Origin of the sequence: Pelotomaculum sp. FP, assembly GCF_004369245.1 — a bacterium.
In the GTDB taxonomy this organism is placed as follows: Bacteria; Bacillota; Desulfotomaculia; order Desulfotomaculales; family Pelotomaculaceae; genus Pelotomaculum_C; species Pelotomaculum_C schinkii.
On sequence record NZ_QFGB01000020.1, the window covers coordinates 1 to 57,671 of the forward strand.

Genomic DNA, 57,671 nt, shown 5'->3' on the forward strand with positions numbered 1-57,671 from the left:
GGTTGAAGACGCCCGCCACAATGCAGTCCTGAACAAGATCAGCAACATCGAGTTTTTAGCCGGCAAGGTGGAGAGACTTCTCCCGGCTTTGGCCCGTCAAGGCCTGCGCCCGGATGTGGTGGTGCTGGACCCGCCCCGTCGGGGTTGCGCCCGGGAAGCTTTGGATGCGGTTATAGCGATGAAGGCGCCGCGTCTGGTCTATGTGTCCTGTGAGCCAGGCACCCTGGCACGTGATTTGAGGTACCTGGCGATAAGGGGATACCAGGTTAGAGAAGTCCAGCCGGTGGATATGTTCCCCTGGACGCACCACGTTGAGAGTATAGTTCTGATGACGAATAGTGGTTTAAAGGGCAAATAAGGCAGGTTGACCATTATATGTAGTGGTTTTGGAGTAAAAAATGAGCAAAAAACGCGCTGAAAAAGTGCATTTTTCGGCCTGTTTTTTTAGGGGTTTTGATTTTTGATGTTAACAGGGGCAAAGAACAAAAATCAGACATTCGCATTAGTAGGATAATTGTAAGTTTAATTGATTTAAATTGCTGCTAGAAATGGGGCTGGCGCTATTGGATGTCGCAGATGTGATTCGTCCTTATCCAGAAGTAATTGATTATTTACAACATGTAAAAGATGATAACTTTTTGGATGAACTGGTTAAGTTTGATGGTGGACAGGAAACCCAAGATGTTATCTATGCTTATCTTAACAAATACGGAATGCGATGTGTCGGAGAAATCGATATTACTAAAACCCGTTGGAGCGAAAAACTAACTACACTTGTCCCCATGATTCTCAGTAACATCAAAAACTTTGAGCCTAATGCCGGCAATCGGAAATTTGAGCAAGGGCGACAGGAAGCTTTGAAAAAAGAACAAGAGTTATTAGATCGATTGAAGCAATTACCGGATGGTGAACAAAAAACCAAAGAAACAAAACGAATGATCGACCTAATCCGGAATTTCATCGGTTATCGTGAATATCCCAAATACGGCATCGTTAATCGCTACTTCGTTTATAAGCAGGCTTTACTGAAAGAAGCCGAACAACTCGTACAAGCCAACGTTATTCATGAAAAAGAAGATATTTACTACCTCCCTTTTGAAGAACTTCGCGAAGTCGTACGCACAAATAAACTGGATTACCAGGTCATCAGCAAACGAAAAGACGAGTACAAATTATATGAAAAACTAACTCCCCCACGTGTTATCACGTCTGATGGTGAAATCATCGCAGGTGAGTACAAACGAGAAAATCTCCCAGCCGAAGCTATTGTGGGTCTACCTGTTTCTTCCGGAGTTATAGAGGGACGAGCACGTGTCATCTTAAACATGGAAGATGCTGCTCTAGAAGATGGAGATATATTAGTCACCTCCTTTACTGACCCTAGCTGGACACCATTGTTTGTATCCATAAAAGGCCTAGTCACCGAAGTTGGTGGACTGATGACCCACGGAGCAGTTATCGCACGTGAATATGGCTTACCGGCAGTTGTCGGAGTAGAAAATGCTACCAAACTGATAAAAGATGGGCAACGAATTCGCGTGCATGGAACAGAAGGGTATGTGAAATCCTATAATGGGGAAGATGTTGTCTTCCTCCTGGGGAGCTAAATAAAAGATGAAAGCTAGAAGGCGGCCCAATCAGGGTCGCTTTCTCAGAAGGAAAAAAGTAATTACATGAGACAATTTCATAATGTTGTCAATAGCTAAAGATTAGTCCTCCAGAATTTCACATAACACTTTTTAGAAAATTCAGCAGCAATACGTTTAGAATTGTTCAATCGGTCTACGGCCAATTTACAAAGAGTATATGATAAGATGGAAAACTCAAAGTCGACTTTGGCTAGACTTCCTCGATGACGGATATTGTTTAGCTAAAAGTACTCCTTGCGATAAGCATTTGTCAAATATACTTTGCCGGAAGATAATAACCAAATTTTCGCTTCTAAGCGCCGGAGTAAGTCCACGGTATCCAGATGGCGGGATAATAAGCCCCGTTTAACTTTTTACACTAAAACGTTTGAAATTAAAAAAACATTCCGCCAAGGCTCCACCGGGTTCAAACGGCATCTTTTTTGTATCCTCAAGGCATTGCGAGGCGGTTGTGAAGCTTGAAAAAGTAAAAGACTGATGGATTGAGGGTTTGCTGTTAAATATGATGTTGAATTTTACGAAACATTAGCATATAATGATTACAACGCAATAAACTGTGGAGGCGCAAAGGATGCCCAATATAAAACCGGTTTCAGATTTGAGAAATTATAACGAGGTTCTTCGTTCTTGCCAGGTTGGGGAGCCTGTGTTTTTGACCAAAAACGGCAGAGGTCGTTACGTGCTTCTGGATATACAGGAATATGAAAAGCAACAGGCTGTAGTTAAGCTTTTATCAAAGCTTGCTGAAGCGGAGGATACCATTAAAACAGGAAAGGAATGGAAGACCCTTGATGACCTCAAGAAAGCATTGGAGGTCTGAAGGTGAAATACAAAATTAGAATCAACCCTATGGCCATTGCTGATGTGCAGGAAATAAAAGCCTACATCGCTGAGGATAATCCGGAAGCAGCTATACAGATGGGAGCCGTCATTTATTCTAAAATAGAAAATTTGGCTGATTTTCCTGAAATGGGAGTCTCGCTTGGTGCAAAGATTAATCTAAAAACGGATTATCGCTTCCTTGTTTGTGGCGTTTATCTGGTATTTTACAAGATCGAGGGAGAATTCGTTTCAGTTTATCGTATATTGAATGGGGTAAGGGATTACCTGTCAGTTCTTTTTTCAGATGAGCTGACCGAGGACTAAAATCAGGTATTGTTTAGCCGTCACAGGTGTGGCGGCTTATTCAATTGATAGGGAGTGCTAATCTTGTTTATATCCTTATTTTTACATTGGTGTGTTATAATCATAGTCGAAGAAAGTCGGATGATAAAGTACTTCAGGAACCCATTAGGGCAATAAGTGTGGGATAAGTGATTTATGTCAATAGGCATGGAAGTTTATGATTGTATGAGAAGTCTCCAGTCGAAGGGGGGTCTTCAAAGAGTAATGCATGACAGCTATTTAAATACATTTTTGAACAATGGTGAAATCGTCATTTCCGATATTGCAGACGATAGAGGAATTCATGAGAGAGTTATTCACCAACAGCAAAAAATTGTTCAGTACAAAACAAAAACACTGATTTACTCTCTTGAAGAAAACGATATACCCCCAGAAATACAAAATAAAACGCCATGGAGTAAGAAGAAGACTGCTTCGCAACTTAAAAACTGGTCAGGTTCCGGGTTAAGTGGCTTGGCATTTTCTCATCAAACTAATAAGTGGGTAGCCCTGGGTATTCTTATTCAGGTTAATGAATTTGCCGACCGAGGAATTAATCTTAAAAATACATATTATGTTCCGGGTTTCAATTTGCTAAATTATTGGAAAACTCAAGCGCGAGAAAATGAAGAACAGAATAAAAAACTTATCAGAGCGTTTACCGAAATCCTGAACAACCTAACCAATCCATATGAGCATGTGGGTTTTGAAACATTAAAGCAATGGCTTTTAAATCGAATTAACGAAAAGAAAATTTCGATAAAACATTTGGACTTTTTCCTTTCTGTTCTTATAACCGCTTCCAAAGCACCTTTTTTTGATTGGAAAGAGATAGGGACAAACTCCTATTTTAAAGAGAAAGTCCATGCTGCGTCAAAAATGTTTGATGGAAACATGGTTGCACTGCTGGAAGAGCTGGAAGAAATCATAGGTGACCCCGTTAGCAGTATCCACCTGACAACACGGCCGGGAAACAGGGATATCATACTGGCTGCTCAGTGCCGGTTGGTCTTTACATTTGGTATGTATAACTATGAAAAAGCTCCGGTTTTAGCTAAAGTAACTGACGAAGAAGTGCATTATTTACAGTCGATAGACGCAAAAAATATTAGAACTATTTTTGCTGCTGAAAACAGAGCGGTCGTTCGAAAGCTGATTAAACATATACCCTATGGACATAGGGCCCATATTGGCATCGTTGGGTTTGACGGTCAAGTACGCTCTGCTGTCTATGATTTACTGCGTCATTTCAAGAATGCGGGTGTCGGTCAAATTATTATTTGGAGCGACTATGACAGGGCCGCAATCGCTATGGTTGAAAAACTTTATGCTTTGGAATTTGAACAGTTTAAGTTTGTTGCCAAAAAACAGGGAACGCTCCTCCTGGTTTCCTATGCAGAAGGCTTAAAGCAATTAAAAGAATTGGCCGGCACAAACCACTTAACGGAGCAAGAAAATTTTTTATGGGATTTTGATTTGTTAGAGACAATCGTTTTGGAGGGAAATGTCAATGATTGAGCGTATTCCTTTCTTGCCTGACTCAGAAGGTGATACCGATATTCTGGGGCGCAGTCTTAATGAGCTGTCACACTTGAGCCGGGTTTTGTCGTTTCTTGTGCGTGAAACCAACCAGTATAAGCTTCAACTGGACTTTTTACTTTTGGTTCATTTAGTTCTTCAAACCGCTTTTGATCCGGATGAGCGGCTGGATACAGAAGAGCAATTGGCCAATCGATTAAGAAATCGCTTTAAGCGTCCCATCACTGACGAATTTGTCCAACAGGTCCTTTACCAAATGCGCTCCGCAGGATGGGTTGATAAAACAAAGCAGGACGGAATTAGGATCACCAATGCAGGCATTCGCATGGGCACATTGCTTTTAGATATGGTGCAAAGAAACTATGTATATCACGAAAAGGATGACTTGCAGAAAGAGATTTTTATCGCAGAGTTATCTTCGTTAAACCTTGAAACGAGTCGGAAGTTAAGATTGGACAGTATGCCCAACTTCTTGCAATTATTAAACTCGGTTTACCGCATGACTGAACTCGTCCAGCGCAATATACCCTATTATATCCAAAAGGAAAATGCCCTTGAAGAAATTAGTAAGCTCAAAGACTTGATCCTTGAATCTGTCCATAAAATTGAAGATTACACCAAAGAAGAGACAATAACGGAAAAGCTCGATGATTTTCGCCTGAGAAATCATTATATTGAAGGAATTATCCAAAAAGCTATTCTGGTTGGACAAGAAGGGTTAGGAGAAGTCGCCAAAGCGATAAGTATCGCTGCCTTGCAAGTCTGGACTGCAAGTATATCCAGAGAAAAGTTCAGCACTGCCTTGCGGGAAAAGATCAAGTCAGCCGTTCAACATGAATATTACGAAGAAAGCGAAATCCAATCGGCTTATGAAATCATGATCCAAATGGAAACAGAGGATAAACCTGTAGCCTATTTGCCGGCGAAGATATTTGGCGGGATATCACCAAATGATGTATGGCAGGCGATCGAAGATGGTGAACGAGGTGATTTTGGATTTGATTTTATACCCAATAAAAGATTGGATATTCTGCATACGGAAATTGAAAACACTGCTCCTGAATATGCCAATATGAAAGAAATTGCTCAAATAGAAGGACAATACAATCAAAATACAGCGGGAGACAGCAGTTACCTTCAAGAGTTTGAAGAAGTGCTTGAGATGGGAGTTCAGAATGCCGGACGAGAGGAAACGATTAAAGACTGGATTTATCTTTTTGAGAACCCGGATCGTCTGAAAGCGGTAACCTTTATGGACCTTATCTCTTATTTATCAACACTAATGCCTAGCTATTTCAACCTTTTAAAAACGGGGACCTCAAAAACCAAACAAATCGGCAACTGGGAGTTTCTAACCGTAAAAGGTGCCAGTAATTTATTGAGCGGAAATGAACTTGTTCGCTTTCCCCAAATAGATGAACTGGAAGCAGGCAACACGTTAGGAGAATTAAGAGGATTAGTCAGGAGTGAAGAAAATGGAACAAACAACAAGTAATAGCATTTCGTTACTTCCCAAATATAAAAATGCTATTCAACTGCTTGCTGCCAGTTCGAGCATTATTTTAAGGCGTGATTGGATTGGACTGACAAAGGACGGATTGAAGAAAGCCCTTAACGCCAAAAGTGATCAGGAAATTAAAGATTTTATAGCGATCAGTAACATGCGTCTGGAACAAGAAACAATACCGGCTAAAATTATTTATGATGACATTATTAACCGTTACGTTTATGTTCAGACGGTTCATCCCATAATTTTGACAGATCGCTTAAAAACTGCACCTATCCTGCTCTTTTTGCTTATGTATTACAACCAGATCACGCTTGGCCACCCTTCCACCAGTGTCCGTGAGTTGCTTGAAATTATCGACTCTTCCGTAACAGATAGACCAGACCAAAAGATTGCCAGCATAATGCAGCCTTTAATAGAATACTGCCTGATAAAAGAAGACAAGGAAGCTCAAAGCTATACGATAACCCGTATTGGCGAAGCGTTTATGACACCGATTTTACTTAAACGGCTTACTGACGTGACCATGTCGCAAAACTATTCGCTAGATGTTGTTTTGGAGTTTTTCAGAAAAGAAGTTCCCAATCCTAAACCACAATCACTGTTTTAGTGAGGGGGATGAATAGATGCTCTATCCCATTGAATTGACGTTTGAAAACGCCCGGGAATTCAAGAAGCAATCGGTCTATTTTGCCGATCCTCAAGGTTTTGAAAACATTTCTGAAATCGCCAACCATTATAAGGATAACGTCCTGATTGGCGGTTTGAATGGTACGGGAAAATCTACCATTGCTGCTGTTTTTGTTTGCATTCTCAACGCTGATGTTAATGAAGCGGATCCAGTTGATCTAATCTCTTCAAGTCAAGCGTACTCAGACGAGAACCCTTGGCTCTTCAAAGGACGCTTGATATTTTATAATGACGGGTCACTTGAAGATAATAAGATGTTTATCGAGATTAACGCTCGCTTCGAGGGAATCACAGAACATGAAAAGCCCAGAATACGCTCTAAATATTTTACGATCAAAGAATCAGATTCGATTGAAGAATTAAAAACTGCCCGCGAGTATGTGTATAGTAATAAAAATGATAAGTACGGTAAATTGGACGATTATAGGAAACAAATCGAGGCTTTGGGCATATCTCCGGACAAATATCTTTTGTATTGGAAACAAGGAGAGACCAGTAAATTTACCCAGATTAAAGATGTTGAGCGCTTCAACCAATTCGCACGTATGATGGGTATTGAAGAAAGCATTATGAACCTTGATCGAATGATTCAGCAACAAGCCGAGAAAGAGAAGGATGTTGAAATCGTTTCTAATAACTGTTTACAATTGGAACTCGATCTCAGGAATAAAGAAATTGACAAGAAGGAGAAGGAACGGCGTGATGAGGAACTCATGGCTGGCTCCGCTGATTTTGTCGATAAATTAAATGCGCTCATTGACTACAATACGAAAACTACCGAAGTGCTCAAAGGTAAGGTTTCGGTAAATGAGCACGCCTTAAATGAACAGAATGTCCGGGAAGCTCAAGTCGAAGAAGAATTGAATGCTATTCTGAAGCAAAAGGCAACAATTCAGACAGATTCTGACCAATGTATGTCTCAAATACAGAAAGTCAATGAACAAATGGTGAGCGTAAGCCAATCAGTATCGAATCTTGAACATGAAATTGACGAAGGCAAGAGTAAGTACCATCAAATTAAAGAATTTCTCGATATCCTTAAGCAAAAGGAACTTGGCGTTGAAGAATTGCAAAGATTGATCGAAAAACTGCAATCGGACTTAATAACGACTAAACTAGTGATTGAACAAAATGAATTAGAGTTAACCAATAAGGAAAAGGCCAAGAGAGAATTTGAAGAAAAAATCGCAGCTTTAGAGTCGGAGAAAGAGGAACTCGAAGGAAAAATCGCTCGCGCTCAATCCATCCTTGAAGAAAACCCGGACGTAGCTACTCTTCAGGAATGGATTGAAGGTATTGTGCTGGACATTGAAGATAAAAGAGAAGCACTTTCAAATAAGGAGAACGATAGATTAAGAATTGAAAAGGAACTAACCTTAATTGCTATGGCACTTGGTTTTCATAAAAAGACATTGGCAAAGGATACTGAAAATTTACAAAAGGAAATCACTCAGGAAGAAACCCAGATTAAGCAATGCCACGACGATCTCCAGAAGTTAGACCGGGACAAGATTATCTTGGAAAATGAATTATCTAAGGAATCTGCTGAACAATTGAGTGCTACTATCTCATCCCTTACCAATGAAAATGAGAATCTTAATGTTAAGGAAAAGGGTTATAAAGAAATTATTGAGCAGAATGGTCCAGCGGTGGTCGGTCTATATCACAGTATTAAGAAAACGGGCGAAGAATTAGCAAAGCAAATACGAGAAATCGAAGACGGGCTTCAACAAGCAAAAACTCAGATAGATATGACCAAGCAGTCGATGGACGATCTTTATACCGAGCAAAAAAACACTCAAGCAAAGTTAGAAAAATACCCTCTAAGTTCAGAGGAATATGCGCAAAAGATCAAAGAATCTCGGAAAATAGAAAATGATTTAAATTTGGAAACGGAACGGGTAACTCAACAAATAGTTGAGTTAAAAGATCAACTTGTGAAAATTGACCAAGGAATATTTGACTCTTCTCAACGGGAGTCGATGGCTAAGCAGGGTTTTAAAACATATGCTTTTCAAGATGTTTTCGAATTTAAGGATAGTGAACTTAATCAAGAGAAAGAGAAGAATTTATCCCTCTTAAAATATACTATCCTGGTTGATGCAGACGAAAAAGATTTGTTCCCTTTTTCCGGGCACTATCATGTTCCATTGAATGAGTATGCACCGGACAATTCTATAGAGCCTTTACCGTTTGGCCTTTCGTTCAAAAACAATATTAATCCCACCAATGCCAAGAAAGCAGTTTCATGGCTGCGACAAATCAGCGGTTACCTCAGAGAAAACGGACTTATTAAAGATAACATTGGAATAAGAGGGTATGATCCTGATAATGTAAGCTATTTTCTCAGTGCTGCTGCCAGAGAATATACCAAGGCTATTTTGCGGGCAAAAATCACTACGAAAGAAGCAAGAATCATTGAATTAAGTACTCATTCTTCTGAACAACAAGAAATTACATCAACGTTTGAAGCCAAAAAGAACGATCTCGATAATTTACTTTCCAAACTAAGCGAGTTAACAGAAAAAGCCGCTCAATTAGGAAAAAATCTTGAAGAGTATCGTAAGAACGAAGAGAGTCTTCAAGCGGAGGAAGCGAAATGCCGCGGGTTTCAGGAAACAATCAATTCAGTTAAAGATGTATTTAAAGAAGCGTATGATCAACAAACTTCAACCTTGTCATTTGAATTAAATGAGATCCTTACAAGAATGACAGAGTTAAAAGAGCAGATTGAGTTGTTTGAAAGTAGCAAAAAACTGCAGATAGAGACAAAGAGTAAGCTTGAAGCTAACACTGCTCAGATAGCAAAACTAGAATCAAAATTAGCTGAGTACAAGGTAAATCAAGAAAAGCTGGAGAAAGTCAATTCAGATATTCAAGTTTGGCTTGCATTGTTGGCGCAGGAAAAAGACAAGCTCGAATCTCTCAAGCAGAGCTATGTGCAAAAGGATAAGCTTTTAAGAACCATTGAACAATGGATTAATGAATTTGACAGATACTTTTCCCGGCAAACTTTTTATCTCAATATCGAGAATTCTTTAGTGGAAAATGATGGTGTTTTATCTCTGGAGGAAATTCAGGCGAAGTCTGAAAATCTATATCTTTATGAGCAGCAGCTTAACACAATTTTGACTGATAGTGGTAACCTAACTAAGGAAATTGAAAACCTCAGACTTGAAAAATCGCGGCGTGAAGAGCAACGCGTTAAAGTTGTAGACGCCCAAAAAGTAGTTGATCGTATGCCTGAAAAGAAGCAGCTAGTAGAGTCCATTACAGAGCTGCGCAATCAGGCCAATAACTGTTCAATAGATATTAGAGTCTTGGAAAAGAAGATAAATGAGTTAAAGGAAAATCAGGAGAAATCTCAAAAGAGTTTGGAACAATACCAGGAGTATTTTAACAAGCACCAGGAAATCGATTTTGAATTTTTAAATCAATACGAGCTTGCACTTGAAAAATTAAAGGTGGAACGGGAGAAACATCGTAAGCTACTGCAAGAATTCCATAATCTGGCCACTAAGCAAGAAGAGTATCGTCAACAGCTTGAACAAATCCAACTCAAAATTGCCCCGGTTGAAAAGGAATTAAAAGATATCGACGGTGTTATTCAAAAACTAAATGAGGATAATAATCTTTTAACGAAGCAATTAGAGGAGCTTAAAAAAGACGTTACCCCGACACTAGATGAAGAATACGATTACCGGCGCCTTAGTGAAGATAACTTTTCGCAGATTACGTTGGGAGATTGTTTGCCGATTTTTCGTCTTCTATATAATGGCAAGTTTTCCGAAGCTGTCCAACAAGAGTATATGCCAGGCTTCGATGAGCTTATGGAATTACTCAACCTTGAAAGTCAGGAAATTATTGAAGAACAAAAATATACTCAGGGTCGTCTGGTTATTAATCACTCATTAAAGCAATTACGCACCCTGACGATGAGGCCAATTAAAGAGTCCGCAGTGAAAGACTATGAAATTCTAAAACTAGAGTTTGAGAAGAATATGCGTGACAAACGACGACTTGAGGAGGAACTTGCCTCTTTCAGAGGCATCGTTGAGTCCGATTATAGAACGGTTGAAGGTATCATTACCAGTTCTATCCGGGCAATTTCTGAAAGACTGAATGAAGTTTTCGTTCCTATGAACTACACGGTTCAACTCGAATATCGCAATAAAGAAGAGGGCGGTGGCCATCGCCGGCTAGTTATGTGGTTTAAAAAGACCCATGAACAACAGATGAGGGTGGTGACCGAGCGTGGTGGTTTATCTGGCGGTGAACATGCAATTGTATCGCTTATGATGATGTATTCTATTCTTAGCATTAAAGAAGAAAAGAAAATGGAAGGTAAGAGCGGTGGATATTTACTGCTTGATGAATGGGATGCCAATCTGGACCCCTTAAAAGCTCAAACTGTATTTCAGGTCTTGAAAAAACTCGGGAAGAAAATTATTAGTATTACGCCAAGGAGTAGTTCGCGTAATTATCTCAGTGAGTTTGGCCTGCTCTTACGGGTAATCAATACACCTAGTCGACATGGCATCGTAGTACTTAAAGAACGTAACGAAGAAGCACTTAATGAATTCTTTGCTGAACTTGAAGCACAAGAGAAAAAACGGATAAAGTTTTAGCTTAGATATTGGACCAGCTGTAGCTTCCATTACATTTTCGGCAATGATATATCATTTGCCGAAAATGTAATTAACAACTGTAGTTAAAATAGAGCTGTCCGCCAAGGTCCCACCAGCTTCACACGGCATCTTTTTTGTATCCTCAAGGCATGTGGAAATTTGTGTTATGCTGTCAAAAATATGATTGGGAATCTGTATAACAGCTATATCTAAATCCTGACCGATTTTAAAAACAAAGTTTCTATGTATGGCGAAAAAATACTATATATCCTAAAATAATAGTACATCCGAATTACATCAACAACGTATTACAAGGTAGCTGTACGGTTAATTTGGATGTAATTTTAATAGGGTAACAGAATTTTGCTGAATCTATTCAGATCTTTAAGCTAAAGATGAAAATAAAGTGTATGAGGAAAATAAGATGATAACCAAAGAACGATACCGGATATATGTTGTTGAAGATGACGGGATGTTGGCCGATGAGATCTGCCGGCTGCTGATGAAATGGGGGTACGAAGTCCAGATAGCGGAAATGTTTGATAACATCCTGGATGAGTTTCTGACCGTACAGCCGCATGTTGTATTAATGGATGTCAATATCCCAAGCTTTGACGGCTTTTATTGGTGTAAGAAAATCAGGGACATTTCCGCTGTTCCGATCATTTATATTTCCTCCAGGGACAGCAGTATGGACGTTATAATGGGAATGAATAACGGCGGTGACGACTACCTGGCCAAGCCGTTTGACAATGCCGTCTTAGTGGCGAAACTCCAGGCAGTCATCCGCAGAACCTATGAGTATAGTTTCCAGGAATCCCATGTTCTTTGCTGCCGCAGACTGACTGTTCATCTGGAGGAAGCGACGGCGGTCTATGATAATAAAAAATGTGAGTTGACTAGAAATGAACTGAAGATTCTAAGACTCCTTATGGAAAACCAAGGGAAAATAGTCACCCGGAAAGCCTTGATGAGGAGTTTATGGGATGATGAAATCTATGTTAATGAAAATACCCTGACCGTTAATGTCAATCGTGTCAGGCTTAAGCTGGAGGAACTGGGACTTCAGTCATTTATCACGACCAAAAAAGGAATGGGGTATGTGATTCTATGAAGACGATAGCTTATATCAAGGGACAGTGGGAATGGATAGCCAGTCAGGCGGGTATTATTATCCTGGTCAATTTGATTTTATTGACAAGCACTCCCCTGGCGAAAACTCTGGGGGAGATTTTTTATCTGGATTTACTTATGATTTTCGTAGCCGCTGCGGGATATATCTTTCATTATCGGCGGCTGAATAAAGCCTATACGAAAATCAGGCAAACAATGGCCGGGGGCCTGGACATCGACTGGCTTTTCCGTGGCCCTTCAGCCTCAGCAGGAAAAAGTGTCACGGGAATCAGTCTGATGAAAGAACTGCTGGAATATAAAAACGACGGCTTCAGCAGAAAAGAAAACGATTACCGGCAAAGGATGAACGATTTAAAAGATTATCTGACCCAGACCGTCCATGACTTGAAAGTGAACCTTTCCGTCAGTGAAATGGTTGTAAACCGGTTGGAAAATGAAACGGATATTGCCAACAAATTGTTATTTCAGATCGAACAGATGAAATTCCGGATTAATCAAGCCTTATCGATCACCCGAGCCAATCATTACAGCGAGGATATCATATCGGAAAATGTTGACCTGGAACAGGTCGTTAAAGAAGCTATCGGCGATAACGCCGAATTTTTTATCGCGAAGAGTATCAATATTCAGAGCAATATCAGGCCGTATCATTTTATCAGCGATAAAAAGTGGATCCATTATATCGTTTCGCAAATCCTCAATAACAGCACCAAGTATACGGAGAAAAACGGTGAAATGACAATCAGCGGTCAGGAAGATGAATGGGGTTACCATCTGCTTCTGAAAGATAACGGCATCGGTATTCCGAAAGAGGAACTCGACCGTGTCTTTGACAAAGGATTTACCGGCAGCAACGGCCGAAACAGTACCAAGTCCACCGGAATGGGCATGTACTATGCAAAAAAAATGGCCGACACTCTGGGAATCAGTCTGAAAGTACAGAGTGAGCAAGGGATTTATACCGAATTTGTTTTATCTTTTTATAAGCTGTCTGATTACATGCAGCGCCAGCGACTCTAAAATGACAAAAAAGTCACATTTGACTTCCGAAATGTCATCAAAACCGATGGAACTGGAGCAGAAGGAATACTAGAATAAAAGCATCGATTACGTCCATTAATGTATCGGTTCTGTTCATAACAGGATGGGTAGATGACAAGGGGGAAGGTTCATGGTTTCGATGATTAAAGTAAATAATCTGACCAAACTTTACGGTCAGCGCGGCGTTGTCTGCCGGGCGTTGCATGAGGTCAGTTTGGAGATAGGCGCCGGGGAGTTTGTCGCCGTCATGGGACCGTCCGGTTCCGGGAAAACGACCTTACTGAATATAATTTCCACCATCGACAAGTCGACTGAAGGAACGGTCATAATCGACGGCAGGGAAACTGGGGCTTTCAAGGAAAGGGAACTGGCCCTGTTCCGCAGGGATGTCATCGGTTTTGTCTTTCAGGAATTCAATTTGTTGGATAATATGACAATCCGGGATAATATTGCTTTGCCCCTCACGCTGAATAATATTAAAGCAGAAGAAATCTTACGTAAAGTCCAGGAGTTGACGGTGTTATTCGGCATCGATAACCAGTTGGACAAATATCCCTACCAGCTTTCGGGCGGGCAAAAACAAAGAGCGGCAGTCTGCCGAGCTCTGGTCAATGAACCCAAAATACTGTTTGCCGACGAGCCTACCGGCGCGCTGGATTCTAAATCAGCTTCCGAACTTTTAGCTTGTTTCCAAAACGTCAAAAACCAATACGGGACAACGGTGGTAATGGTCACGCATGATGCGTCCGCCGCCAGTTACTGTGACCGGGTAATGTTTTTAAAAGACGGGATGATCAGCGGTAAGTTGGAAACAAACGGCAACGCCGAAGAGTTCTTCAAAAAGATTCTAAATATGGTGGCCTTGTTAGGGGGTGAAAGGAATGAACGCCTTTAAAATCTCCTGGCTGCTCTTTAAGAATAACCTGAAACTCTACCAGTTTTATCTTATGGTCCTTATCCTGACGACGGCCATTTATTATAATTTTCTGGCGGTCAACTTTAACCCTTACTTAGAGGTTCTCAATGAGCAGTACGTCTTTGCGAAAGTGGCCAGTTCCTTGTGCAGTATCATCCTATTTCTGACTGTATTTTCTTTTATGTTCCATGCCAATAATTTCTTTTACAAGCTGCGTTACAAAGAAATCGGAACATATATGTTGATGGGCATTCCCGGCAGTAAAATCGGAACGGTCTTTGCCCTGGAAAGTATCCTGCTCGGGGGAACAGCCGTTATCATTGGCCTGCCTCTCGGCCTGTTGTTTTCCAAGCTTTTTTTTATGCTACTGAGCAAAGCGATGATTCTGGACACTCAGATTCCATTTTATATCCCGCTCAAGGCGATCGGCACGCTGCTCTTAATCCTGGCCTTTATTATTCTTTTGATGGGCATAAAGAATTACCGGATGGTTCGAAGAAGCAAGCTGATCGAAATCCTGAACGCGGTCAAGAAAGAACAAAGACTGCCTAAGATAAGATGGATTGGCGGCATCGCAGGTGTGGTCTGCATTGCCGTGGCCTATTATCTGGCTTTGAATATTCTTGATTTACCGTTTAATTTACCAATTGATTTTTTCCAGACTAGTATTTTAATCCTGATCCTGATCTGCTGCGGCACCTATTTTTTCTTCGGCAGCTTTTTGGCGATTGTCCTTAACGCGCTGATTCAAAAGAAAAAAGTTATTTATAAAAAATCAAGACTTATAAGCTTCGGCAATACGTTATTCCGGCTGGGCACGCATTACCGTAGCCTGTCCATGACAGCGATTTTATGTGCCGCAACTTTGGCTGCCTTCAGCGGAAGCCTGGCCCTAAAGTATTTTGCCGACACCAATACGGCTGTCGAAGCGCCTTACAGCATTACTTATTACGATCAGGACGAGGTTACGAACCAAAAGATCAGAGCGCTGATTCAAACATCGCCGCATCAGATTCTGGCCGAGCATGAGTCCCATTTTCTGACTGGTAATGTTTCCTATAATAATGGCAAAGGCGAGCATACTGAAACATGTTTAATTACCAGTTTTTCCGAAGTAAAAAAATCTTTGATGATCATCTGGCCTGAGAATTATCAGCAAATCTTAAAAGAAATTGAACTTGATGATAATGAAACTGTAAGTATCTTGCATTCCAATCTGGTTTTTTCGGGTGTCAGTTATATCGGACAGGACTTTGTTATTCAGGGTAGGGACTATAACTTGAAAAAAGTGATGAAAGTTCCGTTTATCGGTGAACTGGAGGGTATAGGCCATAATGATACCTATATCGTCACGGATAACCAATACAATGAATTAAAAGAAGACGGTAAAGAGATGACGTTGTACGGGATCAATATTACCGATCCGGAGGACAGCATGTCCTTGGTAAAAAAAATCGCCGGGGTGATGAAAAACCCCAGTGATAATCTCAACAGCTATGCCGGTCAATATCAATATAAGTACTATCTGATCGGGGCCTTTTATTTTATGGGCTTGGTGATGGCCGTTGTTTTTATGATTTCTACTTTCAGTACCATGTATTTCAAGATTTTGAGCGACGCCATCCTGGACCGGGAACAATATAAGATCCTGATGAAGATCGGAGTGACGGAACAGGAAATAGCCAAAAGTATTTATACCCAAGTAGGTATTGCCTTTATTCTGCCGGTTTTATTGGGAATCCTGCATGGAACTATGGCCATTAAAGCCTTGGAATCGTGTATCCATTATCAATTTACCGGCAGTATCTTGACAGGAGTTGGTGTTTTGCTCCTGGCCATGACAGGTTTCTATCTTTTTATATGCAAGAAATATCGTGATATGGTGGTAAAGAGGTGGGAGAATCATGAATCATTCTAATTGTGGAAAGAACTGCCGGTTGGCAAGCGTCCCTTTTGTTCTTGTCTTTCTACTGATATTTACGCTTATGATTTCGCTGACGGGCTGCGGCAGTGTCCCTTCAACCAAGCCTTACCTGGCCAAAGACAGGGAAACCCGTTGGGTGAACGATATCACCTATCTGGAAAAAACGCTGCCGAAAGTCCATAAGAATTTGTATTTTCATCTTTCCGAGCAAGAGTTCCACCAGCAGCTGGAAGAGCTGAAGAAAAAGGTTCCCGCTTATTCGGACGAACAGATCGAGATCGCCTTAAGCGTTATTCTGGCCGGTATCGGCGATACCCATACCGGATCAAGTATCGGTTCGGAATACCGGTACCCGCTGGAGCTTCATTGGTTTGCCGAAGGTATCTATATTACGGGTTCAAGCAAAGAATATCAGGAATTGCTAAATGCCAGAATCATCACCCTGAACGGCCAAAAAATCGAAAAAGCGGCCAATACGCTCAGGCCCTTACTAGCGGGGGCCAATGAAAGCTGGTTTAAAACTCAAATCGTCTATTATCTGCCAATGCCGGGTGTTCTCACATATTATGGCTTAAGCAAGGCAGATGAGATCGAACTGGGTGTGGAACTGAAAAACGGCCAAAGGCAAACGGTCAAACTGAAACCGGTTAGTTATAAAGACTATATGGCCGCCGAACAGCCGGAAGTATCTGTTCCGCTATACCGGAGCCATCCAGACGAAAATTATTGGTATGAATATTTAAAGGACGAGAAAGTCATTTATTTGAATTATAGCAGGTGCGGCCAAATGAGAGAAAAGCCGTTTGAAATCTTTGACAAGGAATTCTGGAATTTTGTTCAAAGCCATGAAGTGAACAAGCTTGTTATTGATATCAGGGAAAACCGCGGCGGTATCTCGACTATTCTGGACCCTTTGATCAGAGAAGTGAAAAACAGCAGCTTTAACAAGCATGGCAAGCTTTATGTGATCATCGGTAAAGACACTTTCTCTTCTGCTATTCTGAATGCGATCAGTTTAAAGAAAGATACGAAGGCCTATCTTGTAGGAGAAGCGACCGGCGGTGAGCCGAACCACTACGGAGAGGTAAAAGAATTCAAACTGCCGAACAGTGAAAAACCGGTTCGTTATTCGACGAAGTATTTCCATTGGTTGGATCAGGATGTCCACACGCTGGAGCCGGATAAGGTGATAGAAGAGACTTTTGCCGCTTACCTGGAAGGGACTGATCCGGTGCTGGAGTGGATAGTGAAGCAGAATTGAGTGCTTCAAGTGCGCGCACGCTATCATTGGAATAATTTTCTATAGTTGAGAACTAATATTATCAGGCATTGGCATTGCTACGATAATTATAGGAATAAGGCAAAATAAATATTATCCTATGGGGCGCATGTGCTGGTATTATTTGGAATGAATAAACATTAATGACTATCCGCCAAGGCCCCGCCAGCTTCAAGCGGCATCTTTTTTGTCTCCTCAAGGCATACAGAGTGCGTGGTATTGTTGCAGAAGATTTTTAATTTTATGGAGAAACCAGATTGGAGGTAAAGTAATGGGAAATACTGATATTTTTGAAGCAATCGCAAATGAATATGATACTTCTGAAAGAATTAAAATAGCAAAGATCATCAAACGCCATTCGTGAATATGATAAACAAAGGCTTCTATGGACTTGAGAAAATAAAAGCTGTTCGTAACCCATGAGTGTACAAAAAAGATGTACTTAATGAGGAGGGTTATTGCAGTATGGATAATAACCTACTATATGTATGTGGACAATAATCTTGTCTTGATGAGGTGAAAGGAAAATAGTCTGGCTGTCTATAAAATTATTTGGTAAAATTGGACTGAAAAGCTAGCCTAGTTTGATAGGAGTGACTATGCAAACTTCTACCATACTATTAATTGCCTCGCTCGGGGCTATTTCTGTCTTAATGATGTTGTATGTCTATATCTTTATGTTTGAAGGCAGGCTTTTTCTTGGCCTGTGGTTTATTGGCTGGGCCATCATTGCGTTAAATTATAGTCTGGATGCTTTTTCCCCTAACTTGCTGAGACAAAACCACCTGATTTTACTTCTTAGTCTAAGTTCATATTTCTATGCAAACCTTTTAATATCTTGGGGTACTTTAATATTCCTGAAAATCAAAGCCGGAATATCCCTATCTTTAAGCGTAGGAATAATTTGGTTATTATTTTTTATCTTTTTCTCAAACCAGAATTGGTCGGATCTGCAGATGATTAAATACACCTATTTAGGGGTATTTGTACTATCCTCCTGGATAGGCGCAGCTATGATCAGGTCAGCCAAAAAGTACGGAAATCTCGCTCTTTTTTTAGGTTTATTAAATATAGCTTGGGTTGGCAATACTGTTATTTTTTCTTATATTCTAAAAATGCCCCAGATAGCTCCCTATATTGTTTCTCAAATAATTTTACTCTTCAACGCAATTGGACTTATTCAGCTTTTTTTAAAAGAGCAAAAGGATGAGATTAAGCGAGGACTGGCTCACATAACTTACCTCACTTTCCACGACGAATTAACCGGATTGTATAATAAAACTTATTTTGATAAGAAAATACAAGAGCTGGCAAAAAACAATGACTGCCTGCCCATCTCCTTGCTCGTTGGCGATATGAACGGGCTAAAATTCGTTAATGATGTTTTTGGTCATCAGGAGGGAGATAATTGGCTTAAAAGGATGGCCCTCATTATTCAACAATCTTGTCGTCAAAATGATATTATAGCAAGATGGGGCGGTGATGAGTTCGCTATTATTCTTCCAAACACGGATAAAGAAACAGCTCTCGATATTGGACATAAGATTAACGCAGCCTGTAAAAGCAATCAGGAGACAGATATTCTTTTAAGTATATCCTTGGGTGTTGCAACTAAAACCGATAGTGAAGCAGATTTGTCTAAGGTCCTAAAAGAAGCTGAACAATTAATGTATGAAATTAAGCTTATCGAAGGCAAGAAAGCCAGGTGGGCCATCGCTGAAATCTTAGGTAAACTGTTGCAGAAAAAAGATTATGAAACCAAAGAACATATTGAAAGATTGGAATCTCTAGCTAAAGAGTTCGCACGAATTCTTAATCTTTCCAAGGAAAACCTTAATAACCTTGTGCATGCTACAAATTTACATGACATCGGTAAAATCGGTATACCTGAAGATATTGTTCTGAAAAAGTCCCATCTTAATGAATCAGAATGGTTTATTATGAAAAAACATGTCGAAATTGGCTATCGAATTGCTTACGCGTCCGGAGAATTTGCCTATCTGGCCGATATCATTTTATATCACCATGAATGGTGGAACGGCCAAGGCTATCCCCAGGGACTTAAAGAAGATGAGATTCCTCTTTTGTCGCGTATCATATCCATTTTAGACGCCTTTGATGTCATGACCCACCAGCAGCCTTATAAACCCGCCAAGACTATAAACGAAGCTCTACATGAACTTTGTCTCAAAGCAGGAACCCAGTTTGATCCTACTTTAGTTCCGATCTTTATTAAGATGATGAGCAATAAAAGCCTCAGCTTTGGTAATCTGTGGTGCAAGAGGGATTGAGGCTTTCTCAAAATTATGATATTATAAATACATAAATATTGAGAAGGGTGAGGGATATGCCAAATATACGTCCCATTTCTGATTTGCGCAATAATGCAAACGAGATTTCCGAATTCTGCCATAAAGAACGCGAGCCTGTTTTCATAACTAAGAACGGTGTAGGCGACATGGTAGTGATGAGCATAGAAACCTACGAGCGACAACAGGCTTTAATTGAACTCTATAGCAAGTTGGCTGAAGCTGAGGCTGAGATTGCAAACGGTGCAGAGGGAAAGGATTTTTTTGAAGTGGCAAAAAAGTTCAGGGCTTATGTTCATGGAAAAGTATGAACTGAAGATATTTCCCTTGGCTGAGCAAGATCTAAAGGATATTACTGATTATCTAAATGAGCTTTTACCACAGGCTGCTCTTAAAATCTATGATGAAATTGTCGATAGCATCGCTTCTCTTGAGCAAATGCCAATGCGTTGTCCCCTTGCTAAAAATACTGTGCTTCGAGCAAAACAATACCGTATGCTGGTGGTGCATAATTATGTAGTGTTCTACGTTGTAAGTGGTAAAACAGTGCAAATACGGCGAATACTATATAGGCGAAGGCAATACGAATTTTTGCTATGAAAATTACAAAACCAAACCCGACGAGACAGTCACCCTGCCAGGCAGGCGCCGGACAGACCATTCAGCGGACCTGTATGACAAATACGGTTTTCTCCGTGCCGGGTATTTGCTCCCAGCTTGAAGCAGAGCAATCTGCCGTACAGCATGAAGAAGGAGATTATGGACCAATTAGCCGAGTCAGCTCGCCGGTATATGTCAAAGACAGCCGGTGCATTGCTCGAGTGCAGGCAATGTAAAGCAGGCTGCGGTCGTATACGCTGGAGTAGGTTTCGTTATTGGCTGCAGGTATGATGACCTCGTCAAATTCCAGCCCTTTTGACATTTGAATCGAAGTGATTGATATGCCATTCACAAAAGTTGCACTTTCCGGGGAAATCAAATGCACCTCGTAGTTTCGAGATAGTACATCATAAAGAACTTTAGCCGCGCTGTTCGTCTTCAGGATAATTCCGAGGGTCACATTCTCACTACTTTGAAATGTGTCGATTTTTTCCTTTATCTGCGTGAGTTCTTCCTGCTCGTCGCGGCAGTATATGAGGTTGGGAGCATCCTCATGGCGCTCAACCGCCTCGAGCGAAGCAACATTTTGGATGCGTTTGGCGAATGTGATAATCTCATAGGTTGAGCGGTAGCTCTTATTCAGCTCTACCAATTCCGCGCCTTTATATAGCTGACGCAGATCTCCGAGCGTATGTAAATGGTTTGGATTGATAAACTGCCCGAAGTCTCCAAGGAGCGTTTTCTGGCACTTAAATAGGATATTCATCACCGCGTATTGAACCGGTGTGTAATCTTGCATTTCGTCGATAACCAGATGGCGTATGACTTCGCTCTCCTGCAAACCCTCAAAAGCGGCGTGGAAGTACATAAAGGGGTATACATCGGCCCATTCGAGGGTTTTCTTTGCAGGCATCACAAATTTGTCCGCGATATTCATCTGCTTATAAAAATCCTTATAGAGCGACAGGGTATTCTTCACCTTTAGTATCGCGGTTAGACTTTTTAAGATGGTCCAAGTATTTGGCAAAGTCTCCTGCATGAAGTTGTCGGTTTCAAAGCGGTCATGAATATCGTCCGCAATCATCTGAAGCCGCCGCTTGACCGGGTGCGTATGATAAGCGGCAAAGCGGCTTTGTATCCATTCACTTTTGGCAGAGAATCTTCCAAAAGTGTAGTCAGATGGTTCAAAGATGGTCTCAGGCATCCGGGTCAGATACTCGTCCATCAGATTTATAAAATCCAGTGTGGATTTGAAGCGCACCCGCTCTGCCCATTTGGGGTCGTCTGTTTCAAGAGGGTCCTTGTCGGGCTCGAAATGGATGATGCCCCCAAGCTGAACCTCGGCAATATCTGCAAAGCTCATCCCATAAATCGGCTCCTCGCCTAATTCGGGCAGGACATTGGAAATATAATCCCCAAATACCTTGTTGGGCGATAGAATGGTCACGTTCTTTGCCGATAACCTGTCTTTGAAGCGGTAGAGTAAGTAGGCGATCCGATGCAGCGCAATGGATGTCTTGCCAGAACCTGCGACCCCTTGAATAAGAAGGGTTCCAGCCTTTTCGTTCCGAATAATCAGGTTTTGTTCCTTTTGAATGGTTGCGATGATGGATTTCATCTTCTCGTCCGAAGTATGGCTCAATTCACGCTGCAGAATATCATCTTGAATATTAACCGAGCTCTCCAACGCATATTCCATCTCGCCATTCTTGATTTTAAATTGCCGCTTTCGCGTCAGCTCGCCGTCGATTCGTCCAGCCGGGGCAACGTATCCCGCAGGCCCAACCTCGCAATCATAAAACATGCTTGCGACCGGGGAGCGCCAATCAGAAATCAGCAGCTCATTATCGTGGCTGAAAGCAAATCTGCCAATGTAAAAGGTGGCAGGTGTTCCTTTGGATGCTTCTCGAAAGTCAATCCGGGCAAAGTAAGGCGAGTCCAGCAGCTTGGCGAGTTTATCCCGAATCTCAACAGCAAAGGCCCCACGGTTGTCAATTTGCTTTAAAGCGAGTTCATCTTGGAACATCTCGTGTGGGTCAATTTCACCGCGATGCTGTACCATGTACCGCTTGGCATCCATATATTCTTTGTCAATTTGCTCGACTGAATCATTCGCTTGCTTTATGGCCTCATCCAGCTTGCTCTTGATATCGTCAAGATGCGCGATTTCATCGGGAAAAGCCGGCGTTTCATCTGGTTCTTTCTTTTTCCTTTCGTTGATATGGGCAGGCGCATGCAGGGCGCGCCTGCCCACTTGCTGTGCATTAGTCGTTTGAATCCTCTTGGGTAAAACCATCCTTTGTGTCGGATATCCAAATTCCGTCAGAAGTTCCGCTTCGGCAAAGCCCAGCTCCTTGAGGGCTTTGCGATATCCTGTATCTGCTTTGTCGCCCTCTCGGAATGTAGTAATGCTGATTTCCTTATTCTTCAGCAGCTCAGTGAGCGCCACATTCAAGAAGTCTCGAGAAATACCCTGTTTCCGATAAAGCGGATGTACCGCAAGGAAATCTATGCTGCCGGTTTCGTAGTTCATCATCATGGCGCCAATAGAAATGCCGCCTTCGGTCATAAGCAGCGCGCCTTTGTTGGCAATATAGCGTTTCAGAACCGTTAAGTGCTCATCTTCTTCCAGATGGGGGAACCCGTCAATGGCAAGGTGAACCAATTCCATCCATATCGGAATATCCGCTTCTTTGGCAAAGCGGATTTCTCTCTTGGTATTTTTCTGCGCATTCTCAAGCGATTTGCGCTGGCCTTTGAAGTTGTATTCGAGTTGCAATGGATAAAACACCTCTTTTTTTCTGAATTGGTGAGGAGACTGTTTATACATAGCCTTGAACACATTGCTGAAAGCCTGTTGGCTGTCGTAACCGGCCAGAATCGCAATGTCTATAATTGGATTATCTGAAAAAACCAGCAGTTTAGCAGCTTCCGTTAGTTGCCTGCGTTGCGTATAATCATGAATAGAAAGCCCCACCGCATCGGTGAAGATGCGGTGCAGGTGGTACTTCGAATAATGTACTGCAGCGGCAACAATATCCAGGTCGATCTTTTCACTTGTCAAATGTGTTTCAATATAGTGGATTGCGGCTATAACTGTCTCAAGGTTTTTCATAGCGCCTCCTGCCCGTTATAATGCGAATCCATTATAGCAATATCAAAATTCTACCCTTATTAATAAATCTGGCGCTTATCATGCTATTTCTTTTTTTTCAAGCATGTCCTGCACCACGATGGGATCGAGTTTGCCTTCATCATGTATATTAATCACTCTAAACCACAGGAATAGCATGCATACAAAAATGAGACAATGATTGTGTATAACATCCAGCCAACAAGCCAAACACAGGGCCTTTCATAGGCCCTGTTAACTACATCGTTCACTCATTCGGCTCGAGCCACCGGATTACTTTTTTGTAACAGCACATATACGGGAAAATGACCGAGCCAATTATATCAGATTTGAAGATATCATTTTTAATCATTATTGCGATTTGTGCTGAAGTTTTGCAGCGTTCCCTTAATCTATCTACTTCACTTTTTCTTGTGAGTTTTTTAAAAATCCATTGTTCGTATCCGTTAAAAGCCTGGTGACTGAAGTAGGCGAACTGATGACTGATGGCGCCGTCATTACGCGGGAATACGGTCTTCCGGGAGTGGTAGGCGTGGAAAACGCCACGAAACTAATCAAAGACGGGCAGAGGAGCCGGGTGAACGGAACGGAAGGGTATGTAGTTGTAGACAGCACTTTATCCGGAAAACGGGGGTGCTGTCTATTCATATCTTTCTGAGTACAAAACCTAATCTTGACGATCATGGGGTTTTTCTATCCGTCTTCCAGCCAAACGTTAAAAAATTAATGTTGTTAATTCTCCGGCCAAGACTTCCGAACGCTTCATTGTTTCAAATGCTTTCAGATAAATCATGATAGCCTCTGTAGAGATATTTTTATTGACATAACCTTCGTTTTTACCTATTTCAATAAAACGCAGCATTAAAGGATAAAATTTGATATGAACAAAATTCTCAAGGATCTCCTTAATGGCAGGGTCATCAGCACTGATGGATTGGAGAAAATCCGGATTAATTGTACTTAGCCCTTTTGTACTGCCGAAAATAGTTTTTTCAACTTTTTTAGGAAAGGCTGATGAAATATGAATGCATATGTGAGGCGCTTCAATGATATTGACAAGACCAATCTGCTTGAAGTTGGCGGAAAGGGGCCAATTTGGGTGAAATGAGTAAGGCCGGTTTTCCCGTTCCCCCGGGATTTTGTATTACGACTTCAGCCTATCGGAAAATTGTTTCATCTGACCCTGCAATGGATGAACTTCTGGATGGTCTTAACCGGCTGCAGATGGACCAAGCCGATGACTTCGGCGCAAAGATCCGCACACGTTTGGAATCCATCACGATGCCTGACGAGATACAAGCCATGCCGCTGGCTTGAGGGAGTATCCTAAGTATATTATTGTCAGGTCCTTCGGCATTTACCGCCAAGCTCTGCTGGAAGAGGCTCGGCTGCTAAGGGAGAAAGGTTTGCTGCAGCAAGAAGAAGATATTTTCTATCTGTGCCTGGAGGAATTGGCTGCGCTGCTGGAAAATCGTTTAATGGAAGATGTAAGAGGCGTGATTGACAGCCGTAAAAAAGCCTTTGAACATCACAGAAGGATGACACCTCCCCGTGTTATGACCAGTGAGGGAGAAGTGGTAACGGGTGTAAGGAGCGGGGTTGAAGCTCCGGAAGGCGCTTTAGTGGGAACTCCGGCATCTTCCGGCGCTGTTGAGGGATATGTTAAGGTCGTTTTGAAACCGGAGGAAGCGAAATTGAAGAAGGGAGACATATTAGTCGCCCCCTACACGGATCCCGGTTGGACCCCCTTGTTTCATTCGGCTAAAGCATTGGTAGTGGAGATCGGGGGTATGATGACCCACGGATCAGTCATAGCCCGGGAGTATGGAATTCCGGCCGTAGTCGGTGTTGAGAATGCCACGAAAATATTAAAAGATGGTCAATACGTGCGGGTTAACGGTACAAAGGGTTTTGTGGAAGTATTAGAGGATGAACTCCATGAAAAATAGGGATCCTGTCAACGCTATTCCCACCATTGCCGGGGAACTGCATGGGTTTTCCCGCCATGCCTGGGTATTCAGCGCTTATATGCTGGCCTCTGCGGTGACTGTTCCTATTTACGGTAAGCTATCCGGTATATGGACGAAGACCTTACTTTCACTATTCATGAGGAAGCCATGATGGAACAGCTCAGTAAGATAGGCATCAGCAGGCAACTTGACCCAAGTGGTCATTTGTTGTATGATAAAAATGACCCAAGTGGTCATTTGTTTTTTCCTCCAATACAGAAATGAGGTGGCTATCATTTATCCGAAATTTTATAGTTTAGAACCGGAGAAACGGGAACGTATTATTAATGCGGCTCTTAAAGAATTTGCCCGCAATGGTTATGAAAAGGCTTCTACAAATGAGATTATTAAGGAAGCAGAAATATCTAAAGGATCATTATTCAACTATTTTAACAGTAAAAAGGGATTGTATTTATTCTTGCTTGATTATGTGGTTGAGGTTATTGATAAAATCTACGATGAAGTGGATTGGAATGAAACCGAACTTTTTGAAAGAATGAGACAAATCGGATTGATTAAATTTAAAATCATGAAGCAATACCCGCAAGCATTTGATTTTCTTAAGAACGTTCCCAATGAAAACGCACCTGAAGTAAAATCTGAAATCGATACAATAGGCAAAAATCTTATTGATAGCGGTTTACAAGCAGGCTATAAAAACATCGATTTGACAAAATTCCGTGATGGTATGGATATGGAAAAAATGATGAACATTATTACCTGGACAATAATGGGTTTTGCGGAGCAGCAAAGAAGCAAAGTCGGTTCCTTTGAAGATCTAAGCATTGATGTGCTTAGTGAATGGGAGGAATATTTTGATATATTGAAACGGTGTTTCTACAAAAAGGAGGAGCAATAATATGTTTATTGATGTTTCAAGCTTGAAGAAGAGCTATACATCTGGCGTGGTTAGAACTGAAGTTTTAAAGGGAATCGGGATGAATCTGGAAAAGGGGGAAATCGGTGTCATCCTCGGACCATCAGGTTCAGGAAAATCCACGCTGATGAATATCATCGGCGGTGTTGACCGTGGCGACAGCGGAAGGGTCATCGTTGACGGGGTCGAGATCAACAATTTGAACGACGACAAGCTGACCGATTATAGACGGGGGGACATCGGTTTCGTATTCCAGTTCTATAACCTCGTCCCCAACCTTACTGTCGGGGAAAACATAGAAGTCGTTTCCAACATCAGCAAATCGCCTCTGAATACCGACGAAGTTTTAGCAGCGGTGGAAATGCTGGATAAAAAACACCGTTTCCCCAGGGAGCTCTCCGGTGGTGAGCAGCAACGGGTTTCCATTGCCAGGGCGATTGTCAAGAATCCGAAGCTCTTGCTTTGCGACGAGCCAACGGGCGCCCTCGATTATCAGACATCCCGCAGTATCTTGCAGCTTTTGCAGCAGGTGAACAAAAAATACGGGACAACTATTCTGATGATAACCCACAATGCTGCCATTGCCGCTATGGCCAACAGGGTATTTAAGCTTAGAAGCGGGGAAATTGTAGAAGATGTGGTTAATCCAATGACTGTTCCGGCGGAAAGGATTGAGTGGTAATGGCGCTGAATAAAAGAGTTTTGCGTATATTGAAAGAAAACGCACTGCGATACCTTGGCGTTCTTATGCTAATCATCCTTGGAAGCTACACGTTTGTTGTGGCGGCGGGGATATCTCAGAATCTGGATACCCTGGTTACCACGTTTACAGAGAGGCATATGCAGGAAGATCTGTCCTTTTCAACTGACAAGGCTATTCCTGATAGCGCAGAATTAGAGAAAGCGACTGACGCCATCCTCGAAGAATACATGAGCTTTGACGCCGCCCTGTCCGACTCGCTTACCCTGCGGTTGCTCAGTGAAACAGAAAAGCTGAACATCCCGGCTGTCATAGAGGGTCAAGCGCTTTCAGGCCCGGGAGAAATACTGCTTGACCCGGCCTTTGCCAAAGCGAACGGCTATCCAGTGGGGAGTCAAATAGAAGCGGCGGGCGAAACCTTCACTGTGGTGGGCTTTATGTCCTCGCCCCACTATATCTATCCGTTAGAAAACGTATACGATATCATGGTTTCGCCTGATAATTTTGGTGTGGGCGTTATAAACCGTGAGGAATTTGCTGATATAGACAACGCTTCCGTCATTTATTCCGTCAGGTTTAATGACAGAACGCAGAGCCGAAATATTCAGGCGGCGCAATTGCGGGAGCGTTTACACGCAGAAGGCATAACAGAGTCTGACTGGATTGACATCATGAACAACAAACGCGCCAGAATGGCTTGGGCGTCCATAACCGGTTTGAAAACGATGAGCGTACCGGCGCCGGCGGCAATGTTTCTTTTATGCTGCTTAATTATTGGCATCATAATATGGCGTATGATACGCCATGAATCGGTGATTATCGGGACGCTCTACGCGCAAGGCTACCGGCGGCGTGAGTTAATGCGCCACTATATGGCTATTCCTCTGCTGCTCGCTTTTGCGGGCGGAGTGATAGGGAGCGCGTTGGCGCTGCCGTCCATCGTACCGTCGGTTATGGCTATGGTTTCATACTATAATGTTCCCGTTATAGACATTGAACTGAGTGTTGTGAATGTTTTAATCGGAATACTGACGCCTGTGCTGTTTTTGGGCGTCAGCAGCTATCTGGTTATCCGTTCGGAACTGAAACGTTCTCCGGCGGAGCTTATGAAAGGCAGTGAACAAAAAACCAAGGTTAACGCCCTGGAGCGCGCGCTTAAACTGGAAAGGTTTAAGTTTAGTACAAAATTTAAGCTGCGTGAGCAGCTAAGAAGCATTTCACGGCTTTTGTTCCTACTTTTGGGCGTTACCAGCGCATCAGTGCTCATGCTTTTTGGCTTCACGATTATGAACTCTATGGACTATGTATTCAAAAACAGCACCACGGAAACCTACCGGTTTGAATACGAATACGCCTTTAAGAACACGCAATACGGTGAGGCGCCGGAAGCGGCGGAGGTTTTTTCAGCCGGAAGGTTTTATCCTGAAAACAACGAGGGAATTGAGTTTTATGTAACCGGTGTAGAGCCGGATTCGACAATTTTGACGCTGCGCGACAGCAAGGGGAAGCCGCTTTCCAATGAACAGACAAACATTACAAAACCTTTGGCGGACAGGTTAGGCATTAAGGCGGGCGACAGCGTAAGCTTCATAAACAAGCAGGACGGGAAGCCGTACACATTTCACATTGACGCTGTTGCCGACTCCTATGCGGGGCAATTTATCTTTATGCCAATCGATGAGTTTAACGCACAGCTCGGATTCTCCGAAAGTGGCTACACGGGGCTCTGGAGCACAAAAAGGCTTGATATTCCCGACGAGCAGCTTTCAGGAACAAAAAGCTTAAGCGAAACCGCGAACGCCATGGATGAACTGCTGGGGCCGATGATTTCCATGGTGGCGGCGATGACCCTTGTCTCCTGTGTCGTGGGCCTGATTATTCTCTATCTGGTAACCTCGCTGATTATCGAGGAAAATAAAAACACCATCTCGCTTTTTAAGATATTTGGCTACAGACGCCGCGAAATCTGGTCCCTGATCCTAAACAGCTCGACCTTTGTCATATTGGCCGGATTTATTATCAGCATTCCTGTTATGGCGGCGTCAATGGGCGCAATGTACGGCTATCTTGGCGCTATGATAAATTTAGTGCTGCCGACGATTATTAGTCCGCTTTATGTGGTTGTCTGTTTTGCGGCCATCATGCTGACCTATCAGCTTAGCAAGCTGCTGTGTGCAAAGAAGGTGAACGAAGTTTCCATGAGTGTGGCGCTAAAAACAGGAACAGAATAGAAAAAGTCTTTGTATCATTTAATTTAATAAGCAGCAAAAAAAAGAACTGATTAACAATACAGGCAAGCACAGATTATATCTGATGGACGAGCCTACGACCGGATTGCATCCAATGGATGTTGAAAATTTTCTTACACTTTTGAACCGCGTTGTAAATTCCGGAAACACTGTAATTGTAGTGGAACACAATCAGCAGGTTAGAAAAGCCGCCGATTGGATTGTCGACCTTGGCCCAGAGGGCGGTAAAATTGGTGGACAAGTTGTATTTACAGGGACGCCATTGGAGATGTTGAAAAATGGAGAAACAATTACGGCAGATTGTTTACGAAAATCCTTATAGATCCTTGCGCAATGGTGCTATCGGCAGTTGAGCATTTCCCTGCCTCGCACAGCGACTACGGCATTTTCTATTCTGCAGCAAAGAAACAGTTTTTCGACCTTATTTTAACATTTGTGCTATAATTATATTAACTTCTGATTTTTCATAATGAGTAATGAACAACAGTAACGACTGGCAGACGTTTTTAAAAGCAGTGCCCATACGACGGGAGGATTTTGCTACAGATTTTCCCCATACGCCCCAATATAGAAAACAGGTGTTTTTAGATGTTTATCGCTGATTTTCATATACATTCAAAATACTCAAGAGCCACCAGTAAGAATTGTGTACCTGAGATGCTCGAATTTTGGGCGCGGCGCAAAGGAATTGACGTTATCGGCACAGGCGATTTCACGCATCCGGCCTGGCGTGAGGAATTAAAAGAAAAGCTGGTCCCTACTGGCGAAGGCCTTTATATTCTCAAGGATGATTTCCGCCAAAAGGATCTAGTGGCGGGAGGAAGCCTCAAGCCTCAATTTATTGTCACTGGCGAAATCAGTTCCATATACAAAAAGAACGGCAGAGTAAGAAAAGTCCACAACCTGATCCTTTTACCCAGCCTGGAACATGCTGAGTTGGTATCGCACAGGCTTGAGGCCATAGGCAATTTGAACTCTGACGGTCGGCCCATATTGGGCCTGGACAGCAGGGACTTGCTGGAGATCGTACTTGATATGTGCGCGGAGGCTATATTGATACCTGCTCACATATGGACCCCGCATTTCTCACTGTACGGCGCTTATTCCGGATTCGATCACATTCAAGAGTGCTTTGAAGATTTAACCGGCTATATTTATGCCCTCGAAACAGGCCTTTCCTCAGATCCTCCCATGAATTGGCGCCTTTCCGCCTTGGATGGCTTTACGCTGGTTTCCAACTCGGATGCCCATTCGCCTGCCAACCTAGGAAGAGAAGCCAATATTTTTGATACCGCGCTTTCTTATCAAAGTATCTTGCAGGCATTAAAAAACCGCAGTACAAAAGAGTTTTTCGGTACCATAGAGTTTTTTCCGGAAGAAGGAAAATACCACTATGACGGGCATAAAAACTGCAAGGTGTGCTGGAAGCCTGCGGAGACAATATCTGCGCAAGGTATATGCCCGGTCTGCGGCGGTCGAATTACAGTGGGCGTGCTTCACCGGGTTGAAGCCATGGCCGACCGGGAAGAAGGGTTTGTAGCACCGGCGGCCAAGCATTTTGAAAGCCTGATTCCTCTTCAGGAGATCATCGCTTCCTCGATCGGTTGTACGGTCACCAGCAAAAAGGTGAGGGAAACATACGAGAATTTAATCCGGAGCATCGGACCGGAGTTGTTTATACTCCGCCAGGCAACGCTGCCCGATATTGAACTGGTAGCCGGCTCCTGGATCGCTGAGGGTATCCGCAGGCTGAGGTGCGGCCAGATCGACATACAACCCGGTTTTGACGGAGAATACGGTAAAATTACAGTCATGGACAAAAGCGAAATCGAGCGGCTTTCCGGTCAGCTATACATTTTCAACGATCAAAGCGATGCACTGCCAAGTCCATCAATATCCAATACGATTGCGGCTGAAAAGGCTTCGGCCCGGCAAGAAACCGTGCTGCCGCCGATTCTAGTGGATAATGTTTCGTTCAGGGGCCGCGAGGATACAAAGACCGCGGTTCCCGTGGAAACGTCTTATGAATTGAACAAAGAGCAGTGGGAAGCCGTTTCCTCCCCCAGCCCAGCCATTGCTGTCATGGCCGGGCCTGGAACGGGCAAAACCAAAACTCTGGTATACCGTATTATCTACCTGGTTGAAAAATGTGGTGTCCATCCCGACCAGATCACTGCCGTTACCTTTACCAATAAGGCCGCCCAGGAGATGCGTGTCCGGTTGGAGAGGCACTTCGGGGAAAAACGGACAACGGCCGCCATGACCATAGGGACCTTTCACTCCATAAGCCTGCAAATTTTGTCCCAATGGAAGGGCAAAAATAACATGACGATTATTGATGAGGAGGATGCCCTGGCCATCATCGGGGAAATCGTCAAGGATATGAAATTGGAGCTTTCCCCTCGAGATGTCATGAAAGGGATATCGCTGGTTAAAAACGGTATATCCCCGGTGGGAGATAAAAAAAAGGGAGGCCCCCTCAGCGACGGTGTGCCCCCGGTCCTGGTCTACGATGCATACTGCGCGCAACTTAAGGGTTACGGGGTAATGGACTATGACGATATCCTCCTGGAGGTCCTTTACCAGTTTGAAGGTGGAAGCACAGAGGATACCGCAGGCAGGAACGTGTCAAACCCTTTCTCCCACCTGCTGGTGGATGAGTTTCAGGACGTCAACGAGATTCAATACCGCTTGATTAAAGCATGGAGCAGGAAAAGCGAGAGTATTTTTATTATCGGCGACCCGGACCAGTCGATTTATGGTTTCCGGGGTTCGGATCTGCGCTATTTTGCAAGGTTTAAAGATGATTTTCCAGGACTCCAGCAGGTCCGGCTGACGCAGAATTACCGCTCCACGCCCGAGATCATCGCTTGCGCCCAAGCGCTAATCTCCCGGAAAAATGCCGGGGAGCGCGGGGTTTTCTTGGAGGCCGGCAGGGCAAGGGGCAGCAGAGTACGTCTGATAGATGCCAGGGATGAGTTTTCTGAAGCCCTGTTTGTGGCCAAGGAAATAAACCGGATGGTCGGCGGTATCGATATGCTGGATACCCAGGCGCTATCGGCATCCCGTTCCAAAAGAATCGGAGCCAAACATCCCCGAGGCTTTTCCGATATAGCCTTATTATACCGCACCAATCACCAGGCGCGAATTTTGGAGCAATGTCTTTTAAAAGAGGGGATTCCATATGTGGTGGCCGGGCGGGAGGAGTTCCTGACAGATAAGCCGGTGCGCCATGCCCTTGCTTTTTTCAAATTTCTGCTCAATCCCGGGGATACGGTTTCCCTGTTGCGATATCTGAAAGCAGAAGAGAGCTATTCGGCAGACCTGAACAAAAAAATTTTTGAAAGTTATACGGCCGGGAATAAAAGCCTGGCATCTCTGTCAAGAATCATGGAAGAGATTCGACTGCCCCTGGAACAACCGGACCAACCCGGAAATTTCCTGGAGATGCTGAGAAAGTATGCACCAATTATTCGGAAGGAAAAGCCGAAGCAAATCATAGATTCCTGGATTGACGACCATAACCTGTCCAATAGCCATTCCATGGCATTGCTTTCCCATACTGCTGTTATGTATACCCAAATGCCTTCCTTGATGCAAAACCTGATTTTGGGCCGGGAAAGTGATGTAGTCCGCAGCGGCGGCAAAGTCTATTCGCCGGATGCGGTTTCCTTAATGACCATCCACGCCGCCAAAGGCCTGGAATTTCCCGTCGTGTTCATCTGCGGAGTCACCGATGGAAGGATTCCTTTAAGGAACAGCCGCCTTCAATGCAATATGGATGAGGAGAGACGGCTGTTTTATGTCGGGATGACCAGGGCCCGGGATGAACTTATCCTGCTGACCTACCGTACCCCATCCCTTTTTATTGCCGACCTATCCGAAAAGCACCTGATAAGAGAGCATGCTTTTACGCCAAAGCAAACGCCTCAATACCAGCAAGCCGCTCTTTTTGAATAACCCGTCTAAACCCGACACATGGGTTTGCGAACCTGTTCGTTTCTAATAAATTTCGCCTTTCAAATATTTTTTGTCTTTTTTTCGCCGCTTGACACATTCGGCGCCCTCAACAATCATCTGTCTTGCGGCGATGATAGCGGAGGCTTGCTGTGTCAATTAATCAATAGAATACAGCATTATCCTCACATCGTCAGCTTGAGGGCTGGCGGTTTTTATATTTATCCGACGAAAGTATTGCGAAGCATTGAAGCATCACATGAAAACTTCTACCAACAATATCCAATGGACAAAAGTGCGGTTCCCCTAGTATGATAAGAACAAATGTTCTATGTAAGGGGTATGGTAATGAAAGTAAGTGTTGCAGGGTTCGTACATTTGCATGTTCATACGGAATACAGTCTTCTGCAGGCCACCTGCCGTCTGGAAGAGTTAATCCAAAAGGCAAAGTCTTTCGGTATGAATTCCCTGGCCATCACAGATAAGGGTGGGATTGACGGAGCCATTCGCTTTTATGAATTGGCCCGGAAATATGGCCTTCATCCTGTTATTGGCTGTGAAATGAAGGTTAATGACGCGGGAGAATCGCTCATTCTGTTAGCTGCTACGAACAGAGGGTATGCCCAGATCGTTAAATGGTTGAACAGTGGTTTTTCCCAATCGCCGGCTTTTCCCGGGGATGTGATTGCCTTGAGCGGGGGGAGAAACGGAAGCATCTATCGTTTGCTGGCCAGGGGAGAGATGGACCTGGCGGAGGAGCAGGCTCGTGAATATGCAAATTGTTTCGGGGAGGGAAACTTCTATCTTGAGGCGCAGGATCACGGTTTGGCTGATGAGCGTATGATCATGGAGCGGACTGTAAGACTTTCTCAGAAAACAGGGATTTCCCTGGTGGCTACCCATGATGTGCATTACCTTGTTTCCGAAGACGCCTCTCTGCTTCAGATGCTGCAAAATATACCCCAGACTCAACAAGCGGCGGCAAGGGCCTTTTATTTTCCCTCCTCTCAGGAAATGGAGGAAAAATTTCGTGACCTGCCGTCGGCTTTAGCCAATACGGACATTATTGCCTGGCGCTGCCAGGTAAGATTGGACCCTGGATGTTACAGGCTGCCCCAATTTCCAGTGCCGGAAGGCTGGAACGAGGAAGCCTATCTAAAACATCTTTGCCTGGAAGGTTTGCACAGACGTTTTGCTTTGCAGGCCTTAAGTGACGGGGAGCGACAGAAAGTTATGGAGCGAATGAACCGGGAGCTGGCTTTGATTTTTGCTCGCGGCCTGGCTTCTTATTTTCTTATCGTTTGGGATATGGTGAAATTTGCCCGGCAAAGCAAAATCCCCGTTGGCCCGGGGAGAGGTTCGGCGGCCGGCAGTCTTGTGGTATATTTATTAGGCGTAACGGAGGTAAACCCCCTTGTTCATGAACTGTCTTTTGAACGTTTTTTGAGTCCGGACCGGGCTGATTTACCGGACATTGACCTGGATGTCTGTCAGGTGAGGCGCCCGGAAATACTGCAGTACATCAAGGACAAGTACGGCGCCGGCCGGGTTGTTCATATCGGGGTGTTAAACACCTACGGTACGCGGGGGGCGATTAGGGAAGCGGGAAAATACTTGAAGCTGCCGGAGGAACACATTGATCTTCTGGCCAAGCTTCTTCCTCCCTTTACCGGCCAGGGTGGAATCCGGCATTGCCTGGAAAAGCTGCCTGAACTGCGGCAATTACCGGTCAGGCAGGAACCGTATAAATCCCTGTTTCACTATGCCCAACGTATGGAAGGATTGCCCCGCAATCACTCTGCCCATCCCTCGGGAATTCTTATCGGGCATGAAGAGTTGGCAGCCGTCATTCCCCTGCAGCATAGACCCAATGGAGCCCTTATGACTTCCTTTAACAAGGAGGATATTCAAGCCCTCGGCTTATTGAAAATAGACTTGCTGGGCTTGCGCAATCTCAGTGTGATTTATGGCGCGTTCCAGGCCATTCGTAATCTTACAGGAAAGGAAATAGAGATTAAAGATATTCCTCTGGATGATCCGGATACCTTCCGTACCATGGAAAAAGGGGATACCCTCGGTTGTTTTCAGTTGGAGAGCATGGGGATCCGGAGCCTGATGCGCAGGCTGAGGCCGCAAAACCTGGAGGATCTTACGGCTTTGCTGGCCCTATACCGGCCCGGAGCCTGGCAGGAAGGGATCGTCGAAACGTATTTGCGCCGGCGGCACGGCCAGGAGAAGAGTGATTTTCTCCTTCCCGAACTGGAAGAGATTCTTTCACGGACCTACGGCCTTATTCTTTACCAGGAACAGGTGATGCAAATTGCCCATGTATTGGCCGGCTATTCCATGGGGGAAGCCGATTCCCTGCGGCGTGCGCTTGCTCAAAAATCCGTTGCGGGTTTGGCCCGTCACCGCCGGCGCTTTGTCCGGGGGGCCATGGCACGGGGCCGCTCGCAAGAGGAGGCTGACGCTGTTTTTGATTTTTTAGCCCGCTTTGCCGGCTACAGTTTCAATAAAGCCCATAGTGTTTCCTATGCTTATATTTCTTACTGGACTGTCTATCTAAAAACTCACTATCCCAAAGAATATATGGCAGCCTTATTAAGTTCGGAAGGAGGATACTACGACAAAAGAGTATACTTTCGGGAAACTGTGAAAATGGGGATTCCCCTGTTCAGCCCTGATGTGAACGGCAGCAGTTTTGGCTTCCAGGTGGAGAAAGAGGGGATCCGCATCGGAATGGACGCCATCAAAGGCTCCGGGCCGGAAGCGGTGGCTTCCCTGTTATGCTCCCGCCAAAAAGACGGTCATTTTACCTCTTTTCAGGAACTGGCTAAAAGGATGAAAGCCTATGGTGTCAAAAGGCCGGTTTTGCAAGGATGGATCGCTGCGGGCGCCTGTGACAGTTTGGGGGACAACAGGCGGCTAATGATTTTCTCACTAAATTCTTTAAAGAACAGTCTTTATGCCGGTGAATCCCTCGATACAAGCGAAGATTTTTCCGCAAGTGAAAAGAGGAGAATGGAAAAATTGTTGTTGGGATTTTCCCTGGTGCAAACACCCTCTAATAAGTGGCGGCAATTTTTAAAACGCTATCAAATAGCTCCCATTGATACCTTATGTGAGGGGCAAAAGAATAAGCGGGTTCGAATTTGTGGCGCAATTATTCACAGCAGGCGTCAACCTACAGGGAATGGGGAATATGTCCTGTTTCTTGTTCTTCAGGATCATTCCGGCATGGTGGAAGTGAGTTTATATCCCAAGACATACAAGGCATGCCTGTATGAATTAAATCCGCAGGGCATAATAGTAGAAGGAATTCTCTATTCAGAGGACAAGAATTTGCATATTGTCGCTGAAAAAATTAAAGCCTTGGGAGGGTAACTATGCTTTTGATCGGTACCGCCGGGTACAGTTATGAGGACTGGCGGGGCATCTTTTACCCTGAAGATATCGACAAGAAAGAAATGCTCAGTTTTTATGCCCGGGAATTTGCTTTCACGGAAGTAAATACAACCTTTTACAGGCTCCCCAACCGCTTTATGCTTTATCACATGCAGGAAAAAACTCCTGACAATTTTCAATTCGTGATTAAAGCCTACCGGGGACTGACCCATAAACGGGAAGACAATGCCCAGCATTTCAGCGATTTTAAAGAAGCTCTAAAACCACTGACTGAAACAGGTAAACTGGGCTGTATCCTGGCCCAGTTTCCTACCAGTTTCCGGGACAGGGATGAGAACACGGACTATTTGAAAGAGTTTAAGGAGCGGCTGGGAGATATCCCTGTTGTCGTTGAATTTCGCCATGAAGAGTGGATTAACGAAAGAACTTTTGAGCTCCTGGAAGAAGAAGGATTAGGTTATGTTTGTGTCGATGAACCCCAGTTTAAAACCTTGGTTCCACCCGTGATCAGGGCCACCGGTTCCATTGGGTATGTACGTTTCCATGGACGCAATTACAAAAAATGGTGGCGCCATGAGGAAACCCACGAACGCTACGATTATTTATATACAGAAGAGGAATTGCAGGACTGGCTCCCCAGGATTTTAAGACTCCTCCGGCAGACCAAAAAGACTTTTGTCAGTATGAACAATCATTACCGGGCCCAGGCTGTGATCAACGGGCGCATGCTGAAAAAGATGCTGGAGACGGAGGGAGTTTTAAAATGACGGGCAGGACGGTTAGCCTGGAGACCATAACAGATCTGGAAACATTGAAAAACCTTTGTCTTCGTATATTTTTGCCGGAGCCAGGGGAAAGCATTGTGTTCGGCGAGGGGCCGGAACCTGCCCGCCTGGCGCTGATCGGGGAAGCGCCAGGGAAAGAGGAGGCCAAAACAGGTCGTCCCTTTGTAGGGAATGCAGGCAGGCTGCTTAATAAATATTTGGAGGAGGCGGGAATAGGCAGGGAGGATGTTTATATCACCAATGTTTTAAAAGTGAAGCATCCCGGTAACCGGACACCAAGAAAAGCGGAAATAAAAGAGGCCTTGCCCTTTTTGTTACGGCAAATTGAGTTGATACATCCGGCAGTCATCGTATGCTTGGGAAGCATCGCTGTGCAGGCGATTCTTGATCCGCAGGCCAAGATCACCCAAATCAGGGGGCAGTGGAGAGAAAAGGATGGTACAAACGTGATGCCCACCTATCATCCTTCTGCGATTTTTCACGACGAAGGGAAAAAAGAACTGTTTAAGAAAGATCTGCTCCAGGTGGGAAAGGTGTTAAAAGGCTTGGGATAGGACGGTCTTAGTATTACCATAGTATTTAAAAGCAGTTGACGGTGTATTTTTCATATGGTATTATTCCATTAAACCTATGAAGAGGGAGTAAAACTGCAAACCAGCTTTATAGAGAGCCGGGGATGATGGAAACCTGGCAGGCGTTGGGGCAGACAAATGGGCCTCTGAGGGCGGAGTGAAAGAGATTTTGTCTTTAGTAGCTTACGACGCGTAGCCGGCGTTATTGGTGAGGGGTGTGTTGGCGCCCTGCAAAAGAGGATGCATTGAAGTGGAGTTTCAATACATCAATCAAGGTGGCACCGCAGGTTATTACACCTGTCCTTATCCGGAGGGCAGGTGTTTTTATTTATAAAATTTAAAAAGATAAGGGAGGAGTTTCAATGAAGAGGTTGTTATCAGTGGTTCTAACGATTTGTATGATGGTTACAGCAATGTTGACCATGACGGCGTGTTCAAAGAATCAAAGCAGCAGTACCCCAAAAACAAGTGACGCAAAGAAAAAGATCGGTATCGTCCAGATAGTTGAACACCCGTCACTGAACACAATAAGAGAAAACATAATAAAGGAAATGGCTGACAAAGGTTTTAAGGACGGAGAAAATATTACCATAGATTATCAGAACGCGCAGGGTGATCAGACCAACCTTAAAACCATATGTCAGAAGTTTGCCAACAGCAAATATGATTTGATTATTGCCATCGCAACCCCATCAGCGCAGGCGGCAGCAGGTGAAACAAAAGATATTCCGGTTCTTTTCTCAGCCTGTACCGATCCAGTCGGCTCAGGCCTGGTAAAAAGCCTGGATAAGCCGGGTGGCAACGTTACAGGCACCTCCGATGCCGTATCAGCAGAACAGATTATGAAGCTGGCAAAACGTATTACACCTAATATCAAAACTGTCGGAGCCTTGTACAATTCAAGTGAAACCAACTCTATATCAGTAATCAATGAATTAAAGGAATACGCAAAGAATAATGGACTGACTGTTGTGGAGGCGACAATTACCAATTCCTCTGAGGTTCAGCAGGCAACCCAATCTCTGGTCGGAAAAGCGGACGCCATATTCTCGCCTATTGACAATACTGTCGCATCAGCCATGCCTGTAGTCGCTCAGGTTGCCAATAAGGCCAAGATACCTGTATATGTGGGAGCTGACTCAATGGTTAAGGACGGCGGGCTTGCTACCTGCGGCGTAAATTATACGGTGCTTGGCAAAGAGACAGGGGACATGGCCATGGAAATCCTGAATGGCAAAAAGCCCGGAGACATGGCGGTTAAAAGAATGACCCAGATGGATGTATATTTAAATAAAAATACTGCTCAGGCAATAGGAATAACCATACCCGAAGATGTATTGAAAGAGGCGGCGCAGGTCTTTTAACAAAAATTGAGCAGCGGGAAAATTGAGCTAAATCTATAGCGATAAAGAATTTACAATCCAAAAGAGGTGTAAATTCTTTATTGCATTTAATACGGCTCTTTTGTGCTGACTAACGTATTTTAAAGGAGTAGTTTGACATGTCTTTAACGGTGTTTCAGGGTTCTCTGGAATTAGGAATTATATATGCGATAATGGCCCTGGGCGTTTTCATATCTTTCAGGACGCTCAACATGCCCGACCTGACGGTGGACGGAAGCTTTGTCCTGGGTGCGGCCGTTTCGGCGGTTATGTGTACAAACCGCACTCCGTTTACAGGATTGCTGCTGGCTTTTGTTGCTGGCTGCGGAGCCGGCTGTATAACCGCGCTGCTCCATACCAAATTAAAAATTCAGCCGCTTCTTGCGGGGATACTAACCATGCTGGCATTGTATTCGATAAATTTAAAGGTAATGCATGGCAAAGCGAATATACCACTTATTAATTTGGCTACCATATTCAGCAGCTTTGAAAGTGCTTTATTAAATGACTACACGAAAATCGTAATATCTTTTGGTATATTGCTGGTTATCCTTGTCATTCTGTTCTTGTTCCTTAAGACAAGACTCGGCTTCGTTTTAAGGGCAACTGGTGATAACGATCAAATGGTGAGGGCCCTCGGTGTGAATACGGATTTTACCATACTTATCGGTCTGGCGGTATCCAATGGACTGGTGGCTTTATCCGGCGCTATTATCGCTCAGTATCAATCATTCGCCGACATCAGCATGGGTACCGGGATGGTCATCATCGGTCTGGCTTCTGTCATTGTAGGGGAAGTAATATTCGGGACAAAGACACTCTTGAAAAGGCTTATTGCCGTAATACTTGGTTCGATCCTTTATAGATTTGTCATCGCCTTAGCCCTTGAACTGGGTATGCCCCCTACTGACCTTAAGCTTGTTTCCGCGGTAATAGTAGCTTTGGCACTATCGATGTCTACCATAAAGAATAGTTTTGAAGTTATGAAAAAGAGATTGGGAGCAAGAAGTTAAAGGAGGGCTACCGTGATGTTGGAAATTGAAAGTGTAAGCAAAACATTTGGTAAAGGCAGCATCAATGAGAAGCTGGCTTTGGATAATATCAGTCTTTCCATCGGTGAAGGCGAGTTCGCCACTGTGATTGGTGGAAACGGAGCAGGAAAATCCACCCTGTTAAACTGCATATCAGGAGTGCATTCTATAGATTCCGGCAAAATAATGATAGATACAATTGATATCTCCTTCAGCCCCGAGTATAAACGTTCAAGATATATGGGCAGGGTGTTTCAGGACCCTATGAAAGGCACTGCCTATGATATGAGCATTGCGGAAAATTTGGCCATAGCGTATGCAAAAGGTAAGCCCGTTGGACTGGGAGCAGGGATAAGAAAGAACGACCTGAAACTGTTTAGAGAGCGCTTGTCACTTTTGGAACTGGGATTAGAAGATAGAATGGAGCAGAAGGTCGGGCTGCTTTCAGGAGGGCAGCGCCAGGCCCTTACGCTGCTCATGGCTACCATTGTTAAGCCGAAGCTCCTATTGCTGGATGAACATACGGCTGCATTGGACCCGTCCATAGCAAGCAAAGTATTGCAGCTTACACGGGATATTGTAGCCGAACAGAAACTTAGCACGATTATGATTACCCATAATATGAAGGCGGCGTTGGAATACGGCACAAGGACGATCATGATGCATGAGGGGAGAATATTTCTTGATATAGAGGGCAAAGAAAGAGAAGATATGACTGTGGACGGCTTAATTGAACTTTTTGGCAAGAAGAGCGGCACAATGCTTGATAATGACAGAATGCTGCTCGGTTGATGCCATTGAAGTTGGCGCTGTCTGGCATTATTATGCTATCATTTACGCGATCTTGCATAAGCAAAGCCAATGAACACTTAAAAATTTTTTTCTGTGAATACTTGACAGATAGGGTTGGTTAAATTAAGATGAGTATAAAGTCATTGAGTATGGAGTCAATTAAAATGACCGGTATACAATCCAAGACCCAGCGCCAGATACAAAAGGAGCAAACGAGAAGACATCTTATTGAAACTGCATTCGAGCAGTTTGCCCAACAGGGTTTAACTGCTACCAGAACCGCTGATATTGCTAAAGCCGCAAAAGTATCCCACGGGACGGTTTTTGCACATTTCTCAACGCAGGAAGCACTGCTCAATGCCGTTATCGAAGAATTCGGTGCACGGGTGTCCCTCAGGCTTCATGAACTGGCTGTCTGCAACAATAGCTTGCGGGAGGTGCTGGCGGCGCATCTTAAGGGTTTAACGGAGCACGAGGCTTTTTATACAAGATTGGTGATTGAAGGTCGTTTGCTGCCGGAGAGCGCCAGAAATGCATTCACCATAATTCAATCGTCTATCTCCTTCCACCTCAGCCAGGCAGCCGAGAGAGAGATGAAAGAAGGCACTATTGATCCGTATCCGATTCACCTGCTTTTTAATACGTGGGTCGGCTTAATCCATTATTATTTGGCAAACAACGATCTTTTTGCTCCAGAAGAATCCGTGCTGGGACGTTATGGGCAGGAGCTGCTGGAGCACTATATACGCTTAATCACTTCAAAAGTATGATCCAATACCGTCTGTGACTTTTTGAACGGCTAATCGCGTTGGGATGGTTTGAGAATACATACCGAAATATGAAAGGGGATGTGAAAGAATGAAAATATGTGTTGCATGTGGAATGCCGATGAAGGAGCCGGCAGATTTTGCTATGGGTGATACTGGAAAGGATTACTGTGTGCACTGTGCGCGGCCTGACGGAACGATGCAGTCATACGAGGAAAAGCTGGGTTCATTAACTGCCTTCATTATCAGGACACAGGGTCTGGATAAAATGGCGGCCAATGTTGCGGCCCGAAAAATGATGGCCCGACTGCCGGCATGGAAGTCAGGAGACTAACTTGAAAAAAACTGTCTTGAAAGTGTTTAATGAGATTCTTATGCCAACAGGAAGGATTGGCTATTCAAAAATATCGCTCCAGGAGGTTGTTTTATGAAAGTTATTGCCTTTAACGGGAGTCCGAGAAAAAATTGGAATACTGCGACGCTGCTTGACCACGCGCTTAAAGGCGCCGCTTCGCAAGGAGCTGATACAGGGCTTATCCATCTTTATGATTACAATTATAAGGGCTGTATCAGTTGTTTTGCCTGTAAGCTGAAAGGCGGTAAAAGTTATGGCAGGTGTGCTGTAGATGATGATCTAAAACCAATTCTTGAAAAAGTTGAAGAAACCGACGCCATTATTCTGGGTTCACCGATATACTTTGGGGTGACAACGGGCGGGATGAGATCCTTCCTGGAGCGGTTAATGTTTCAGTACCTGGTGTATGATGCAAACTATTCCAGTCTTTTTAAAAGGAGAATCCCGACAGGTTTTATTTACACAATGAATGTGAATCAGAGACGTTTGGAGGAGATGGCATACCAGCAGAATCTCAAAGGAACGGAAATGGCAATGAAGAGAACTTTTGGTGCATCGGAAGCGCTATTTGTTACCGATACATATCAGTTTGACGATTATTCCAAATATGAGACGTCAGCTTTCAATGTGGAAGAGAAGGCAAAGAGACGGAAAGAAGTCTTCCCCGTGGACTGCCAAAAAGCCTTTGAGATGGGGGTAAAGTTCGCCTGTCAAAGTATTAGTTGACGAAAATAAAAAAGCGGCTGCTTATTTATTACCTAGTCCAAATCCGCAAGCAAATTTATCGGTACTTTAGGAGGCTCATTCAACGGTCTACGCCAATTAATTCCTGGAATTATGATGCCAGCGCAGGGTGACATGAAAACAGCAGCACAGAGAAACAGCTTCCCTTAAACGTTCAGCATGGAAATCATTCCATTATGTAAAAAATATATTTTATTAGCTCTAACTTATTGTTGATTGTATTCTAAGATAAAACGAAAAAACAAGTAGATATCATTGAAAGCTGCAAATCAAGCCCCCGGAGTGAAAGCAATTTTATACACTATTTATAAATAATAAATATTAGTCATATATATAGGCATATTGCTATAATAAATCATACTTTGTTTAAGAGCGATCCCGATGGGAAAGGGTATGATTTTAAATGGAGAAATTGACACCCGGTTATCTTCGTTCCTGGTACGTATTATTCACCGTAGGGGTTGGTACCTTTTTATCTTCCTTGAACACAAGCACCACAAACACAGTATTACCTACAATCGAACGGTCCCTGGGGATCACGCTGGTTCAGTCGGAATGGATTGTTCTGATTTATCTGCTCGTTTTGACTATATTACTGATACCAATCGGAAGGCTATCGGATTTATGGGGACACAGGCGGGTGCTTTTATTCGGATTTGCTATTTTTACATCAGCAGCGGTACTATGTGGTGTATCGCAAAATTATTTTTCGCTATTGTGGGGAAGGGCGTTGGTTGCTCTTGGTGGAGCCATGATCATGTCAGTAGGTCCTGCCATCCTAACGACCACATTTCCGATTGAACAGCGTGGCAGAGTGCTCGGGATTCAAGCACTTATGACATATATAGGGCTTTCACTGGGTCCAGTCCTTGGAGGCTGGTTGACACAGGCTTGGGGATGGCAGACAATCTTCCTTGTAACAGTTCCTTTTGGTATCAGTGGCCTTCTATTAGGTATATGGGCAGTTCCAAAAGTTGTTGTGGCGGACCCAAAAGCTCTAGACTTGAAAGGGACCTTCTTGTTCATACTTGGAATGGCAGCCGTAACTTTGTTGCTGAATTCTAATGCCATCAAACAATACCGTACCCTTATTCTGTCACTGCTTGTTATCGTGTTCGTGGGTGCAATTTGGGCTTTTATTCACACTGAACGTGAGCAAGGAGATCCAATGATCGACCTTGAACTCTTTAGAATTAATAACTTTGGCTTCGGAGCATTAGGCGCGGCGCTAAATTATCTGTGCTTCTTTCTGATTATATTCCTTCTTCCTTTTTATTTTGACCAGGTTTTGCATTTTCCGGCCTCAACGGTGGGCATGTTTATGGCCATTACACCACTGGTTATGACGGTTTGCGCTCCAATCGCAGGCGCTATGTCAGACCGGTATGGTCCACGGACGCTAACTACGTTGGGGATGGCTTTCAATACTATAAGCCTGGCTTTGTTCGGGATCATGGTTCAGCTGGGTTTAACAGCACATTGGACATTGATCGCAGGGCTGATTTTTGCAGGATTAGGAACAGGTACTTTTGCAGCTCCGAACAACTCAGCGATCTTGGGTGCGGCTCCGCGTTCTCAACAGGGTGTGGCATCCGGGGTTTTAGCCACAGTTCGCTATATCGGCATGATGTGTGGAATTACAATTGGAGGGTCGCTTTTCTATTTGTTAATTGGGTACTTCACCCACCAGGGTGCGGACACGGTACCCGCATTTTTACACGCATTTTCAATTGTTATGTGGGTTGGGGCTATGTTTGGAACCCTGGGCTTTTTTTGTACTTTTGCGATGACAAATGAGGCCCATAATGTCGCTGCGTGATTAACCACATTGCCGGGATTTATTGCCGGGATTTAATAAAGAGTTGACGCGCCGCGCTAAACCTGTAGAAAAGCGCTCCGGACAGAGCCAGGGGGAAGAGTGTAGTGAAATACATAATTTGATAACCGGTTGCCTCTGCCACATAGCCCCAGAGAATCGTCCCCAAACCAATGCCCAGGTCAAAGGCGATAAAAAAAGTGCTGGTGGCGGAGCCCCGTCTATGAACTGGCGCAAAACGCACGGCCTGGGCCTGTAAAGTAGGAATGCAAAAGCCAAAACCAAGGCCAACGATTGCGCCGGCAGAAAGGAAGCCCGTGATGGTATTGGACAGGCCAATGGCGGCCATGCCAATGAAAAGGGCCAGGTGGCCAATGAGTAAGACCATATCGGCGCCGCCTCTGTCCGTCCAGCGACCGGATATAGGCCGGGAAATTATCATAGTCAGGGCAGTGGCGGTAAAAAACAAACCGATATTGGCAATGCCGCGTTCAGTCGCGTACAAAGCAATAAACGAAAGCACTGAACCGTAAACAACCGCCAGAAAGAACATCACCCCGGATGCCGGCATGGCGGTTTTTTCCAGAAGGCTGGCCCAGAGCCCTGTGACAGAGCTGGCTGGAGTTCTGACGGGAGCATTGGTGTCCCGGATTGGCAAACTGCAGCAGAAGGCCACCAAGGCCAATAGAGTTATCATTAAAAATAATGTGGTGTAACCTGATCTTCCCACTAACCAGAAACCCAGCATGGGGGCTAAAGACATCGAAAGAGAAGTGGTTAACCCGAAATACCCCATGCCTTCACCCATACGGGCAAGGGGCAAACTATCCGATACGATGGTGCCGATGGCCGTGGTGACCAACCCGAAGGCTAGACCATGAAAACCTCGTATCACCATCAATAATTGGATATCCGTTGCAAACTTGTATAGTAAAGTGATGGCCACCACCATCACCAGACCCATGATCATAAATTTTTTCCGGCCATAGTTATCTAACAACCAGCCGGATATGGGGCGAATAACCATCGCGCTAATGGTATAGACGCCCATCACATATCCAACGTCCCTTTGGTCACCGCCGATTTCCAAAAGATACACAGGCAGGGTGGGGAGGAGCATCTGTAAACTCATAAATAGGGTTAAATTGGCTAAACATAGCAAGGTGAAATTCCTGGTCCAAATGGAGGCTGTTTGTTTCACTGTTAGGTTGCCTTTGGCCTGTAGGTCATCTACTAATTCTGTCAAAAAAACAAATCCTCCAATACCAATAAGCTGTACGTCGTCTGTACAGCTTATTCACAAAATGAATGTTTAGATGGCTAACTCAAAGTTATTTTTTTAAAGCCGCCTGTGGTGTCAGCAATTTCTGCTGCTGCTTCTTCCAGGTAAAATAATCCCATTTTATATCCTGTTTTTTCATTGTAGATTTCCTTTAATCTTGGCAACGTTTCAAATGCTTTCTCAAGAGCATTTTCTCTATCATCAACAACGGCCTTGCCATTAATGCGAATCCATTCGCCCTTAGCGCTTGTAGTGGAAATTTCAACGTAGGGGTTTGCTAAAATTTGCTGATAGGATTTTTTATGTTTACCTGCGCCGAAATAAAGCTTGTTCTCATAACACATAAAAAAGCCAAACGGCCTTACTTTCGGCTTGGCGCCATCAACTGTTGCAAAATAGAACGGATTATTCTCACTTAAAAACTTTAGTACTTCTTCCACTTATAGGCATCTCCTTTTATTTAAACTTTATTTTACTCTCATATTAGATATTGTATCACAATATGTCAATTATAAATTAGGCGTATTAAAATGGAGAAATAGATACGAAGAATGAGATACATACAAAAATTATATCCATAATCAAAAATATGAGATGTGCCGAATGGAATCCAAATTATATGGTTGAAGTAAAATATGGAAATGTTTTATAATAATAGTGATTATGTAATCTGATAGAAAAAACAAGGTATTATTATGAGGAAGAAATTGCACGAAGGGCACAGGCAGAGAGTGAAATGCCGGTATCTGGCGGAAGGACTGGACTCTTTCGAAGACCATCAAGTACTGGAACTCCTGTTGTTTTATTGTATACCAATGAAGGACACAAACGAACTGGCGCATAAAATAATCGGTGAGTTTGGTTCACTGGCGAACATATTTGAAGCAGATCCTAAAGATATATGCAAACGTTGCGGAGTAAGTGAAAATACGGCAATACTTCTTTCAATCATTCCCTCCTTGACCCGGCGATATTTCAAGGGTAAATGGGGTGAGAAGCCGGTATTAAGCAGTTCTACTAAAGCTGGTGAATATGCTGTTTCGCTTTTTACGGGCCGCACTTACGAGGTGTTTTATGTTATTTGCCTGGACTCACAAAACAGAGTCAATTATGCTGTGCTGGTCCATGAAGGGACTATCAATGAGACACCGGTGTATCCAAGAATCATTGTTGAAACGGTCTTGCGGCATCAGGCGAACAGTGTGATCTTGGCCCACAATCATCCTGGTGGCTCCATGCGGCCGTCGGATGCCGATTTGCAGATTACTAAAAGGATAATTGCCGCGCTGGAGGCAATTTCTGTGCATGTAGCGGATCATATTATTGTTGCTGGCGACAGATATTTTAGTTTCGCAGAGAAAGGATTCATATGAAATTAATTACATTGGGACAGTTACTAGTTTTCATATGATAATGCGAAAAAACGATTAAATGAAAAACCGTCTTCATTCTTTAGTTATCAAGCAGTGGACGGCTTTTTTTATTATGCAGCTTGTATCCGTACTATTAATAAGCATAACCTATTAAAATAATTAAAAACAAATATTTCATTTTTTCATTTTTTGATAGTAAGATAAGCTAAAATAATAAATTGAAATTCACTATACGACATAAATTGCTTTATTTGCATACTTATTTATAATATCCCATATAATGTTATATGGATATTTGTATTTCAAAGCAGTACGGATTCAGGTATAATCTAGGGTATCTGGAGGTGGAACTGGTGAAGGAATATGTTATCTTAGTAGATGAAAATGATAATTCGGTTGGAATCGCCGAGAAAATTGATGCTCATAAGAACCCAAAGCTGCACCGGGCGTTTTCAATCTTTATTTTCAACTCAAAGGGTAAATTGTTAATTCAGCAACGTGCTGAGAATAAATATCATTGTCCAGGGATGTGGGCGAATACTTGCTGTAGTCATCCGCGGCCAGGTGAATCCTTGGAGAAAGCCGCGCATAGAAGACTTCAGGAAGAGATGGGCTTTGATACTGAAATGGTGAAATCTTTTGCATTTATTTATAAAGCCCAGTTTGATAATGGCCTGACGGAAGAGGAATACGATCATATTTTTGTGGGGAAATGGGATGGAACACCAAAAATCAATTTAACAGAGGTAGCTGATTACAAGTGGATTTCAGAGGATATTTTAAGGGAAGATATTAAAAAAAACCCGGCAATATATACGCCATGGTTCAAAATTGCTCTGGGAAAACTTCTTGATAAAAATATAAAAGGTCAATTTGTAGACAAGTGGCAATTTGATGTGCAGGTTGATGAGATTCTTGATTCCGTTCTGCCGCCTGTGAAGCCGCAACTTATCGAAAGCATGGGTTAACTTCTAACCACTATATCCGATTAATAAGCTTCGAAAATCAAAAAATATTTTAACTTTAAAAGAAGGAATGTCCCCTAAATAAGCGGAATTCCTTCTTTGCTTAGATAATAGTTAACCAGCAGCTATCTCAAAGGAGGCATTGCTTATGATTCAAAGGATATTGGTCGGTTATGACGACGGTGCACTTTCACAAAAAGCTCTTGAAACTGCAATTGAGATGGCCAGAAATAACAAAGCGGAAATCTTTATTGTATCAGTATTGGATATACCTCTCTATATATCTTCTCCCGATATGCTGCCTCCTGATAATATCTCGATTACCAAGTTCTTTTACGATAATACCCGTCTGTATTTTGAAAAGTTACAGGAACAGGCTGCCATCAGGGTAAAGGAGGAAGGGCTTGCCGTGACTACCAAGGTTTTGGAAGGAAATCCCGGCAAAACCTTGGTTTGGTACGCCGAAGAGATTAAGGCTGATCTGATCGCTATAGGCTCTAATAACCGGGGCGTCCTGGACAGGTTATTCCTGGGCAGTGTATCCAATTACGTCATTCACCACGCCAAGCGCATGGTCCTGGTGACCAAGAACTAGCGGAATAAGCCGGTATAAATGGACCCGCAGGTCAAACCTGCGGGTTTTTTGCTTTTAATGGACCAGCGTTTCTTCTAAGACTTTTTCGCGGAAACGGTCAAAGCCGATTCGGTCGATAAACCGGCCCAGGCGCTCGTTGGTGCGGGCTTCTTTTTTATATACATCAATCGTGCGGTCAAGTAAGGCCAGCACCTGCTGGTTGGTCTGGCTCTCAATCAGCTTTTGGCCAAAGCGCGGGTCGAGTCCGCCGTTTCCCCCTACATAAATGGTAAAGCCCTTGGGCATACCCACCACCCCAAAATCAATCACCATGGAGTCCATGCATTTGTTGGGGCAACCGCTCACACTGATTTTAAACTTGGAGGGCAGGGTCATACCGTGGTAGCGGTTGTCAATCTCGCTGCCGAGACCTACCGAGTCCTGCTGACCCCGCTTGCAGAAGGTGGTCCCGGGGCAGAACTTGACGCTGCGGACGCAAAGCCCGATGGCGGCTCCCGGGGCAATACCCAGGTCCTGCCAGGCTGCATCTATGTCTTCCTCTTTTAGTCCAACGATGGCTATTCTCTGGGAAGACGTGACTTTTAGGGCCGGGCAGTTATATTTTTTTGCTACGTTGGCGATTCTAATCAGCAATTCGGGGTCGGTGATTACTCCCCCGGGGATATGGGGAGCGATGGCGTAGGAGCCGTCCCGCTGCAGAATGGCTCCTTTTTCCATAAGATCTCGCCTGGGCGCGCTGTGCTGGAACCTTTCGTCAAGCTTATTTGACATTTCCTGATTTTCTGCCATTAAGGTTACCTCCCTGGCATTATTCTGCTGTTATTTTTTCAAAAAATCAGCAAGCTATGTATGATGTTAGTAGGTTCATGGTAAAATGGTGAAAGTATACACGAAAGAGTCAGCGTAGAACGGCAAAATAAAGGAGTATGGTATGGAGGATTATCTGGTACGGGGAGTCGGGGAAGACGGCAAGTTCCGGGTTTTTGCCGCGACTACCACTCATCTGGTTGAAGAAGCAAGAAAGAGGCATGATACCTGGCCGGTGGCCAGCGCCGCCCTGGGCCGGTCGTTGACGGCCGGCCTGTTGCTGGGGGCGAACCTAAAGGGCGAGGACCTTATTACCCTGCGTATCTTCGGGGACGGGCCGCTTGGAGCAATTATAGTAACCGCGAACGCAGCCGGTGAAGTCAGGGGTTATGTCCAGGAACCCCATACCGACCTTGAGCATGCAGCCGGCGGGAAGCTGCCGGTGGGGGCAGCGGTCGGGAAAGGCGTTTTATACCTTACCAAGGACCTGGGATTAAAGGAACCCTTCACCGGGAGTGCGGAGCTTGTCTCCGGCGAAATCGGCGAGGACATTGCCCAGTACCTTTTAGTTTCCGAACAAACTCCTTCAGCAGTGGCGCTCGGGGTACTGGTAGCCCCTGACGGCGGTGTTAGAGCTTCCGGTGGTTTGATTGTACAACTTTTACCAGGAGCGGAGGAGGAGGTCTTGGCCCGGCTGGAAAAAAGCATCAGCCAGCTGACGCCGGTCAGCACCCTGGTTGCCCGTGGCTTGACCCCCGAGGAAATTGTTGCTGAAGCTGTCGGGGGACTAAAGGTGCGTTACCTGGAAAGAGTCCCCTTGAGTTTCAAGTGCAGGTGTTCGCATGAAAGAGTTGGAGATATTCTTGTCGCCATGGGCCAACAGGAGATCAAAAAAATTTTGCAAGAACAGGGGCAGGCCGAGGTTCGCTGTCACTTTTGCGGCCGCACGCATATCTTCGCAGCACCAGAGTTGGAAGCTATCTTGAAAACAGCAAGCCAGAGGTCATAATAAATTTACATTTCACACGGTCTAATGATAAATATTTTCTATCAAAATAATGAAGGTATTTTATTGCAAGTCCTGAATTCTTCCATATAATCTAATATATTAAGCAAAGGAAGAGATTCTATGACCGTGAAGGTGCTTGACTGCAGGGGGTTGGCCTGTCCCGCTCCGGTGATTAACACCAAAAAGGCATTGGAAGAAGTAGGGGTGGAGCCCCTTCTTGTAATCGTCGATAATGACGCTGCCAGGGAAAATGTTTCCCGTTTTGCCGGGAATGCCGGACGCAGCGTAGAGGTCGAGGAGAAGGACGGCGCCTACCACCTGACCATCGGTGGAACAGGAGGGGAGGTCCCCGCTACGGACCCCGCTAAGAAAGTCATGGCGGAGGTTGAAGAAGGCAGGGCGGTGTACTTTATAACAAGCAACGCCATTGGCCAGGGTTCACCCGACTTGGGTGAAGTCCTGATGAAAAGCCTGATGGTTACGCTCACTGAACAAAAGTCAGCCAAAGCGCTGCTTCTTCTTAATACCGGAGTGTACCTGGCTTTGGAAGGCTCACCGGTGATGGAACAAATGCAAAAGCTGGCTCTTGCGGGGACGGAAATACTGGTCTGCGGTACCTGCCTGAATTATTACAAGCTGAAGGAGAAACTGGCCGTTGGTGTGGTCTCCAATATGTACGATATCAACAGTCGACTTATTGAACCGGGCAAGGTCATTACTGTGGGGTAGTGCTTTTCGGAAAGCAGCAGATCTCTGTGGTGTCACTGACAAGAATTAGGAGGTTATGGCCAGTGACGCTTTCTTTAGGCAGCTTACCATAATACGTGCAGTTGTTTTGTCTTAATGTGCCTGAAAGTCCAGGTTGTGAAAAGACGGGACAATTCCTGGTGGTGATGATACCCGGAATTGTCCCGTCTGCATTAAACTGCGCCTGTGGCCAGTTCCCGGTTTTCTCCTTTACCTGTCCGGGGAGTGAAAAGCCGGGGCTCTCTCTTCCTAAAATGGTTGGGCTCTCTAACCCTGCTTAAGAAAGTTTTTGTCCGTTCGTGACGGGGTTCCTCGAAAACCTGTTCCGGGCGCCCGACCTCCACAATTTTACCTTCATCCATGTAAACCAGCCAGTCGCCTACCTCCCTGGCAAAGGCCATTTCATGGGATACCACAATCATGGTCATGCCCTCGGCGGCAAGCTGCTTCATCACCGCCAATACCTCTCCCACCAGTTCGGGGTCAAGGGCCGAAGTCGGTTCGTCAAACAGCATAACCTTGGGTTTCATAGCCAGGGCCCGGGCAATAGCCACCCGCTGTTTCTGGCCGCCTGACAGTTGAGATGGGTAGGCATGGGCCTTATCAGTCAAGCCTACTTTTTCCAGCAATGCCATGGCGGTCTCATATGCTTGCTGTTTATCCACTTGACGGACTTGCACAGGCGCTTCGGTAATATTACCAAGCACGGTAAAATGGGGAAACAGGTTAAAGTGCTGAAAGACCATGCCTACATCCCGGCGCAGGATGTTAAGTCCGTTTTTTTTGCGACGGTCCACTATATTTCCTTCAATCCATATTTCTCCGCTGCTGGGTTCCTCAAGGAGATTAATACAGCGCAATAGAGTGCTTTTTCCCGAGCCACTGGCGCCGATGATAACAACCACATCGCTTTTCCCCACATTGAGGTCAATGTCACGTAGTACATGCAGGGAGCCAAAATGTTTGTTGAGGTTTTTAATTTTTATCAAATAAAACACCTCCTTTAAATTTCATCTACTTTAAGACGCCGTTCAAGGGCATTAACAGCTAAAGTGAAAATAGTAATCAGAAACAGGTAGTAGAGACCACCCATGGCATAAAATTCCATTGAACGGAAGGTAGAAGCTGCAAACCTCTGTGCCAGGTGAAATAGTTCATCCATGGCGATAAAGGCTGCCAGAGAGGAGTCTTTGAGTCCAATGATAAACTGATTGCCAAGTGGTGGGATAACGCGCTTAAATGCCTGAGGCAGGATGATACGTCGCATGGCGAGCGGATAGCTCATACCCAGTGAGCGAGCCGCTTCCATCTGGCCGCGATCTATGGACTGTATGCCGGCCCGGAATATTTCCGCAATGTAAGCGCCGCTGTGAACCGCCAGGGCAATTGAGGCCGACCAAAACTGGCCGAAGTCCACAATCTCAGCCAGGCCAAAATAAACGAAGAAAAGCTGTACAATTAGAGGTGTACCCCTAATCAAACCTATATAGAGATCCGCCAGACGGTTTAATAATTTTCGCTTGGATATTTTGAGGAGTGCAACGAACAGACCGATAGCCATACCTATAGTAATTGAAGCGGCTGTCAGCAGTACCGTAATCTGCATGGCCTTGAAAAAAAACGGTCCGTAGGTTATCAGATCAGATAAGAAGTGCAAGTCAACACCCCCCAACTTTCTAGGGCGGGGGAACCCGCCTGGGCGTGTCCCCTCCCTCTAGTAGGAATAGCATGCTGGCAATATAAGAATAAAAGGTTGTCTAACCTTTTATTTACTGATGTCTTGATCAAAATACTTTTTACTGATTTCCAGATAAGTACCGTCTTGCTTAATTTCCTTAAGGGCATTGTTGACCTTTTCTCTCAAAGTGTCATCTTCCTGGCGGAAGGCAATACCGACTTCCTCCACGAACAGGAGGTCTCCGACCATTTCGATGTTTTTCAGGCCGGTCTCATCTATTGCCAGCTTACCGACAAAGCGGTCGGTGATGACGGCCTGCAGGCGACCGGCGTCAAGGTCACGCAGAGCAGTCTCGTCACTTGAGTAGTTAATAATATTTTGTGAATATTTTCTTGCTTCTTCGTCATAAGTACTCGTGGTGAGCACGCCAATCTTGGTATCGTTCTTTAAGTCGGCGATGCTTTTAATTCCCGATTCTGTATAGACAAAGAGCTGGCCTCCGGAAACGTAATACGGGTCTGAGAAATCGACCTGTTGCTTTCTATCCTCGGTTATGGTCATACTGCCTAGAATGGCGTCATACCGCTTGGCCTGCAGTCCGTTAATCAGGCTGTCCCATGGTGCCGTAACAGGTGTTGGCTCCAGGCCCATTTTTTCAGCCAGGGCTTTGCCGATTTCCACGTCGAAGCCGGTCAGGTTATTGCCTTCGTCATAATAGTTAAACGGGCGGTATTGGCCGGAACAGGACCAACTGAATGTTTCTTTAACCTGCTCGCCGGTAGATGGATTTTCGCTTTCTTTAGATCCGCCGCAACCGGCCACGGCGAATACCAGCATGGCCACCAGAATCGCGTATAACAGGGTTTTCCGTATCATAAAATGATTTCGCCTCCCATAAAAATTTTTCTATAAGCTGGTCCTCTTGTCCACCTCCTTAAACTTGCATCTTAAAACATAAAACCCAGGAATATCCCTGGGACTTTGGCAAACTGGCTTTAGCTTGTTTTGCTAACCTATTCTGCCTTGACTTGATATAAGCTTTAAATAACCAGGGGATATTCCGATTACATTCTAAAATTTTATGAATTTCACCTTACTTTGACTTGCAATGGGGAAAAATAGTTAGCGTGACACACAATAACAGACAACTTTATTAATATAATCAAGTTGTTGGTTGTTTTATGATATCATAGTTAGATTACTTGGTCAATATAGCAAATCACCTGACTAAACAAAAGATTTCCAAATTTCTGATGGCCCCTGGCTTTTACAAGGAGGGTATGTACAATTCAGAGATGTCTAACAGTTATTAAGACTCCTTCATTGTATCAATGCCGGTTCGGAACTTATGACCGGGAGGCATGTATGGAGTTTGGGGAATAGCTGCAATAATATAATTTTTTTAGGGGAGCAGCAACTATTTCTTATAGTTCCATGGTGATTATATCAGCCTTGATTGCACCACCGGGGTTAATTATTAATAGAACGTCAATATAAGATTGACCTGGAAAATTTATTATGATATACTGACAACAGACAACCTTATTGAATGATATAAGTTGTCTGTTGTCAGTATATGTTGAATTTAATATTGCTCCTAATTCGCTTAATTCTTCATAAAAAGAAGCGGGGGAACCAATTTACGGGGTGAATCGGTGCTCGACCAGACTCCAACGTGTTGTCGACATCGTAGGGCTACTCTTTCGGCCCGAATCCGTCAGCTAACTTCGTAAGCGTTGAAAGGGAGGAAACAGGCGGTCTACAACCAGCCTTTGACTTGCTTGACCTCTTTTAGCCCCCGGACGTATGCTCCGGGGGTTTTCTGCACTTTATTTCTTGCATTACAAATAAAATTTGAAAGGAGATACTTGTGATGTCCATACCTTCTATTGAGAAATTTGAATTTATGAACGAAGAAAAACAGGCTATTGCGCTTAAACGGGCGGATGATTTAAAAAAGAGAATTAATGATTATCTGGAAAAAAAAGATGAAATAAAGACCGGTTTTGATATGCAGGAAATGATTAATTTTAACAAGGAAAGGCAGCTCGGTTATTTCGACGCCAGCGAAGAAAACTGGCATGACTGGCACTGGCAGATGGCCAACCGGATCAAAGATGTATTTACGCTAGCCCGGCTATTTGGCTTTAATGATGAACAGTGCACTCATATTAGAAGAGTGGGGATGCGTTATCGATGGGCAATATCACCTTACTATGCCTCGCTGATGGAAGGAGACTGCAACCACGACCCGATCCGCATGCAATCGGTACCTTCTATCGATGAGATGGACAGTACCGGTTATGTCGATCCCATGGCCGAGGAATTCACTTCCCCAGCGCCGTGCGTCACCAGGCGCTATCCGGACCGGTTGATTATCAACGTTACCAACCAGTGCGCCATGTATTGCCGCCATTGCCAGAGGCGCAGGAATATCGGCGAGGTGGATCAACACAAGCCACATCAGAATCTAATGGCTGCGTTGGACTATATCCGGGAAAACAAGGAAATTCGCGATGTCCTGATCACAGGCGGCGACGCGCTGCTTCTAAGCGACAGAAAGATAGACTGGCTGCTGGGTGAACTGGATAATATCAAGCATGTGGAAATAAAGCGTCTGGGCACCAGGACCATTGTCACTTTGCCGCAGCGAATCACACCGGAGTTATGTGAGGTTCTTAAGAAACATCCCCCAATTTATATTAATACTCAGTTTAACCATCCACGGGAGATTACACCGGAGAGCAAGCAGGCCTGCGATAGACTGGTTGAAGCCGGTGTGGTTTTAGGGAATCAGGCGGTTCTTTTAAAAGGAATAAACAACGACCCGCACGTTATGAAAAAACTTAACCAGGAACTCTTGAAGATAAGGGTCAAGCCCTATTATATTTTTCAAGCTAAAGCGGTAAAGGGTACACGCCATTTTATTACGTCTGTGGACGAGGGTATTGCAGTTATGGAAAAACTGCGCGGCTATACTTCCGGTTTGGCCGTCCCGACATACATTATCAATGCCCCCAACGGTTACGGAAAAACTCCTGTTATGCCTCCTTATATACTGAACCAAGGAGACGGTAAAGTAAGGATGCGTACGTGGGAAAACAGGTTGCTGGACTACCGTTGCCTGCCCGAAGGAGAATAAATGATTACACCCGCCTGGCACGGTATTGTTATCTATTCCATGGTTTGAGCGGTCCCTGCCATGAGAGACAATGCTTCTTTTATATCTGCCGATTCATTTTCATTGGCAAGCGCGAATAGATAATCACCGACTATGATTTTTGTATTTCCCCTGGGGATAATTTCGGCTTCGCCCCGCTTAATACTTATCAGCAGGCAGTGAGGTGGCCAGGCGATATCCATTATTCTTTTGCCTTCCAGCTTTGAACCAAGACATACGGCAACTTCAATCAGGGTCTTATTGTCCCAACCGGAGTAAATATTGTGATTCTTTTTAACCAGTGACCGCGCCAATAATGTTTCATATATTGGCGCGGTTTTTAAGATATCACTAACCATATAGGCAGTTACCGAAACGATGATTAGCGCTAATAAATGGTCAAAAGAACCTGTCATTTCAGTAATTAGAATACTGCCGGTCACCGGCGCCTTGACAATGGCGGTGAAATAAGCAGCCATGGCCAAAACAACAAAATTATTAAAGAAATGTTGATCAATATGAAAATAGACTATGAGCATATTACCATATATAGCTCCGGCCAGCGATCCGATAACCAGCATCGGCATGAATATTCCTCCCGGTACGCCGGAACCGTAGCTGATCATGGTATATATAAATTTAACAGTAAAAAATATTAATAAAATAGCGATCCCATAGTTGGCCTGTCCAACAGAGTCGATGAGTTTGTTTCCTCCCCCCAGAACTTCAGGCAGGAAAAAACCCAATATCCCACCGAGTATTAAGGCTGGCGCCGACATAAACGTTTTTGGCAGCCAGGTGATCTTATTGTAACCATCCATTGTCTTTGTCAGCGTCCGGTTAAAGAGAAAGCCTAAAAACCCGCAGATGAAACCAAGACCAACAACATAAATGTAGTAATTATGCGGTAACACAACGAGATCATGGAAGTTAAAGACAGGTTTTTGGCCGAAGACTTGTTGGGTTATTAAATCGGCTGTTAGCGATGCTGCCATAGCCGACATCAAGACAGCCGGGGAAAAGTTTTTGTGCAATTCTTCAAGCGCAAAGATTACTCCAGCGAGCGGCGCATTAAAAGCTGCTGCTAAACCAGCGCTGGCG

General features: G+C 44.1%; 47 protein-coding genes, 4 pseudogenes and 1 riboswitch (1 of these 52 running past the window's edge). Of the genes and pseudogenes, 41 read left to right on the forward strand and 10 right to left on the reverse strand.

The genetic code is table 11. The annotated features are described in order from the left end of the window. Both Psfp_RS09665 and Psfp_RS09670 read left to right on the forward strand, forming a co-directional pair. Positions 1 to 358 (forward strand): annotated as a pseudogene (locus tag Psfp_RS09665) (class I SAM-dependent RNA methyltransferase); the annotation flags it as partial. Between the two features lie 187 nt (positions 359 to 545). Further along, positions 546 to 1,607, forward strand: a pseudogene (locus Psfp_RS09670) (PEP-utilizing enzyme); the annotation flags it as partial. Between the two features lie 95 nt (positions 1,608 to 1,702). Here the strand turns inward: Psfp_RS09670 and Psfp_RS09675 are convergent. Next, a pseudogene (locus tag Psfp_RS09675) lies at positions 1,703 to 1,897 on the reverse strand (hypothetical protein); the annotation flags it as partial. A 323-nt stretch (positions 1,898 to 2,220) separates the two neighbouring features. On the opposite strand from Psfp_RS09675, the gene Psfp_RS09680 reads away from it, so the two are divergent. The 14 genes from Psfp_RS09680 to Psfp_RS09750 all read left to right on the forward strand — a co-directional run bounded on the left by Psfp_RS09680 (position 2,221) and on the right by Psfp_RS09750 (position 20,380). Continuing rightward, positions 2,221 to 2,469 (forward strand): type II toxin-antitoxin system prevent-host-death family antitoxin, encoded by a 249-nt coding sequence (locus tag Psfp_RS09680; protein WP_134218341.1) that lies wholly within the window; start codon positions 2,221 to 2,223, stop codon positions 2,467 to 2,469. Positions 2,470 to 2,471: 2 nt separating this feature from the next. Then, positions 2,472 to 2,795 (forward strand): type II toxin-antitoxin system RelE/ParE family toxin, encoded by a 324-nt coding sequence (locus Psfp_RS09685; RefSeq protein ID WP_134218342.1) that lies wholly within the window; start codon positions 2,472 to 2,474, stop codon positions 2,793 to 2,795. A 243-nt stretch (positions 2,796 to 3,038) separates the two neighbouring features. Further along, positions 3,039 to 4,331 carry a DUF2399 domain-containing protein gene (locus Psfp_RS09690; RefSeq protein ID WP_192895354.1) on the forward strand — a complete coding sequence of 431 codons (1,293 nt, stop codon included), beginning with the start codon at positions 3,039 to 3,041 and terminating at the stop codon, positions 4,329 to 4,331. Continuing rightward, a complete protein-coding gene (locus Psfp_RS09695; RefSeq protein ID WP_134218344.1) occupies positions 4,324 to 5,847 on the forward strand; it encodes a hypothetical protein in 1,524 nt (507 codons plus the stop codon). The genes Psfp_RS09690 and Psfp_RS09695 overlap by 8 nt, the downstream gene beginning before the upstream one ends. Beyond that, on the forward strand, positions 5,828 to 6,469 hold the full coding sequence (locus Psfp_RS09700; RefSeq protein WP_134218345.1) for a hypothetical protein: 642 nt from the start codon (positions 5,828 to 5,830) through the stop codon (positions 6,467 to 6,469). The genes Psfp_RS09695 and Psfp_RS09700 overlap by 20 nt, the downstream gene beginning before the upstream one ends. Positions 6,470 to 6,485: 16 nt before the next feature. Then, positions 6,486 to 11,177 carry a hypothetical protein gene (locus Psfp_RS09705; RefSeq protein WP_134218346.1) on the forward strand — a complete coding sequence of 1,564 codons (4,692 nt, stop codon included), beginning with the start codon at positions 6,486 to 6,488 and terminating at the stop codon, positions 11,175 to 11,177. A gap of 424 nt (positions 11,178 to 11,601) precedes the next feature. Continuing rightward, positions 11,602 to 12,291, forward strand: coding sequence for a response regulator transcription factor (locus tag Psfp_RS09710; RefSeq protein ID WP_134218347.1), 690 nt, complete (start codon positions 11,602 to 11,604; stop codon positions 12,289 to 12,291). Next, positions 12,288 to 13,331 (forward strand): sensor histidine kinase, encoded by a 1,044-nt coding sequence (locus Psfp_RS09715; protein ID WP_134218348.1) that lies wholly within the window; start codon positions 12,288 to 12,290, stop codon positions 13,329 to 13,331. Before Psfp_RS09710 ends, Psfp_RS09715 begins: the two co-directional genes overlap by 4 nt. Before the next feature lie 151 nt (positions 13,332 to 13,482). Beyond that, positions 13,483 to 14,247: an ABC transporter ATP-binding protein gene (locus Psfp_RS09720; protein ID WP_134218349.1), complete on the forward strand. Its 765-nt coding sequence runs from the start codon at positions 13,483 to 13,485 to the stop codon at positions 14,245 to 14,247. Beyond that, positions 14,234 to 16,186, forward strand: coding sequence for an FtsX-like permease family protein (locus tag Psfp_RS09725; RefSeq protein ID WP_134218350.1), 1,953 nt, complete (start codon positions 14,234 to 14,236; stop codon positions 16,184 to 16,186). The genes Psfp_RS09720 and Psfp_RS09725 overlap by 14 nt, the downstream gene beginning before the upstream one ends. Further along, complete coding sequence (locus tag Psfp_RS09730) at positions 16,173 to 17,453, forward strand: peptidase S41 (protein ID WP_134218351.1); 1,281 nt, start codon at positions 16,173 to 16,175, stop codon at positions 17,451 to 17,453. Before Psfp_RS09725 ends, Psfp_RS09730 begins: the two co-directional genes overlap by 14 nt. Positions 17,454 to 18,070: 617 nt before the next feature. Then, the gene (locus Psfp_RS09740) at positions 18,071 to 19,762 is read left to right on the forward strand and encodes a diguanylate cyclase (RefSeq protein ID WP_134218352.1); all 1,692 of its coding nucleotides are present in this window, start codon (positions 18,071 to 18,073) and stop codon (positions 19,760 to 19,762) included. 56 nt (positions 19,763 to 19,818) lie between these two features. Further along, positions 19,819 to 20,091: a type II toxin-antitoxin system Phd/YefM family antitoxin gene (locus Psfp_RS09745; RefSeq protein ID WP_134218353.1), complete on the forward strand. Its 273-nt coding sequence runs from the start codon at positions 19,819 to 19,821 to the stop codon at positions 20,089 to 20,091. After that, on the forward strand, positions 20,078 to 20,380 hold the full coding sequence (locus tag Psfp_RS09750; protein WP_134218354.1) for a type II toxin-antitoxin system RelE/ParE family toxin: 303 nt from the start codon (positions 20,078 to 20,080) through the stop codon (positions 20,378 to 20,380). Before Psfp_RS09745 ends, Psfp_RS09750 begins: the two co-directional genes overlap by 14 nt. Before the next feature lie 157 nt (positions 20,381 to 20,537). Here the strand turns inward: Psfp_RS09750 and Psfp_RS09755 are convergent, their stop codons facing one another. Continuing rightward, positions 20,538 to 23,495, reverse strand: a complete 2,958-nt coding sequence (locus Psfp_RS09755; RefSeq protein ID WP_134218355.1) for a GNAT family N-acetyltransferase — start codon at positions 23,493 to 23,495, stop codon at positions 20,538 to 20,540. A 448-nt stretch (positions 23,496 to 23,943) separates the two neighbouring features. Between Psfp_RS09755 and Psfp_RS09760 the strand changes: the two are divergent. Next, a pseudogene (locus Psfp_RS09760) lies at positions 23,944 to 24,171 on the forward strand (PEP-utilizing enzyme); the annotation flags it as partial. Positions 24,172 to 24,228: 57 nt separating this feature from the next. Here Psfp_RS09760 and Psfp_RS21615 read toward each other — a convergent pair. After that, a complete protein-coding gene (locus Psfp_RS21615) occupies positions 24,229 to 24,375 on the reverse strand; it encodes a hypothetical protein (RefSeq protein ID WP_192895356.1) in 147 nt (48 codons plus the stop codon). Positions 24,376 to 24,608: 233 nt separating this feature from the next. On the opposite strand from Psfp_RS21615, the gene Psfp_RS09765 reads away from it, so the two are divergent. The 18 genes from Psfp_RS09765 (at position 24,609) to Psfp_RS09850 (ending at position 44,957) form a co-directional block, all read left to right on the forward strand. Then, positions 24,609 to 24,830 (forward strand): PEP/pyruvate-binding domain-containing protein, encoded by a 222-nt coding sequence (locus Psfp_RS09765; RefSeq protein ID WP_134218356.1) that lies wholly within the window; start codon positions 24,609 to 24,611, stop codon positions 24,828 to 24,830. Further along, a complete protein-coding gene (locus Psfp_RS09770) occupies positions 24,827 to 25,462 on the forward strand; it encodes a PEP-utilizing enzyme (RefSeq protein ID WP_134218357.1) in 636 nt (211 codons plus the stop codon). The genes Psfp_RS09765 and Psfp_RS09770 overlap by 4 nt, the downstream gene beginning before the upstream one ends. Next, positions 25,452 to 25,634 carry a hypothetical protein gene (locus tag Psfp_RS09775; RefSeq protein ID WP_134218358.1) on the forward strand — a complete coding sequence of 61 codons (183 nt, stop codon included), beginning with the start codon at positions 25,452 to 25,454 and terminating at the stop codon, positions 25,632 to 25,634. The genes Psfp_RS09770 and Psfp_RS09775 overlap by 11 nt, the downstream gene beginning before the upstream one ends. A gap of 69 nt (positions 25,635 to 25,703) precedes the next feature. Continuing rightward, positions 25,704 to 26,381 carry a TetR/AcrR family transcriptional regulator gene (locus Psfp_RS09780; protein ID WP_243120569.1) on the forward strand — a complete coding sequence of 226 codons (678 nt, stop codon included), beginning with the start codon at positions 25,704 to 25,706 and terminating at the stop codon, positions 26,379 to 26,381. A 1-nt stretch (position 26,382) separates the two neighbouring features. After that, on the forward strand, positions 26,383 to 27,081 hold the full coding sequence (locus Psfp_RS09785) for an ABC transporter ATP-binding protein (RefSeq protein WP_134218359.1): 699 nt from the start codon (positions 26,383 to 26,385) through the stop codon (positions 27,079 to 27,081). Positions 27,082 to 27,101: 20 nt separating this feature from the next. Beyond that, entirely contained in the window at positions 27,102 to 29,330 is a 2,229-nt protein-coding gene (locus Psfp_RS09790) for an FtsX-like permease family protein (RefSeq protein ID WP_243120570.1), read from the forward strand. 112 nt (positions 29,331 to 29,442) lie between these two features. Further along, on the forward strand, positions 29,443 to 29,670 hold the full coding sequence (locus Psfp_RS09795; protein WP_192895357.1) for a hypothetical protein: 228 nt from the start codon (positions 29,443 to 29,445) through the stop codon (positions 29,668 to 29,670). A gap of 335 nt (positions 29,671 to 30,005) precedes the next feature. Beyond that, positions 30,006 to 33,308 carry a UvrD-helicase domain-containing protein gene (locus tag Psfp_RS09800; protein ID WP_243120571.1) on the forward strand — a complete coding sequence of 1,101 codons (3,303 nt, stop codon included), beginning with the start codon at positions 30,006 to 30,008 and terminating at the stop codon, positions 33,306 to 33,308. 345 nt (positions 33,309 to 33,653) lie between these two features. Then, entirely contained in the window at positions 33,654 to 36,689 is a 3,036-nt protein-coding gene (locus Psfp_RS09805) for a DNA polymerase III subunit alpha (RefSeq protein WP_192895358.1), read from the forward strand. 2 nt (positions 36,690 to 36,691) lie between these two features. Beyond that, entirely contained in the window at positions 36,692 to 37,477 is a 786-nt protein-coding gene (locus Psfp_RS09810; RefSeq protein ID WP_134218363.1) for a DUF72 domain-containing protein, read from the forward strand. Continuing rightward, positions 37,474 to 38,049 carry a uracil-DNA glycosylase gene (locus Psfp_RS09815; RefSeq protein WP_134218364.1) on the forward strand — a complete coding sequence of 192 codons (576 nt, stop codon included), beginning with the start codon at positions 37,474 to 37,476 and terminating at the stop codon, positions 38,047 to 38,049. Before Psfp_RS09810 ends, Psfp_RS09815 begins: the two co-directional genes overlap by 4 nt. Before the next feature lie 380 nt (positions 38,050 to 38,429). After that, on the forward strand, positions 38,430 to 39,431 hold the full coding sequence (locus tag Psfp_RS09820) for an ABC transporter substrate-binding protein (RefSeq protein WP_134218365.1): 1,002 nt from the start codon (positions 38,430 to 38,432) through the stop codon (positions 39,429 to 39,431). Positions 39,432 to 39,568: 137 nt separating this feature from the next. Further along, entirely contained in the window at positions 39,569 to 40,462 is an 894-nt protein-coding gene (locus tag Psfp_RS09825) for an ABC transporter permease (protein ID WP_134218366.1), read from the forward strand. A 15-nt stretch (positions 40,463 to 40,477) separates the two neighbouring features. Then, a complete protein-coding gene (locus Psfp_RS09830) occupies positions 40,478 to 41,272 on the forward strand; it encodes an ATP-binding cassette domain-containing protein (RefSeq protein WP_134218367.1) in 795 nt (264 codons plus the stop codon). Positions 41,273 to 41,436: 164 nt separating this feature from the next. Further along, complete coding sequence (locus Psfp_RS09835) at positions 41,437 to 42,042, forward strand: TetR family transcriptional regulator (protein WP_134218368.1); 606 nt, start codon at positions 41,437 to 41,439, stop codon at positions 42,040 to 42,042. Between the two features lie 88 nt (positions 42,043 to 42,130). Further along, positions 42,131 to 42,373, forward strand: a complete 243-nt coding sequence (locus Psfp_RS09840; protein WP_134218369.1) for a zinc ribbon domain-containing protein — start codon at positions 42,131 to 42,133, stop codon at positions 42,371 to 42,373. Positions 42,374 to 42,466: 93 nt separating this feature from the next. After that, the gene (locus Psfp_RS09845; RefSeq protein WP_134218370.1) at positions 42,467 to 43,120 is read left to right on the forward strand and encodes a flavodoxin family protein; all 654 of its coding nucleotides are present in this window, start codon (positions 42,467 to 42,469) and stop codon (positions 43,118 to 43,120) included. A gap of 421 nt (positions 43,121 to 43,541) precedes the next feature. Further along, positions 43,542 to 44,957 carry an MFS transporter gene (locus tag Psfp_RS09850; RefSeq protein WP_134218371.1) on the forward strand — a complete coding sequence of 472 codons (1,416 nt, stop codon included), beginning with the start codon at positions 43,542 to 43,544 and terminating at the stop codon, positions 44,955 to 44,957. A gap of 19 nt (positions 44,958 to 44,976) precedes the next feature. Here the strand turns inward: Psfp_RS09850 and Psfp_RS09855 are convergent, their stop codons facing one another. Together Psfp_RS09855 and Psfp_RS09860 are read right to left on the reverse strand one after the other, a co-directional pair. After that, a complete protein-coding gene (locus Psfp_RS09855; RefSeq protein WP_134218372.1) occupies positions 44,977 to 46,200 on the reverse strand; it encodes an MFS transporter in 1,224 nt (407 codons plus the stop codon). A 74-nt stretch (positions 46,201 to 46,274) separates the two neighbouring features. Further along, positions 46,275 to 46,676 (reverse strand): pyridoxamine 5'-phosphate oxidase family protein, encoded by a 402-nt coding sequence (locus tag Psfp_RS09860; protein ID WP_134218373.1) that lies wholly within the window; start codon positions 46,674 to 46,676, stop codon positions 46,275 to 46,277. Positions 46,677 to 46,931: 255 nt separating this feature from the next. Here Psfp_RS09860 and radC point away from each other — a divergent pair, with 255 nt between their 5' ends. The 3 genes from radC (at position 46,932) to Psfp_RS09875 (ending at position 49,169) form a co-directional block, all read left to right on the forward strand. Then, the gene (gene radC / locus Psfp_RS09865) at positions 46,932 to 47,609 is read left to right on the forward strand and encodes a DNA repair protein RadC (protein ID WP_134218374.1); all 678 of its coding nucleotides are present in this window, start codon (positions 46,932 to 46,934) and stop codon (positions 47,607 to 47,609) included. A gap of 353 nt (positions 47,610 to 47,962) precedes the next feature. Continuing rightward, positions 47,963 to 48,577, forward strand: coding sequence for an isopentenyl-diphosphate Delta-isomerase (gene idi, locus Psfp_RS09870; RefSeq protein WP_134218375.1), 615 nt, complete (start codon positions 47,963 to 47,965; stop codon positions 48,575 to 48,577). A 145-nt stretch (positions 48,578 to 48,722) separates the two neighbouring features. Continuing rightward, positions 48,723 to 49,169, forward strand: coding sequence for a universal stress protein (locus tag Psfp_RS09875; RefSeq protein ID WP_134218376.1), 447 nt, complete (start codon positions 48,723 to 48,725; stop codon positions 49,167 to 49,169). Positions 49,170 to 49,223: 54 nt separating this feature from the next. Here Psfp_RS09875 and Psfp_RS09880 read toward each other — a convergent pair whose 3' ends face one another. Then, positions 49,224 to 49,958 (reverse strand): NAD(P)/FAD-dependent oxidoreductase, encoded by a 735-nt coding sequence (locus Psfp_RS09880; protein ID WP_134218377.1) that lies wholly within the window; start codon positions 49,956 to 49,958, stop codon positions 49,224 to 49,226. Between the two features lie 142 nt (positions 49,959 to 50,100). On the opposite strand from Psfp_RS09880, the gene hslO reads away from it, so the two are divergent. Both hslO and yedF read left to right on the forward strand, forming a co-directional pair. Further along, a complete protein-coding gene (gene hslO, locus Psfp_RS09885; protein WP_134218378.1) occupies positions 50,101 to 50,985 on the forward strand; it encodes an Hsp33 family molecular chaperone HslO in 885 nt (294 codons plus the stop codon). Positions 50,986 to 51,105: 120 nt separating this feature from the next. Then, positions 51,106 to 51,714 carry a sulfurtransferase-like selenium metabolism protein YedF gene (gene yedF, locus Psfp_RS09890; RefSeq protein ID WP_134218379.1) on the forward strand — a complete coding sequence of 203 codons (609 nt, stop codon included), beginning with the start codon at positions 51,106 to 51,108 and terminating at the stop codon, positions 51,712 to 51,714. A 191-nt stretch (positions 51,715 to 51,905) separates the two neighbouring features. Here yedF and Psfp_RS09895 read toward each other — a convergent pair whose 3' ends face one another. From Psfp_RS09895 to Psfp_RS09905, 3 genes are all read right to left on the reverse strand, one after another. After that, complete coding sequence (locus Psfp_RS09895; RefSeq protein WP_134218380.1) at positions 51,906 to 52,721, reverse strand: amino acid ABC transporter ATP-binding protein; 816 nt, start codon at positions 52,719 to 52,721, stop codon at positions 51,906 to 51,908. Between the two features lie 14 nt (positions 52,722 to 52,735). Further along, entirely contained in the window at positions 52,736 to 53,389 is a 654-nt protein-coding gene (locus Psfp_RS09900; protein ID WP_134218381.1) for an amino acid ABC transporter permease, read from the reverse strand. A gap of 108 nt (positions 53,390 to 53,497) precedes the next feature. Continuing rightward, a complete protein-coding gene (locus tag Psfp_RS09905; RefSeq protein WP_134218382.1) occupies positions 53,498 to 54,286 on the reverse strand; it encodes an ABC transporter substrate-binding protein in 789 nt (262 codons plus the stop codon). 717 nt (positions 54,287 to 55,003) lie between these two features. Then, positions 55,004 to 55,162, forward strand: a riboswitch (cyclic di-AMP (ydaO/yuaA leader). Between the two features lie 121 nt (positions 55,163 to 55,283). Here Psfp_RS09905 and eam point away from each other — a divergent pair. Next, positions 55,284 to 56,552 (forward strand): glutamate 2,3-aminomutase, encoded by a 1,269-nt coding sequence (eam, locus tag Psfp_RS09910; protein WP_134218383.1) that lies wholly within the window; start codon positions 55,284 to 55,286, stop codon positions 56,550 to 56,552. 32 nt (positions 56,553 to 56,584) lie between these two features. Here eam and Psfp_RS09915 read toward each other — a convergent pair whose 3' ends face one another. Then, positions 56,585 to 57,671, reverse strand: partial view of a ClC family H(+)/Cl(-) exchange transporter gene (locus Psfp_RS09915; RefSeq protein ID WP_134218384.1) — the 3' portion only. Its footprint extends 491 nt past the window's final position; 1,087 of the gene's 1,578 nt are visible here — the last part of the coding sequence; its start codon lies off the right edge, out of view; its stop codon occupies positions 56,585 to 56,587.

Bases quoted from the DNA above. Each gene is read 5' to 3' on its own strand.
- Psfp_RS09840 (WP_134218369.1), top strand. From the start codon at position 42,131: ATGAAAATATGTGTTGCATGTGGAATGCCGATGAAGGAGCCGGCAGAT.
- Psfp_RS09805 (WP_192895358.1), top strand. From the start codon at position 33,654: ATGAAAGTAAGTGTTGCAGGGTTCGTACATTTGCATGTTCATACGGAA.
- Psfp_RS09730 (WP_134218351.1), top strand. From the start codon at position 16,173: ATGAATCATTCTAATTGTGGAAAGAACTGCCGGTTGGCAAGCGTCCCT.
- Psfp_RS09750 (WP_134218354.1), top strand. From the start codon at position 20,078: ATGGAAAAGTATGAACTGAAGATATTTCCCTTGGCTGAGCAAGATCTA.
- Psfp_RS09880 (WP_134218377.1), bottom strand. From the start codon at position 49,958: ATGGCAGAAAATCAGGAAATGTCAAATAAGCTTGACGAAAGGTTCCAG.
- Psfp_RS09715 (WP_134218348.1), top strand. From the start codon at position 12,288: ATGAAGACGATAGCTTATATCAAGGGACAGTGGGAATGGATAGCCAGT.
- Psfp_RS09815 (WP_134218364.1), top strand. From the start codon at position 37,474: ATGACGGGCAGGACGGTTAGCCTGGAGACCATAACAGATCTGGAAACA.
- Psfp_RS09775 (WP_134218358.1), top strand. From the start codon at position 25,452: ATGAAAAATAGGGATCCTGTCAACGCTATTCCCACCATTGCCGGGGAA.
- Psfp_RS09905 (WP_134218382.1), bottom strand. From the start codon at position 54,286: ATGATACGGAAAACCCTGTTATACGCGATTCTGGTGGCCATGCTGGTA.
- Psfp_RS21615 (WP_192895356.1), bottom strand. From the start codon at position 24,375: ATGCTGCGTTTTATTGAAATAGGTAAAAACGAAGGTTATGTCAATAAA.
- Psfp_RS09825 (WP_134218366.1), top strand. From the start codon at position 39,569: ATGTCTTTAACGGTGTTTCAGGGTTCTCTGGAATTAGGAATTATATAT.
- Psfp_RS09785 (WP_134218359.1), top strand. From the start codon at position 26,383: ATGTTTATTGATGTTTCAAGCTTGAAGAAGAGCTATACATCTGGCGTG.
- Psfp_RS09680 (WP_134218341.1), top strand. From the start codon at position 2,221: ATGCCCAATATAAAACCGGTTTCAGATTTGAGAAATTATAACGAGGTT.
- Psfp_RS09850 (WP_134218371.1), top strand. From the start codon at position 43,542: ATGGAGAAATTGACACCCGGTTATCTTCGTTCCTGGTACGTATTATTC.
- Psfp_RS09745 (WP_134218353.1), top strand. From the start codon at position 19,819: ATGCCAAATATACGTCCCATTTCTGATTTGCGCAATAATGCAAACGAG.
- Psfp_RS09725 (WP_134218350.1), top strand. From the start codon at position 14,234: ATGAACGCCTTTAAAATCTCCTGGCTGCTCTTTAAGAATAACCTGAAA.
- Psfp_RS09795 (WP_192895357.1), top strand. From the start codon at position 29,443: ATGGATGTTGAAAATTTTCTTACACTTTTGAACCGCGTTGTAAATTCC.
- Psfp_RS09820 (WP_134218365.1), top strand. From the start codon at position 38,430: ATGAAGAGGTTGTTATCAGTGGTTCTAACGATTTGTATGATGGTTACA.
- Psfp_RS09780 (WP_243120569.1), top strand. From the start codon at position 25,704: ATGACCCAAGTGGTCATTTGTTTTTTCCTCCAATACAGAAATGAGGTG.
- hslO (WP_134218378.1), top strand. From the start codon at position 50,101: ATGGAGGATTATCTGGTACGGGGAGTCGGGGAAGACGGCAAGTTCCGG.
- Psfp_RS09845 (WP_134218370.1), top strand. From the start codon at position 42,467: ATGAAAGTTATTGCCTTTAACGGGAGTCCGAGAAAAAATTGGAATACT.
- radC (WP_134218374.1), top strand. From the start codon at position 46,932: ATGAGGAAGAAATTGCACGAAGGGCACAGGCAGAGAGTGAAATGCCGG.
- Psfp_RS09710 (WP_134218347.1), top strand. From the start codon at position 11,602: ATGATAACCAAAGAACGATACCGGATATATGTTGTTGAAGATGACGGG.
- Psfp_RS09810 (WP_134218363.1), top strand. From the start codon at position 36,692: ATGCTTTTGATCGGTACCGCCGGGTACAGTTATGAGGACTGGCGGGGC.
- Psfp_RS09740 (WP_134218352.1), top strand. From the start codon at position 18,071: ATGCAAACTTCTACCATACTATTAATTGCCTCGCTCGGGGCTATTTCT.
- Psfp_RS09700 (WP_134218345.1), top strand. From the start codon at position 5,828: ATGGAACAAACAACAAGTAATAGCATTTCGTTACTTCCCAAATATAAA.
- Psfp_RS09705 (WP_134218346.1), top strand. From the start codon at position 6,486: ATGCTCTATCCCATTGAATTGACGTTTGAAAACGCCCGGGAATTCAAG.
- Psfp_RS09875 (WP_134218376.1), top strand. From the start codon at position 48,723: ATGATTCAAAGGATATTGGTCGGTTATGACGACGGTGCACTTTCACAA.
- Psfp_RS09720 (WP_134218349.1), top strand. From the start codon at position 13,483: ATGGTTTCGATGATTAAAGTAAATAATCTGACCAAACTTTACGGTCAG.
- eam (WP_134218383.1), top strand. From the start codon at position 55,284: ATGTCCATACCTTCTATTGAGAAATTTGAATTTATGAACGAAGAAAAA.
- Psfp_RS09695 (WP_134218344.1), top strand. From the start codon at position 4,324: ATGATTGAGCGTATTCCTTTCTTGCCTGACTCAGAAGGTGATACCGAT.
- Psfp_RS09755 (WP_134218355.1), bottom strand. From the start codon at position 23,495: ATGAAAAACCTTGAGACAGTTATAGCCGCAATCCACTATATTGAAACA.
- Psfp_RS09800 (WP_243120571.1), top strand. From the start codon at position 30,006: ATGCTCGAATTTTGGGCGCGGCGCAAAGGAATTGACGTTATCGGCACA.
- Psfp_RS09830 (WP_134218367.1), top strand. From the start codon at position 40,478: ATGTTGGAAATTGAAAGTGTAAGCAAAACATTTGGTAAAGGCAGCATC.
- yedF (WP_134218379.1), top strand. From the start codon at position 51,106: ATGACCGTGAAGGTGCTTGACTGCAGGGGGTTGGCCTGTCCCGCTCCG.
- Psfp_RS09835 (WP_134218368.1), top strand. From the start codon at position 41,437: ATGACCGGTATACAATCCAAGACCCAGCGCCAGATACAAAAGGAGCAA.
- Psfp_RS09690 (WP_192895354.1), top strand. From the start codon at position 3,039: ATGCATGACAGCTATTTAAATACATTTTTGAACAATGGTGAAATCGTC.